Genomic DNA, 57,671 nt, shown 5'->3' on the forward strand with positions numbered 1-57,671 from the left:
ATCGGCGCGGCCGTGCAGGCGCTGCTGTTCCGTCTGCTGCTGCCGGCGCGCTACCGCGAGCCGCGCGGCTGGACCCTCGCGTTCCTGTGGCTCGCGTGCGCGTTCGTGCCGGTGGCGGGCGGCTTCGTGGTGCTCGCGAGCTGCGTGTGGGCCGCGTGCTTCCCGGTGAACAACGTGTCGGACCGGCTCGACGACGTGCCGGTGCCGCAGTTCGTCACCTACCTGATGTCGCGCGTGTCGCATGGCGGCGGCGCGCGCCTGCAGGCCAGACTCGTGAATACCCAGGTGCCCGCGTCGGACCGCCTGTCCGCGCTGGTCGCGATCCAGGGCATGCCGACCCGCACGACCGGAACGCTGCTGCGCGACCTGCTCGCGGATCCGATCGAAGACGTGCGGCTTATCGCGTACGGCAGGCTCGACCAGGCCGAGAACGAAATCATGCAGCAGATCTTCAATACCGCGAAAACGCTTGAAGCGGCGCAATCCGACACGGAGCGCCACCTGCTCAACCGTCAGCTCGCCGAGCTGTATTTCGAGCTCGTGTACCAGAACCTGGTGCAGGGCGCGGTCTACCTGCATACGCTTGAGCAGGCCGATCACTACGCGCGCGCCGCGCTCGAAACCGACGACACCGACGCCGCGCTGTGGATGATCCGCGGCCGGCTCGCGCTCGCCAACGGCAATGCGGACGAAGCGGGGCGCTACATGGCGCGCGCGCAGGAACTCGGTTTTCCGAGCGAGCGTCTCGTGCCGTGGCTTGCCGAAGTCGCGTTCCTGCGCGGCGACTACGACCGCGTGTCGCAGCTTCTCTCGTCGCTCGGCCATGCGGCCGCGCTGCCGATGCTCAACCCTGTCGTGCGCTACTGGTCATCATGAAACCGTCACTTGAACGCCGCGCCGCCGATGCCGATGTCTGCCTGCTGCTGGAGGGCACGTTTCCGTACGTGCGCGGTGGCGTGTCGAGCTGGGTCAACGAGATGCTGCGCTCGTACCCCAATCTGCGCTTCGCGATCTGCTTCATCGGCAGCCGCGCGGAAGACTACGAGGGCGCCGCGTACGCGCTGCCCGACAACGTCGTGCACTTTGAGACGCACTACCTGTACGAAGCGCGCAACGTCGACGAGAACCTGCCCGGCGAAGTGCCGGGCGATGCCGAGGCGTTCGCGAAATCGGCGAAGCTGCACGACGCGTGGCGCGCTAAATCTGCCGACGCGAATCCCGGCGCGATGATGGCCGACATGGCGCAGCTGATCGGCGACGACGGACCACTGAACGAGCAGCAGTTCATGTCGAGCCGCGCGGCGTGGGATTTCATCGTCGACCAGTATCACCGGCATTGCACGGACCCGTCGTTTACCGACTACTTCTGGACCGTGCGCATCATGCACAAGCCGCTGTGGCTGCTCGCGCGCGTCGCCGCGGGGCTGCCGCGCGCGAAGGTGTACCACACGGTGTCGACCGGCTACGCGGGCTTTCTCGGCGCGCTGCTGCATTACCGCACCGGGCGGCCGCTGCTGGTGTCGGAGCATGGCATCTACACGAAGGAACGCAAGATCGACCTGCTGCAGAGCCAGTGGATCCGCGACAACCGCGGGGCGTTCGAACGCGACATCGCGAAGATCAGCTATTTCCGCGAGCTGTGGGTGCGCTTTTTCGAAGCGCTCGGCAAGCTCGCGTATGACGCCGCCGCCGACATCGTCGCGCTCTACGAGACCAACCGCCTTCGGCAGATCACCGACGGCGCCGAGGCTGCGAAGACGCGCAATATTCCGAACGGCGTCGATGTCGACGGTCTCGCGCGGCTGGTCGGCGAACGCGTCGACGGTCCGCACAAGGTGGTCGCGCTGATCGGCCGCGTGGTGCCGATCAAGGACATCAAGACCTTCATTCGCGCGCTCTTTATCGCGTCGCGCGCGATGCCGGAGATCGAAGGCTGGATCGTCGGTCCCGAAGAGGAAGACCCGGCGTACGCGCAGGAATGCCGCGCGCTCGCGCAGAGCCTCGGGCTCGCGAACAACGTGAAATTCCTTGGTTTCCAGCGCATCGACAACATCCTGCCGAAGGTCGACGTGATTGCGCTGACCTCGATCAGCGAGGCGCTGCCGCTCGTCGTGCTGGAGGGCTTCGCGGCCGGCATTCCGTCGATCACGACGGACGTCGGTTCGTGCCGCCAGCTGATCGAAGGGCAGAGCGCGGAAGACCGCGCGCTGGGTTCGGCGGGCGCCGTCGTGCCGATCGCGAATCCGGCGGCGTTCGCCGAGGCGGTCGTCGCGCTGCTCGGCGACGAACCGCGTTGGCGCGCGGCGCAGGCCGCGGGCCTCGCACGCGTGCGGCAGTTCTATACGAAGAAGCAGATGATCGATCAATACCGCGAGCTGTACGAGCGCCTGTGCGCAACCCCGGACCGGTCGAGCGGTTCGCGCGGCAACATGGGCGGCATGGGCGACGGTTCGGCAAGCGCGCCCATCGGTTGCCCGATGCATGCGGGTGGCGGTGCCACCAGCGTGACGCGGCCGCTCGAAACGGCCGTGCAGGCGCAGGGAGGCCGCTGATGGCTGGCATTGGCTTCGAGCTCCGCAAGATCCTCAAGCGCGATTCGCTCACGAGCGTTGCGCGCGCGTATGCATACGCGGGCCTCATCAGTTCCGGGCCGCTGATCCTGTCGATCTTCGGCATTCTGCTGATCGGCTTGTTGAGCCTCGCGTACGTGATTCCGAAGTACGCGGTCGTGCAGTTCCAGGTGTCGGTCACGTACCTGATTGCGTGCAGCCTGATCCTGACCGGGCCGCTGCAGCTGTCGTTCACGCGCTTCATTTCGGACCGCCTGTTCGAGCATCGTGAAGACCTCGTGCTGTCGAACTACAACGGTGTGCTGCTGGTGTCGACGGCGGTGACCGGCGTGCTCGGCTTCATCGCGATCGCGCTGGGCTTTCGCGGCGAGCCGCTCGGCTACCGGGTGCTGATGATCGCGGGCTTCGTCGTGATCAGCAACATCTGGATCGCGGTGATTTTTCTGTCCAGCGTCAAGCAGTACCGGCAGATCCTGTACACGTTCGTGGTCGGCTACGGCTGCACGGTGGGCTTCGCGCTGCTGCTGAACCGTCATGGCATTACGGGTCTGCTCGGCGGCTTCGTGGCCGGGCACGTGGTGCTGCTGATCGGCCTCTCGGGCCTGATCTACCGGCACTACCGCAGCGAGCGTTTCATCTCGTTCGAAGTGTTCGAGAAGCGCTTCGCGTATCCGAGCCTCGCGCTCGTCGGGCTGTTGTTCAACCTTGGCGTGTGGATCGACAAGTTCATGTTCTGGTACGCGCCGGGCACGGGGTCGAAGGTGATCGGGCCGCTGCATGCTTCGGTGATCTACGACATTCCGGTGTTCATCGCGTACGTGTGCGTGATGCCGGGCATGGCGACCTTCCTCGTGCGGATCGAGGCGGACTTCGTCGAGTACTACGACGCGTTCTACGATGCGGTGCGTAGCGGCGCGACGCTGCGCCACATCAACGACATGCGCGACATGATGGTAAGCAGCGTGCGCACGGGCCTCTACGAGATCCTGAAGATCCAGGCCGTCGTGCTGCTGCTGATCGTCGCGTTCGGCAGCCATCTGCTCGACCTGCTGCATATCTCGACGCTGTATATGCCGCTGCTGATGCTCGACGTGATCGCGGCGAGTCTTCAGGTGCTGCTGCTAGGTCTGCTGAACGTGTTCTTCTATCTCGACGCGCGCCGCACGGTGCTGCGGCTGTGTCTCGCGTTCGTCGTGCTGAACGGTGTGCTCACGGGCATCACACTGTGGCTCTCGCCGGACGCGTATGGCTACGGCTTCGCGATCGCGCTGCTGATTCTGGTGGTGGCGGCCGTGCAGACGCTCGACCGCAAGTTCAGCAAGCTCGAGTACGAAACGTACATGCTGCGCAACTGAGTTTTATCGCAATGAACGGTTCGTGGACGCGGGATGCATTTCCGCTGGGGTTGTTGTGCGCGGCGCTGGCGATCGTGCTGGTGTCGCTGCTGTGGGTACAAAGGGCCGCGGCCGCGCGTGCCGACACGCAGGGTGGTGTGGCGTCACATGCGATTGGCCGGGTGGCGTTCTACTATGGCGAACACGTGCCGGTGGACGCGCTGCACGGCTTCGATACGGTGGTCGTGGAGGCGGACAGCGGTTTCGATCCGCGCGCGCACGCGGCGAGCGGCACGCACTGGTTCGCGTATGTGAGCGTCGGCGAAGTGTCGCCGGATCGCGATTACCGGCGCGACATGCCGGACGAGTGGCTGATCGGCACGAATACGACGTGGGCGTCCACCGTGATCGATCAGGCCGCGCCCGGTTGGCCCGCGTTTTTCGCGGAGCACGTGATCGGGCCGCTGTGGGCGCGCGGTTATCGCGGCTTCTTTCTCGATACACTCGATTCGTACCAGCTCGCGGCGCGTACCGATGCGGCGCGCGCGCGTCAGCAGGCCGGTCTCATCGAGGTGATCCGCACCGCGAAGGCGCGTTATCCTGGCATTCGCTTCATCTTCAACCGGGGCTTCGAAATCCTGCCGCAGGTGCACGATGCCGTGGACGCGGTCGCGTTCGAATCGCTGTTCGGCGAGTGGGATCAGGCGAACCAGCGCTACGACGAGGTGTCCAAGAACGACCGTGAGTGGCTGCTCGCGCAGGCCGAGACGATTCGCGACCGCTACCATCTGCCGGTGATTTCCATCGACTACTGCGAGCCCGGTGACGATGCCGCGGCGCGGTCGATCGTCGAGCGGATTTCCGCGATCGGGATCACGCCGTATGTGACGGATGGCGCGTTGCGGTCGGTGGGGCTCGGGCCTGAATTTGCCGCGCAGCGGTGAGGTTGTCTTTGCGTTTGTTTTGATGCCGCGCTGCGTATGTCTCAACGCAGCTGCGTCACTGCGATCAGCAGCACCATGCTGCCGATCGCGCCATCCAGCACCCGCCACGCGGTCGCGCGTTTGAACAGCGGCGCAAGGACGCGCGCGCCATATCCCAGCCCGACGAACCACACCGCGCTGACCGACATCGCGCCGAGCGCGAACGCGACCCGCGCGCCTTCCGGTTCGCGCGCGCCGGCCGTGCCGATCAGCAGGAACGTGTCCAGATAGACGTGAGGATTGAGCCACGTCAGCGCGAGGGTCGTCAGAATCACACCCGATGCGCGCTGCACGGGCGCGGCCGGTGTCTGGCCGTTTTGCGCGCCGTTGGCATCAAGCACTGCATGCCCCGGCTTCAGCGCGCGGCGCCACGCGCTCACCCCGAACCACACGAGATACGCGAGACCGACATAGAGCATCGCGTGAACGAACAGCGGATAGCGGCCGACCAGTGCCGATGCGCCACCGACACCCGCCGCGATCAGCGCGAAATCCGACAGCGTGCACAGCGTGACGATCTTGCCGACGTGCGAGCGCTGGATGCCCTGGCGCAGCACGTAGGCGTTCTGTGCGCCGATGGTGACGATCAGCGACGCGCAAAGCGCCGCGCCGTGAGAAAAGGCGAATCCGTTCATGATGCGGTGGACTGGACGTGGATGGCAGATGGCGCTAGTCTGCAACGACGCTTCGCGTAAGAGAAGCTCATTTTCGTTAAGCGGATTAAGGAACGCTAATGCTCGACTATGCACTGCTCGATGCGCTCGTTGCCGTGGTGCGGCATGGTTCGTTTGATCGCGCGGCGCGCGCGCTCAACGTGACGCCGTCGGCCGTGTCGCAGCGGGTGAAGCTGCTGGAGGAACGGGTGGGCAGCGTGCTCGTGAAGCGTGGCCAGCCGTGCGTCGCGACCACCTCCGGCGCGCTGCTGTGCCGTCACACCGAGCGGGTGCAACTGCTCGAGTCGGAACTGGGCGGCCAGTTGCCGGCGGTGCCGGCGCTTGCCGATGCGCTCGGCGACGAATGGCCGACGCTGCGCGTGGCGGTCAACGACGACAGCGTCGGCACGTGGTTCATCGATGCGGTCGCCGCGTTCTGCAACGAGCGGCGCATGCTGCTCGACATCGTGATCGACGATCAGGATCACACCGCGCAGCGGATCCGCGACGGTAGCGTGCAGGGCGCGGTGACGACCCAGGCGGAGCCGGTGCAGGGTTGCCGCTCGACGCGGCTGGGCCGGATGCGTTACCGCGCCGTGTGCTCGCCGGCGTTTTTCTCGCAGCATTTCGCGGGCGGCGTGAATCGCGACTCGCTGCGGCGCGCGCCATGCGTCGATTTCAATCCGAAAGACGAATTGCAGGAGCGCTTCATCCGGCGCGTCACGCGCGCCGACGTCGATCCGCCGCGGCACTGGATTCCGCATGTCGCGGGCTTCGTGCGCGCCTGCGTGACGGGGATGGGCTGGGGCATGTGCCCCGACCGGATGACCGCCGACCTGATGCAGCGCGGCGAACTGGTCGAGATGACACCGGGGCGTGCGCTCGACGTCGATCTGTACTGGCAGAGCTGGCGGCTGTCGATCGGCTGGCTGGACGACTTCGGCGCGATGTTGCGGAAGCGGGCGGGGGAGTTTCTGGATTGAGCGTGAGCGGCTTCGGGGTTCCAGCGATGACGTTCAGCTGCGCGCACCAGTCGCGAACAGATGGTCGACGCAGAACGCGCTGCCTTTAAGCCGCTTTCGCGTGCAGTCGTTCCACGTGCAGTTCGATTCGCACAGGCCGCCTCGTGACGCGGCAAGATGCGCCTTGCGCTGGGTTTCGTCGAAGGTCTTCCAGTTGGCGGTACCCGCGATCTTCACCACGAGCTGGATCTGATACTTGTCCCATTCGTCCACGGACCACAGCTGGCTGCACGACCGGCACCGGAGCAGCGCCTTCCACCCGTCCGCGCCGACCTGAACGAAACCCGGAAACAGCATGGCGATCGGTCCATTGACCTGGCGGACCGATGGATGATTGCCGCAGTCGCAGTGCGTGGTGTGATCGGAATCGGTCATGGCTATCGGGCGGCGGGTTGCGGCAGGGCGGTGCGCCAAAGGCAGGAGCCGTATTGTAGTGCCGTCGGTTTCTGAAACGCTAATTAAGTTTGTTTGATCGGCACATTTGAAGATTCATCCGTGAACCGGATGAATTCGTCGAACCGCCATACCCGCTTGTGGGTACGGGCAGGGCGGCCGAGTCCGGAAATGAGATGCCCGGCGCGAGGCCGGGCATGTCGCTTCATCCGGTGTGATGTGCCAGCGAGGAACTCGCGCGCGGGCACGACCGGTTGCGGATGGTGTACAGCGAACAGCAACTGCGACCGCCGAATAAAAAGTGGACGGCCCTCTCTCGTGTCCCGGCGATGCCTAATTCGTGTTGTGTTGTTGTCGAATCTGATCGTTATTGTCGATCGCCGGGCTGGAATGTTTATTTTGGATCACTAATCGGACGACTTCAGTGGCCTGCCATGATTTTCCCCGTTTGTGGCGGCTCGCCGTTAAAGGCACTCGAACGGAGCCGGTCGTTCGCGTGCCGAATGCTTTCATCCCGTTGCCGGTTCATCGCTCGATCATTCGAGTCTGGTGCGCCTCGCTGTTCCCCGATCCAGCGTTCGCAGCGCGGTGCCCAACCTTGCTGTACGCGAGCCGTAAGGCTCGGGTCCGGCTGGTCATCCACGTCGCGATCGGCGAAGCGCATGACTATAAGCAAGGGCTGTGCCCATCGCGAAAGACGCGTCGCAAGCTGCGTAGCGGGTCGGGAAGTTCATCTGAGAGGGACGATCCCGTCCATTCTCTTTGGATTGAGTGGACGGTATCGTCCACATTTGACGTTCGAGGCGGGGCCTGCGCTTGCGGGAAGGCGCGGGAACGAGGCTGCAACGGAAGGAAAATGAAAGAGAAGGGGCGCGACGCATCGCGCGTCGCGCCCCCGCCATACACGTGCCGGTTACGACTGCAGCGTGGTCTTGCTGTAAGTCAGGCGGCTCGGCCGCACACGCATGCGGACGAGCGACACGAGGAAGCTGAACCCCGCGTGATTCGGATCGATCACCGGCACGTAGCAGCCGAGCGCCTCGGTCAGCAGCGTCGAGACCCGGCTCGCCACGTCGACGAAGCCCGTGCAACCGAGCAGGATCGATTGCGCGCCATCTTCCCGGATCGCCTTCATCGCGGTTTCGAAGGTCCGCGCCACCACCACGTCGATGTCGCTGAGTTGCGACACCGGGCAGTCGATCGGACGGATCGACGCGAACGTGTCCTGAATGCCGTAGCTTTGCGGATGGCCGCGCTGCATCGCGAGCGTGCTTTGCAGGATCGTGATGATCGAGAAGCGCTGGCTGAGCATCAGCGCGCCGAACGCGGAGGTCGGAAAGCCGCCGATGATCGGAATGTCGATCACTTCGCGCGCGGCCTCGACGCCGCACATGTCGAAGTCGGTCAGCCAGATTCCGTCGAAGCCGTCGAGCTCGATCTGACGCGCGAGTTCGACCACCGGCATCCCGTTCTCGAGCCAGTTGGTGCGGTTCTCGATATCGGGGTGGCCTTGCGTGATGTTGCGGATCTCGACCTCGACGTCCGGCGGCACGACGGGCGTGACGGCCTTCAGGATGCGATCGTTGTACGCCGAAGTCGCGACCGGTACGAGCACGCAGATGCGGATTGGGGCGCTCATGCTGCGTCTCCCTGCTTCACGTGAGCATGCGGCAGCGATTCGAGCGGCACGTACGGCCCCAGATAGCCGAGCGTGTTCAGTACCTGCATGAAGCTGTCGAGAATCAGGCCGCCGGGCTGGCGCAGTTCGGGTTCGGCGCGCCATGCGATCAGCGTGACCGGACGCTTGCCGATGGCCGGGTTCAGCGAACCGTCGTCCTGCACGAGGTCGCCGTTGCTGAAGATCGACTGGCCTTCGCCACCGACGAAATACGCAACGCTGTCCGGCGCGAGCACGATCGGCTGCGGACGTTCGCTGTCCCACGCGAGCAGCGATTCGTTCTGGTACAGCACCGTGTACGTATGCTTCCCGGCGCGAATATGGACCTTGCCCACATCGAAGCCGCCGCTCGTATCGACTTCGGCGGACACGAGTTCGCCCGCTTCGGAAATGGCGCGCGCCTCGATGTCGCAGTGCTCGGCCAGATAGCCGATCATCTGGGCGATGCTGCCGATGCGCCCGGCCTTCACCGCGCGCCCCAGTTCCAGCGCGCGCGTGAGCGTGCCGTGGATCGGCGTGGCGCGCGCGATGTCCGCCGGCGCCATCACCCACATCGCGAGGCCGCCGAACTGGCCGAACTCGGGATCGGCCACGACGGGCCGCATCATCTGCTCGACGATCGCCGACACGTCCTGCTGATGCGTCTTGCCGCCGTTCTCGCCGCTGCGCGGCGTCACGTCGAGCTCGACGCAGAGGCCGCCCTGGCTCACCAGAAACGCCGGCCGCGGCACGATCTCCGCGGCGGCGAACGTGAGCATCGGCAGCGAAGGCACGGCGCGGCCCGCGCCGTCCGCGTCGATCACTGCGAGGCCCAGCTTCGCGGCCACGAGTGCCGCCACCGTGACGCCGAGCGCGCCGCTTTCGGGCGGCATCACATACGCGAGCTTGCGGCCCTGCGATGCGAGCCGTGCCTGCACGTTCTGCACGGCCAGCACGGGCCCACTTGGATAGGTAGCCGAATTGATCGCTTCGGGTGCGCCGAGATACGCGACCATCACCGCGTCGCCGTCGGTGGCTTCCGCGACGGACACCACGCGCACCGTATCGGTTGGGTAGTAGTCGCCTTTCGTGAAATGTTCTGCAAGGTGCGTGGCCGACACGATCGTGCCGCCGCCGCCACTGCCGAAAAACGCTGCGCCTAGCAGCAGCGGTTCAAGATCTTCCCGACGCAATTCATAGGCCATTCGTGAGTCCTTTTTTGTGGCGCGTGTGTGATGCGTCGTTGCGCAGGGCTGCGAGCAGGTCCACTGCATCGGCGACGCGGGGGGAGGGATCGGGAGGCAGCGCGCGCAGTCCGCGCTCGAGCGTATCGATGGCTTCGGTGCGGCGGCCGGTGCTGTCCAGCAGCTCCGCCAGATAGCGGGCGGCGTACACGCGCGCGGGCACGGAACCGAGCGCGAGCGCGGTGGACAGCGCGGTGCGCAGGCCCTGCTCGGCGGCGGTGAGATCGTTGAGCGCCCATTGCGCGCGAGCGCGGATCACCAGCAGTTCGCCGAGATAGACGCGCTCCTGGCGCGCGAGCGTTTCGTCGAGCGCGACCGCGAGCATCGATTCGCACGCGGCGGCATGGCTCGCGCGCAGCAGCAGTTCGCCGTGATGCCACGTCTTGAACGAATAGAACAGCGCACCGCCGCCGTCGGCGGCCATGTGGTTGTCGTAGCCGTCGATCATCAGCGCCTGCGCTTCGTCGTAGTGCCCTTGCCAGCAGATGTGGACCGCGCGCAGCACCTGACCCACGCCGCGATAGAACGAGAAGCCGTTGGCGATCGACACGGTTTCGAGCTCGCTCGCGAGCGGCCCGAGCCGCTCCATGTCGTTGAAGAGACACGCGAGCCATGCGGCGCCCTGCAGGTTGATCGCATGCGCGAATGCGTGCGTGCCGGGTTCGGACGCGCGCAGGATCAGCATTTCCATCGCGCGCCGCGACTGCTCGAATGCGCCGATCTGGTACGCCGCGAGCCCTTCGAGCGTCAACGCGAGACTCGCGAGATCGAGGCCCTGCGAACTCGTGCGCGTGTCGTTGCGGGCCACGTTGATCAGACCGCCGCGCGCGAGGCACGCGAGCGCTTCCTCGCTGTCGCCGAGCCAGAAGAGCGTGTTGGTCATCGCGACGTGTGCTTCGTCGAGCGCCACGCGGTCGCCGACGTTCTGCGCGCGCTGCAGCATGTCCTGCGCGGTGCCGCGCGCCTGCTTCAGTTGCAGCGTGGTCAGCTGCGTGGTCCAGATGCCGAACTGGATCGCGGCGATTTCCGACGCGTCGCACACGCCTTCGCCGACTGCGAGCGCGGCCGCGTAGCACGCGGTGGCTTCGGCATACAGCCAGCCATGCACGCTGCGCAGGCAGAGGCCGAGCAGACGGTACGCGTCGAACTGCAGCCGGCGCACGTCCTCCTGCTCGCGATTGATCTGCAGTACGTCGAGGCAGCGGCGCAGCAACGGGATCGCATCGGAGAAGCGCGCTTCGTCGACGAACGCGCTGCCGCGCTCCAGACATTTGCGCGCTTCGCGATGATGTTCCTCGCGCGCCTTCAGGCGCCGCTCGATCGTCTTGCGGCCCACGCCGAGCAGCGCGGCGGCCGCGCTCTTGTTGCCGCTGGTGCGCTCGAGCGCGCGATCGATCATCAGACTTTCGGCGGCTGCGAGCTTGTCGCGTCCTTCGAGCTGCAGCAGCATGTCCGCGAGGTTCGAACGCGACACCGGTCCCGCGGTTTCGTTGGCGAGAAACGGTTCGAGCGTGTCGATGTTGATGAGCGTGCTTTCGGCGAGCACGCTCAGCTGGCTGATCAGGTTGCGCAGTTGCCGGATGTGTCCCGGCCACGTGTGCTGGCAGAGCGCGCGCATCGCGACCGGCGAGAATTCGAGCCGGCGCGTCTGCTGGGTCGCGAAGTGCGTGACGAGCGCGGGAATGTCTTCGACCCGCTGCTCGAGCCCGGGCACCGCGAGCACGAACACCGCGAGCCGGTAGAACAGGTCCTCGCGAAACTGGCCGTCGCGCGCGAGCTCGCGCAGGTCGCGGTGCGTCGCGGCGACGATGCGGCCTTCGAAGCGCAGACTGGTGGACGAGCCGATCGGCCGGTAGGTGCGCGTTTCCAGCACGCGCAACAGCTTCGGCTGCAGCGTGAGCGGCAGCTCGCCGATTTCGTCGAGCAGCAGCGTGCCCTTGCCGACCTGTTGCAGCAAGCCCTGGCGACTTTCGCCGGCGCCGGTGAACGCGCCTTTCGCGTGTCCGAAGAGCTCGGACTCGACCAGATTCTCCGGAATGGCGCCGCAGTTTACGTCGACGAAAGGTTGATCGTGCCTGAGGCTGCGGGCATGCACGCGGCGCGCGACCAGTTCCTTGCCTGAGCCCGTCGGCCCGAATACGAGCAGTGCGTGGTCGGTCGGCGCGACGCGATCGATCATGCGGACGAGCTGGCGGAATGCCGGCGCTGCGCCGATGAATGCGCCCGAATCCGCCTTGTCGTGTGCGAACGGGGCGGCGAGGGGAGAACTCATTGCTGGTTGCGCTCCAGATAGACCTTGCCTGACATTATTTGGGCGCACGGGCGAGCGACTAAAAATGCCTTCCCGGCGATAACGGCAATTCATGCCTGATTCTTTAGCAATGTGGGGTTCCCACCGACGACGCTGCAGCCGATCGGATAAGATGCGGGCTCCACAAAAAACGACTTCAAAGGCAAACGCAGTGACTTCAGCGATTCAACCCGGCAGCGTATTCAAGGACAACCTCGCGCAGCTTCCCGGCATCGACGGGATCGAGCGCATCGATCTGGTGGACGGCCTGGGCGCGGTCGTCGCGTCGATCGAGAACAAGCCGGGCAAGCAGGGCTCGCTCGCGGTTTACCACTATCTGCGCGAGGTATTCGGCTCGCTCGACGCGCAGGCCGCCGAACACGGACTCGCGGTGTTCGCCGAACATACCGCCGATGCGCGCAACCGTCCGGGCGCGCATCCGAACGTCGACCGGCTGCTCGAGATCGCGAACGGCGGCGACGCGCTGCGGATCGACGTGATTGCGGCTGCTTGAGCGACTGACCTGAGCGACCGATCTGCGCGACGCACCTGAGCGTTTGCCTGAGCAACGGACCTGAGCGACGCACCAGCGCGACGCATCTGAGCAACGCTACAGGCCGCGCGCTTTCACGTACTCCGCGATCAGCCACTTGACGCGTTCGGCCGCGGCGGGCGTGGCCGGTGTATAGACGACGAGCCCCAGATCCGGCCGGTTGTGCACGGCAAACGACGAGAATTCCAGCTCGATCAGTCCCACCACCGGATGCAGGATCTGCTTCGTGCCTTCGTCGGTGGAGCGGACGTCGTGGTCGCGCCAGATCCGGTCGAAGTCGGCGCTCTCCGCGCGCAGTTCCTCCACGAACGCCTGCACGTCCTTCGCCGCGCCGCCTCTCGCGACGTCCGCGCGAAACGCCGCCACCACGTAGCGCGCCACGCTCTCCCAGTCGGTCTGCGCATCGCGTACGCCCGGGTTGCGAAAAATCAGCCGCAGGATGTTGCGATCTTTTGGTTCGAGCTCCTGATAATCGGTCAGCACCGCCTGCGCGGCGCGATTCCACGCGACGATATCCCACGTTGCCGTACGCACGAGCGAGGGGCTGTATTCCAGCGCATCGAGCACACGCTGCAGCGCGGGCGTGACACCGTTGACAGCCTGATAGCGAACCTCGGGCGGCCGCCCGAGCCCCAGCAGAAATACGTGCTCGCGCTCGACGTCGGTCAGCATCAGCGCGCGGGCGATGCGGTCGAGCACCTCGGAAGAGGGCGCGCCGCCGCGTCCCTGTTCGAGCCACGTGTACCACGTCGCGCTGACGTTGGCACGTTGCGCGACTTCTTCGCGCCGGAGTCCAGGCGTGCGCCGGCGTTCGGTGGGAATGCCGAGCGCGGCGGGGTCGAGCTTCTCGCGCCGCGCGCGCAGATAGCTGCCAAGCAGATTGTCGTTGCCGTTCGCCATGCCGGTGGTCGTCCGTTCCCTATCCCATTCTTCGTTCAACGGGTGCTGCGATTCGAGCGCGCTCAAGCGTTCGCAAGCGCAGGTAGATGGTAATCCCTCATCTCGTGATACAGGTGACGAGCGGCACGTAGATGGTTGACAATTCCACCAATCGCATCGACACTCATCGACATGCTAACGCTCAACCTCGCTGCTTTCGCCAATCACGCCCCTATGTGCGTCCGTCGTCGCGGACCCATGGAGGCCTGTTTGCGTTAGATATGCGTTAGCGTCGAGCTAGCATCAACCAGCAGGCCTCATCGGGAAACGGATGAGGCCTGTTTTGTTTTCGGCGTCTCCGTTTTCGATTTCATCAGCGGAGACGACCATGAGTAAAAGACCGCCACCTTTCGACTATTCCGGGCCGCCGAGCCTGCCGATCTATCCGACTCGCCGTCCGTCACAGCATGATGGAGAGGCTGCGTTGCGCGCGCATGATGCGAGCGGATATGCGACGCCGCTTTCGCACACCCGGATGTTCCAGCCGTTCGAATACTGGACGCCTGGGCGATCTCGCCATGACTGACGGCGGCGCGCATGGCCGGCAATACATCGTCTTTGATCGATGTGAACGTTTTTTTGCCGGCATTTTTGCGCGCCGCGATCCGCTTTACAGTGGCATGCAGGCTGGAACAGGGCGCGAGGGACCCTTCAGCGACCCTTCAGCGAACCATCAGAATAGTGAAGCCAGACAGGGCAATGCGATGAATCGACCGGTCGAAACGTTCACGCCGGGCGGCGCGAATCCGGCTGCGGCTGCCGAACTGGCTACCGACGCGGCCACCGCGAAGCGCGCGCCGGCATCCCCGCATGTCGCGGCCGACCCGCACCTGCGCCAAGGCGCGGGCCATGACGACGCCATGAAGCACCCGTTCGCCGGCGTCAAGCTGTTCCCATTCTGGCTCGACAACCCGGCGGCGCCTGCCGTCGAACGCGAGCTGATCGGGCCGACGCGCGCCGATCTCGTGATCGTCGGAGGCGGCTTCACGGGGTTGTGGGCCGCGATTCAGGCGAAGGAAGACGACCCGCAACGCGACGTCGTGCTGATCGAAGCGGGCAAGGTCGCGTACGGTGCGTCAGGCCGGCCGGGCGGCATCATCTCGACTTCGGTGATGCACGGTCTGCCGAATGCAACCCGCGTGTTCCCGAAAGACCTCGACGTGCTCGAAAAGCTCGGCCAGGAGAATCTCGACGGCTTCAGGGCAACGCTCGTGCGCTACGGCATCGATGCGGACGTCGAATGGAACGGCGAGATGACGGTGGCGGTGGACCCGGCGCACGTCGAACACCTGCAACACGACTACGAGCTGCACGCCACGCACGGGCACGATGTCGTGCTGCTCGACGCGAATGGCGCGCGCGAACAGCTCGATTCGCCGCTGTTCGCGGGTGCGATGTGGTCGCGCAATCGCAGCGGCATCGTGCATCCGGCGAAGCTCGCATGGGGCCTCAAGGCCGCCGCGCTCAAACTTGGTGTGCGCCTGTACGAGCTCTCGCCGATGACGTCGCTCGAAGATCGCGGCGCGACGATGCAGGTCCGCACGCAGGCGGGCAGCATCGAGACGCCGTGTGTGCTGCTCGCGTCGGGCACCGCGAAAGTCGGCATCGCGGACATCAACCGGCGCGTGATGCAGGTGCGCGATCACATCGTCGCGACCGCGCCGCTGACCGACGGGCAGATGGCGCGCATCGGCTGGCGCAACCGCCAGGGCGTGTACGACACACGCACGCAGCTCAACTATTTCCGGTTGACGAAGGACAACCGCATCATCTTCGGCGGCCGCGTGTCGTATCACTTCAACGAAGACCCGAACCCCGCCGCGGATCGCGACGAGCGCACCTACTACAAGTTGGCCGAAGCGTTCTACCGGACTTTTCCGCAGTTGCACGACGTGCGCTTCACGCATGCGTGGGGCGGCCCGATCGACTACTGCTCGCGCGGCGCCGTGTTTGCGCGGCAGTATCACGGCGGCAAGGTGGTGTTCGTGGCGGGCTATACGGGCTTCGGTGTGGCCGGCAGCCGCTTCGGCGCGAAGATGGGACTCGAGATGCTGTGGAAGCGCGACACGCTGATCACGTCGCTCGACATCTCGCGCAAAGGGCCGTCGTACATCCCGCCGGAGCCGTTCCGCTGGCTCGGCGCGAAGATCACGTTCCACGCGTTCGATGGCGCCGACGACCATGGCGGCTGGCGGCGCTGGTGGATCCGCTCGATCAAGGCGCTGGGCTTTCCGATGTGAAGCCTGCAGGCTTCAACCGCAGTACACGATGCTGTACTTCTTCGTCGCGACCGGCATGTGCCACGTACCGGAGAAGCCCTTGTGCAGCACGAACGCGTCGCCGGCCTTGTAGTGATCGCTGCGGCCGTCTTCGCTGGTGACCACGACCTCGCCGTCGATCAGCACGCAGACTTCATGCACCGGCAGATCGACCAGCTGCAGCGTGCCGGCATCGCATTGCCAGACGCCGGCGCTCAACGTCTGGCTCGGATCGCAGAACGACGACAGCGCGTGCGGTGCCTTCGCGCCTTCGAGGATGATGTCGGCCGGGTCGTGCAGCGCGGGTTCGAGGCCCTTTGCGCCGGGACCGCGCGGATCGATGCGGGTGAAGGTGACGTGGCTCATCGAGGTTTCTCCTGGTTATGTCGTTCGATGCAGTCGATGCCGCCGGTGTCCATCGTGGGATCGGCAGGCGATGACGCGAGTCTGCGCGAAACCGCCGGCACGAAGAATTGTGAAGTGACGAAACACAGATTGAGCCCTGTCGATGTAATGAAACTGACGGGAATGAACGGACTGAAACCGCGTTGAACCACGCCGGAGAACCACAAATGCCATTCGAGCACGCGCAGCAGTTTTATATCGACGGACTATGGGTCGCGCCGGCGGCGGCATCGCCCGGCGTCGAAGCGACACTGGACGTGATCGATCCGTCCACCGAGGCGCCGTTCGCGTCCATCGCGCTCGGCAGCGAAGCGGACGTTGCGCGCGCGGTCGCCGCGGCGCGCCGTGCGTTCGTGCACTACGCGCGGACCACGGTCGCGGAGCGCATCGCACTGCTGGAGTCGATCCTCGCCGTCTACCGTCGCCGCTACGACGACATGGCGGCAGCCATCAGCCGCGAGATGGGCGCGCCGATCGCGTTCGCACGCGACGCACAGGCGTGGACCGGCGCCGCGCACCTGGAGACGATGCTCGACACGCTGCGCGACTTCCCGTTCGACACCGTGAAGGCGACTGCCGGCGGCGGCGTGCTGATCCGCAAGGAGCCGGCCGGCGTGTGCGGGCTGATCACGCCGTGGAACTGGCCGGCGCTGCAGATCGTCTGCAAGGTGGCGCCGGCGCTTGCTGCCGGCTGCACGATGGTGCTGAAGCCCTCCGAGCTCGCGCCGGTGAGCGCGATCGTGTTCGCCGAGATCCTCGACGAAGCGGGCGTGCCGCCTGGCGTGTTCAACCTCGTGCACGGCACGGGCCCCGTAGTGGGCGACGCGCTGTCGCGGCATCCGGACGTCGACATGATGTCGTTCACCGGGTCGACGCGCGCGGGCGTGCTGGTCGCGAAGTCCGCCGCGGATACGGTGAAGCGCGTGCATCAGGAACTGGGCGGCAAGTCCGCGAACCTGATTCTCGCGGACGCGGACCTGAAGGCGGCCGTCGAGCACGGCGTGCGTGCGGTGTTCGACAACAGCGGCCAGTCCTGCGATGCGCCGACGCGGATGTTCGTGCCGCGCGAGCGCGCGCAGGACGCGTACGCGATTGCGAAAGCGGTCGCACAGTCGCTACGTGTGGGACCGGCGGACGCGGACGGCGTCGACATGGGGCCGGTAATCAGCGCGGCGCAATACGCGAAGATTCAAGGCTTGATCTCGCGCGGTATCGAGGAGGGCGCGACGCTCGTCGCCGGTGGACCCGGGCGGCCCGCGGGGCTCAAGCGCGGTTACTTCGTGAAGCCGACCGTGCTCGGCGACGTGACGCCCCACATGACGGTTGCGCGCGAGGAGATCTTCGGACCGGTGCTGTCGATCCTGCCGTACGACACCGAAGCGGACGCGGTCGCGATGGCCAACGACAGCGTCTACGGCCTCGCGGGTTACGTGCAGGCGGGTACGCTGGAGCGGGCGCGTGAGGTCGCGAAGCAGTTGCGCGCGGGCACGATCTACCTGAACCAGGCGGCGTACAACCCGGCGGCGCCGTTCGGTGGCTACCGGCAGTCGGGCAACGGCCGCGAATACGCGGAGTTCGGCCTCGACGACTTCCTGGAGATCAAGGGCGTAGTCGGATACGCGCCCTAACGGAGCCGGTGGCGCCGATGGCCGCTAGCGCGCCTCCGGCACCCCGGCAGTTTCCGCCTCGGCGGTGACCTTCTCGCGCGTCTCCGGCATCGCGAACCACACCAGCAGCACCGCGAGCGCGCCGACGCCCGCGAGCCCGAAGAAGCTGATCGCGTTGCCGAAGCGGTCGGCGATGAAGCCAGCGAGCGTCGTGCTGAGCGTCGCGCCAATACCCGCTGAGAGCCCGAAGAGGCCGATGCACAGGTTGTAGTGCCCCTTGCCGCCGGCCACGTCCGCCGCGATCAGCGGCAGCATCACGCCGAACACCGCGGCGCTCAGGCCATCGAACATCTGCACCGGCACGAGCAGATACGGGCTGCTGATGCCCGCGAACAGCAGCGCGCGGACCGGCAGCGCCGAGAAGCCGAGCACGAGCAGCGGCCGGCGTCCCCAGCGCTCCGACGTGCGGCCCACCCACGGCGACATCAGCGCGACGATCGCCTGCGGCACGATGATGCACGCCGCGATCACGAGCTGCACGTTGTCGCCCATGCCGGCCGTCACTTCGCCCGCGGCAAGGTTCAGCATCGCCGCGTTGGACAGATGGAACAGCACGACGCAGCCGGCGAACACGAGCATGCGGCGGTCGCGCAGCAGGTCGATCAGCGACCCGTGTTCTTCGGCGTCCTGCGGTTTCGTTTCGACGATCGGCGCGATCTCGCCGGTGTCCTGCATCATCGCGAGCGCGACGAGGGCCGGCAGCGCGAGCGCGGCCGTCAGCCAGAACACCGCGCGCGCCGAGAAGTACTCGCCGCACAGACCCATCAGACCCGCGGCGACCGCACTGCCGATCGACGCCCAGCGCGCGTTGCGCCCGAGCCGGTCGCCGAGCGCCTGGCGCCCGACGAGCGCGAGCGAGATCGCCGCCATCGCCGGCACCAGCATGCAGCTCGCGAAGCCGTGGAACACTTCGGCGGCCATCACCGGCAGCACGGTCGGGCTGGTGGCGAGCAACAGCGCGCTCAGGATGATCGCGACGATCGCCCATGCGGCCGCGCCTTTCTTGTTCTTCAGCGCATCGACGGCCGCGCCGCCCGGCACCTGGCTCACCATCGCGCTGATCGTGCCGACCGACAGCGCGAGACCGATCTCTCCTTGCGTCCACTTGTGCGTCGCGAGGTAGGACGCGATGAACGGCCCGAACCCCGTCTGCACGTTGGCGACGAAGAAGTTCATCCAGTCGAGCGCGCGGAGACTCCGCGTGGTTACGGTGGTGCGCGCCGTCATCGTGAGGCGCTCGGGTTGGACGCCGTCTTCGTGACCGGTGCCGCCGAAGCTGGCGGCGCCGCGGCGGCGGGCGGCGGGGCCGGCGGTGGCGCGGGCGACACCGCGCGCACGGGCTGGTCGGCGGAATACGGCGGCGACGCCTTGATCGCGGCGTCGGACAGATCGACCTGCGCGTGCAATGCGCGGTCTCTGGTCGTGAAGTGCAGCGCGGACCAGTTCGCCGCGATCGCGCGGCGCTCCTGGCTCAGGATGCCGCTGACGTCGAGCACGACCGCCTGCGGCTGCGCGTTCGCGTCGAGCAGCACGTCGACCACGCGGCCCACTTCAGCACCATTCGGCCGCTCGACGGTCGAGTCGATGATCGGCAGACGCAGCGGCTCATTCGGACTGGACGGCGGCGTGTTGCCCGGCTGCGGCACGGGCTTCGGCCGATCGGGTTTCGGCAGCTGGCTCGGCGCGGGGTCGAGCGTGATCGGCGCGGGCTTCGCCGCGGGCGCGACGCGGATCGCGCTCCACGGGAAGGTGACCTTGCGGTCGCCGATGCCCATGAAGCCCTGCAGGTTCACGACGATCTGCTGCGGCTTGCCGCTCGCGTCCGCGATCATGTCGACCGCGCGGCCCACCACTTTCCCATCGGGCTTCTTCACCTGGCTGTCGAGCAGCGCGCGCACCGAATTGCGATCGAGGTCACGGGTGGTGATGAGCGGAGCCGGCGGGGGCGCGGGCGGCGCCGAGGCGGGCGCGGGAGGCGGCGTGGGCGGCGGCGGGCGGCGCACCACCGGCTTCTTCGGCTTCTTCGCGGGCGCGGGCTTGCTGGTTTCCTCTTCCTCGGGTTCGCTCGCGGCCGTCTCCGGCGGCTGCGCAACCGGCGAGGTCACCGCTTCGACATTGGCCGTCACGATCGGCGCGGGCTCGCGTTCGGGTTCCTCAAACAGGCCGCAACCGGACAGCGTCGCCGCGAGCGCGACGAACAGCATCAGCAGCAGGTGCCGTGACAGGGTGACAGGACGTGACGGACCGCGTCTCATCAGCGGAAGCTCCTTGGATCCGGTGCTGGGTAAGCAGGTGACGGACCAGAGTGTAACCCGGGCGGTTCGGCGCCCCGCCCAATCCGGCGCGCGGCGGACGTTTGCGGGCACCTTATCCGGACGGCATGCGCTCTCGCCGGGAGCCATCGGAGTGGTTCGAAAGGAGGGGTATGCGGCGTAGGTGTAAACGCGCGGTGCACCGCCGTGCGAGCCCCTGTTTGCGTGGATATATGCGCGATGACATGAGATTCATGCCGTTCATACGATGGGACGAATAATTGCGTTCGCCTACGCTTCGATCCAGCAATAAAAGCTACTCGATCCCAACGAGACGACCCTGATGGCGGCCGCAACGGCCGTTTCAGCTCGCTGATAAAGGAGACACTCATCATGATGGAACCTCACGCCCAGTCCATTTCGGACGCCGGCACCCAGGACTTTGGCGGCAAAGGCTGGCTCGACCGCTATTTCGACGTCAGCGCGCGCGGCAGTTCGACGCGCCAGGAATTGATCGCGGGCGTCACCACCTTTCTCGCGATGGTGTATTCGGTGTTCGTCGTGCCGGGCATGCTCGGCAAGGCGGGCTTCGATACGAGCGCGGTGTTCGTCGCCGTGTGCCTGACCACCGCGTTCGGCTCGCTGCTGATGGGCCTGTGGGCGAAGCTGCCAATCGCGATCGGCTGCGCGATCTCGCTTACCGCGTTCACCGCGTTCGGCCTCGTGCTCGGCAAGGGACTGCATCCGACCGTCGCGCTCGGCGCGGTGTTCCTGATGGGCATCGTGTTCACCGGCATCTCGGTGACGGGCGTGCGCTCGTGGATCCTGCGCAATCTGCCGCACGGCATCGCGCATGGCACGGGGATCGGCATCGGCCTGTTCCTGCTGCTGATCGCCGCGAACGACGTCGGCCTCGTCGTGAAGAATCCGGGTCCGGGGCTGCCGGTGCAGCTTGGCCACCTCACCGCGCTGCCGGCGCTGATGTCGGTCGCGGGGCTGGCTGCGATCTTCGGTCTCGTGCGTCGCCGGGTGCCGGGTTCGATCCTCCTCGTGATCGTCGCGATCTCGGCGCTCGGGCTGATCCTCGATCCGTCGGTGAGTTTCCATGGCGTGTTCGCGTGGCCGTCGCTGTCGGCGCCGGGCCATCAGTCGCTGATCGGCTCGATGGACATCAAGGGCGCGCTGTCGCTCGCGGTGCTGCCCAGCGTGCTGGCGCTCGTGATGACGGCCGTGTTCGACGCGACCGGCACGATCCGCGCCGTCGCCGGCCAGGCGGGGCAGCTCGACGAGAACGGCCGCATCATCAACGGCGGCCGCGCGCTGACGGCAGATTCGCTGAGCTCGATCTTCTCGGGTTTCTTCGGCGGCGCGCCGGCGGCGGCCTACATCGAATCGACGGTGGGCGTCGCGGCGGGCGCGAAGACCGGCATGGCGGCGGCGATCGTCGGTCTGCTGTTTCTCGTTGTGATGTTCTTCGCGCCGCTCGCGGGCCTGGTGCCGTCGTATGCGACCGCGCCGGCGCTGATGTACGTGGGCCTGATGATGCTGTCGAGCGTGTCGAAGCTCGACATGCAGGATTCAATCGACTCGATGGCCGGTCTCGTCTGCGCGGTGTTCATCGTGCTGACCGCGAACATTGTGACGGGCATCATGCTGGGCTTCTGCACGCTCGTGATCGGCCGGATCGTGAGCGGCGAGTTCCGCAAGCTGAACATCGGTACGGTGGCGATCGCCGTCGTGCTGGCAGCGTTCTATCTCGGTGGGTGGGCCATCTGAGATTGATTGACCGGTGCGGGGTTGCAGACCTCGCGCCGGAGTGGCGAAGCAGGGCGTGTCGTGCGAGCGGCGCGCCCTGTTTGCTTTATGCGGTGGTGATGTGCCGGCGAACGCGGCGGCATGCGCGCGCTAGAGCGCCATTTCGAACGCGGGCTTCAGGAACAGTTCGATGCCCATCACGATCAGGCACATCGCGGCGGCGGCGAGCGTCAGCGTGCCGTACTCGTCGTAGCGCATGTCGTACAGACACGCGACGATGAACAGGATCGCGAGCAGGTTCGTCAGCCAGTCGAAATTCAGCGCAAGCGACATCTGGAGTCTGGGCTCAGGTGTTCAGGTGTTCAGGTGGAAAAGGGCGGTCTCTAGCGGCGGATTCTAGCGAGCCGAGCTTACGGATAAGCAACATGCATCGATGACGATGCGTGGTTGCAACGGGCCAGTGGACCTGCGTGACGTACGCGGACCGGACGATGACGTTGAAGATGAACCGGTCCGTGTCGTATCCGACTCGCGACGAGTTGCTCGAGTTTGGCCGCAACGTCTGTCACGTGCCGGATCCGGCTGCCGTCGTCGAGCGGATTGGGGACGCCATGTCGGCGACGCTCGCGAACAGGGGCGCGGGAATGCCTGAAGACTTTCTGCGGACCCTGCGCGAGGAATGGGACGCGGGGCGGAGTTCGGTGGCGCCTGTCCGGTTTTTCACCCGGTAGTCGTCCGCGCGCCAAGGTGTATAGACAGGTCGACCACCCTCCGCCACCACATCCAGTACCCGTCCCAACGACGCGCAATCAAGGGAATCCCTAACGCTGGCTGATTAAATTCCAGTTGTATATACAGGTTGAAGCAGCTAGACTGCGTTCAATTGTATAGACAGGGAAGGCCACGATGATGAAGCTCACGCCCGGCAGCCTCACGCTGCCGCAACTCCGCCAGATCGCCCGCGAACACGTCACGCTGCAGCTCGACCCGGCCAGCTTCGCCACGATCGACGCCGGCTCGCGCGCCGTCGCGGATATCGCCGCGAAGGGCGCGCCGGCCTACGGCATCAACACCGGCTTCGGCCGGCTCGCCAGCACGCACATTCCGCACGACCAGCTCGAACTGCTGCAGCGCAACCTCGTGCTGTCGCACGCGGTCGGCGTCGGCGAGCCGCTGTCGCGGCCGGTCGTGCGCCTGCTGATGGCGCTCAAGCTCTCGAGCCTCGGCCGCGGCCACTCGGGCATCCGCCGCGAAGTAATGGACGCGCTGATCTTGCTGTTCAACGCGGACGTGCTGCCGCTGATTCCGAGCAAGGGCTCGGTCGGCGCGTCCGGCGACCTCGCGCCGCTCGCGCATATGTCCGCGGTGCTGCTCGGCGTCGGCGAAGTGTTCGCGAAGGGCGAGCGGATGCCGGCCGAAGAAGGTCTGCGTCTCGTGGGCCTCGCGCCGCTCACGCTGCAGGCGAAGGAAGGCCTCGCGCTGCTGAATGGCACGCAGGCGTCCACCGCGCTCGCGCTCTACAACCTGTTCGCGATCGAAGACCTGTATCGCACCGGGCTTGTGGCCGGCGCGCTGTCGGTCGATGCGGCGGCGGGCTCGGTGAAGCCGTTCGATCACCGCATCCACGCGCTGCGCGGTCATCGCGGGCAGATCGAGGCGGCCGCCGCGTATCGCGCGCTGCTCGACGGTTCCGATATCAACCTGTCCCACGCGAACTGCGACAAGGTGCAGGACCCGTACAGCCTGCGCTGCCAGCCGCAGGTGATGGGCGCGTGTCTCGACCAGATGCGCCATGCGACCGAAGTGCTGCTGATCGAAGCGAACGCGGTATCGGACAACCCGCTGATTTTCCCGGACACGGGCGAAGTGCTGTCAGGCGGCAACTTCCACGCGGAGCCGGTCGCGTTTGCGGCGGACAATCTCGCGCTCGCCGCCGCCGAAATCGGCGCGCTCGCGGAGCGCCGCATCGCGCTGCTGATCGACGCGACGCTGTCGGGCCTGCCGCCGTTTCTCGTCAGGGATGGCGGCGTGAACTCCGGCTTCATGATCGCGCATGTCACGGCAGCGGCGCTTGCGTCCGAGAACAAGACGCTCGCGCATCCGGCTTCGGTTGATTCGCTGCCCACGTCCGCGAATCAGGAAGACCACGTTTCGATGGCCACGTTTGCCGCCCGCAAGCTCGCGGATATCGCGGACAACACCGCGAATATTCTCTCCATCGAGCTGCTCGCGGCGGCGCAGGGCGTCGATCTGCGCGCACCGCACGAGACCAGCCCGAGCCTGCAGCACGTGATGCGCATCGTGCGCAACGAGGTGCCGCATTACGAGCTGGACCACTATTTCGCGCCGGATATCGCGGCCGTCACGCGCCTCGTGCAGCAAGGCACGATCGCGTCGCACTGTCCGTTCTCGTTCGAATCCGAAGCGCAATCCGGACAGCAGGCGCACTGAGCGATGAACGCGCCGGCCTATCAAGGCATCAAGGACTTCATTCTCGGCCGCATTCACGCGGGTGAATGGGCCGAGGGCGATCTCGTGCCGTCGGAGAACGAGCTTGCGCGCGAGTTCAAGGTCGCGCGCATGACGGTCAACCGCGCGCTGCGCGAGCTGACCGCCGAGCAGGTGCTGACGCGCGTGCAGGGCGCCGGCACCTTCGTCGCGCGGCCGAAGTATGAATCGACGCTGGTGGCGATCCGCAGCATCTCGGATGAAATCGTCGCGCGCGGCCATCGCTATCGCGCGGACGTGCTGCAGCTTGGCGCTGCTGTGGCAGACGCCGCGCTTGCCGAGGAAATGCAGCTCGCGGCGGGTCACCCGGTGTTCCATTCGCGCGTGCTGCACCTCGAGAACGACGAGCCGGTGCAACTGGAAGAACGCTGGGTGAACCCGGCCGTCGCGCCCGAATACGCATTGCAGGACTTCACGAGCGTCACGCCGAACCAGTACCTCGTGCGTGTCGCGCCGTTGCAGCGCGTCGAGTACCGGATCGAGGCCGCCACGCCCGAGTCCGACATTCGCGCGCATCTCGCGATGGACGACACGGAACCGTGCCTCGTGCTGCATCGCCGGACCTGGTCGCAGGGCGTCGTCGCGTCGATCGCGAACCTGTGGCATCCCGGCACCCGTTACCGCTTCACTGGACATTTCTAGCGCCGCGTTACGCACGTGCGCGTCGTCCCTTTTTTGAACCTGAACTTGCCCGACCTGAGAGCGATCATGAACAACCCGAAGCATGTCGACCCCCGTCTCGATCCGACCCGCACGATCCGCGCGCCGCGCGGCACCGAGAAGTCGTGCAAGAGCTGGCTCACCGAAGCCGCGTACCGGATGATCCAGAACAACCTCGACGCCGAAGTCGCCGAGCATCCGCACGCGCTCGTCGTGTATGGCGGCATTGGCCGCGCCGCGCGCAACTGGGACTGCTACGACCAGATTCTCGCGTCGCTGAAGGACCTGAACGACGACGAGACGCTGCTGATCCAGTCGGGCAAGCCGGTGGGCGTATTCCGCACGCATGCGGACGCGCCGCGCGTGCTGCTCGCGAATTCGAACCTCGTGCCGCACTGGGCGAACTGGGATCATTTCCACGAGCTCGACCGCAAGGGCCTGATGATGTACGGCCAGATGACGGCGGGCAGCTGGATCTACATCGGCAGTCAGGGCATCGTTCAGGGTACCTACGAAACGTTCTACGCGGTCGCGAACCAGCACTTCAACGGCGATCCGAAAGGCCGCTGGATCCTGACGGGCGGCCTGGGCGGGATGGGCGGCGCGCAGCCGCTCGCGGCGACGATGGCGGGCTTCTCGATGATCGCGGTGGAGTGCGACGAGTCGCGCATCGACTTCCGTCTGAAGACGCGCTACGTCGATAAAAAGGCGAAGACGCTCGACGAAGCGCTCACGATGATCGACGAAGCGAAGCGTGACGGCAAGCCGGTGTCGGTCGGTCTGCTCGGCAATGCGGCCGATGTGTTCGCCGAACTCGTGAAGCGCAACATCACGCCGGACTGTGTGACCGACCAGACCAGCGCGCACGACCCGATTCACGGCTATCTGCCGCAGGGCTGGAACGTCGAGGACTGGCGCGAGCGGATGAAGACGGACCCGCAGAGCATCGTGACGCCCGCGAAGCAGTCGATGGCAAAGCAGGTCGAAGCGATGCTGACGCTGCAGCAGCGTGGCGCGGCGACGCTCGACTACGGCAACAACATCCGCCAGATGGCGCTCGAAATGGGCGTGCAGAACGCGTTTGATTTCCCCGGCTTCGTGCCCGCGTATATCCGTCCGCTCTTCTGCGAAGGCAAGGGCCCGTTCCGCTGGGTCGCGCTGTCGGGCGATCCTGAAGATATCTACAAGACCGATGCGAAAGTGAAGGAGCTGATTCCGGACGATCCGCACCTGCACAACTGGCTCGACATGGCGCGCGAACGCATCGCGTTCCAGGGGTTGCCGGCGCGGATCTGCTGGGTCGGCGTGAAGGATCGCTATCGCCTCGGCAAGGCGTTCAATGAGATGGTCGCGAACGGCGAGCTGAAGGCGCCGGTCGTGATCGGCCGCGATCACCTCGATACGGGATCCGTCGCGAGCCCGAACCGCGAAACGGAAGCGATGAAGGACGGCTCGGACGCGGTCAGCGACTGGCCACTCCTCAACGCGCTGCTGAATACCGCGGGCGGCGCGACGTGGGTGTCGCTGCATCACGGCGGCGGCGTCGGCATGGGCTTCTCGCAGCACTCGGGCGTCGTGATCGTCTGCGACGGCACCGAAGCGGCAGGCAAGCGCGTCGAGCGCGTGCTGTTCAACGACCCGGCGACGGGCGTGATGCGTCACGCGGATGCGGGCTACGAGCTCGCGCAGCAGACCGCTCGCGAGGCCGGCCTCAAGCTGCCGATGCTGGGCCGCTGATGAGCGCGCGCACGCTGATCCGCAGTGCTGAGCTCGTCGCGTCGCCGTGGAAGAACGGCGGCGGCGTGACGAGCGAGATCGCGATCGGCATCGCGGATGCGACGCGGTCCGGTGCGAACGATGGATCGCAGCCCGCGCGCTTGGATACGTTCGCGTGGCGCGTGAGCCTTGCGGACGTCGCGCAGCCGGGGCCGTTCTCGCGTTTCGTCGGCATCGACCGTGTGCTCGTGCTGCTGTCCGGCGCGGGCATGTTGCTCGATGAGCGCAGTGGCGATGGCGACACGCAGCATACGCATGCGCTCGCAAAGCCGCTCGACGTCGCGCGCTTTGCCGGCGAAACGGTGATCGATGCGCGTCTCGTTGACGGCCCGACGCGCGACTTCAACCTGATGACGCGGCGCGGCGTCGCGTCGGGCGAGGTCGACGTGTGGCGTGGCGCGGGCACGCATACGCTGATGGCGCACGTCGTGTTGCTGTTCTGCGCGAGCGGCGAGACGACGGTGAGCGTGAGCGGCGAAGCGCCGGTGCGGTTGTTGCAGGACGACACGCTGCGCTTCGATGCCGATCCGCCGCATGCGCTGACCATCGACGTGCAAGGCGACGGCGCGCTGCTCGCGATTCGCATCAACCTGCACGACCGTGACGCTGGCACCAACGACACCAATCGCACACCGTGACCACCGAGGCTCACGCACGATGAAGCACACCGTCTTCCATCATCTGCATCTGTGCCCGCATGGCGACCCAGCGGACGCGATCGCCGACGCGGCAATCGCGGTCGGCAACGGCACGATTGCCTGGCTTGGCCCGCTCGCCGATCTGCCGCGCGACTACGCAGACTGGCCGCGCGACGATCTCGGCGGCGCGTGGGTCACGCCGGGCCTGATCGATTGCCATACGCATCTGGTGTATGGCGGCCAGCGCGCCGACGAGTTCGCGCAGCGACTCGCGGGCGTCAGCTACGAAGAGATCGCGAAGAAGGGCGGCGGCATCGTGTCGACGGTGCGGGCGACGCGCGCGGCGAGCGAGAGCGAGCTCTTCAACGCGGCGACCGCGCGGCTCGAACCGTTGCTGGCCGAAGGCGTGACCGCGATCGAAATCAAGTCCGGCTATGGCCTCGAACTCGCGGCCGAGCGCAAGATGCTGCGCGTCGCGCGTCAGCTGGGCGAGCGCTTTCCGGTGTCGGTGTACACGACGTTCCTCGGCGCGCACGCATTGCCGCCCGAGTTCGCCGGCCGCGCGGACGACTACATCGACGAAGTCTGCAACCGCATGCTGCCCGCGCTGGCCGACGAAGGCCTCGTCGACGCCGTCGACGTGTTCTGCGAACGCATCGGCTTCACACCTGCGCAGAGCGAGCGCGTGTTCGGAGCCGCGGCGCGCCGCAACCTGCCGGTGAAGATGCACGCGGAGCAGCTGTCGAACAGCCATGGCGCTGTGCTCACCGCGCGCTATCGCGGACTCTCCGCGGATCACCTCGAGTTTCTCGACGAAGCGGGCGTCGCCGCGATGAAAGCCGCAGGCACGGTTGCGGTACTGCTGCCGGGCGCGTACTACTTCATCCGCGAGACGCAGTTGCCGCCGCTCGATCTGCTGCGGCGCTACGAGGTGCCGATTGCGATTTCGACCGACAGCAATCCGGGCACGTCGCCGGCCACGTCGCTGCTGTTGATGATGAACATGGCGACGACGCTCTTCAGGATGACCGTGCCCGAAGTGCTGCAGGGCGTCACGCGTCACGCGGCCCGCGCGCTCGGCGCCGCGGACCGCCATGGCACGCTCGCGCCGGGACGTGCGGCCGACTTCGCGGTGTGGTCGGTGGCGTCGCTCGCGGAGCTCGCTTACTGGATCGGCCGGCCGTTGTGCGCGCGCGTCGTGCGCCGCGGCCAAACGGTATATACCCGGGCTTCAAAATGAACTCACCCACAATGAACCGGACACTTTTCGCCGAGCACGCACTGCTGCCTGATGGCTGGCGCCGCAACGTGCTGCTGCAATGGGACGAGCACGGCGTGCTCGCGTCGGTCGAAGCGGATGCGGCGGTGCCTGCGCCGTCGGCTGGGATCGAACGCGCGGCCGGGCCGCTGATGCCCGGAATGCCGAACCTGCACTCGCACGCGTTCCAGCGCGCGATGGCAGGGCTCACCGAATTTCGCGCGCTCGCCGTCGCCAACGACGACTTCTGGAGCTGGCGCGACCTGATGTACCGCTTCGCCGCGCGCATCACGCCGGAAGGCATCGGCGCGGTCGCGCGCTGGCTGTACATCGAGATGCTGAAGGCGGGCTATACGTCGGTGTGCGAATTCCACTACGTGCACCATGCCGCCGACGGCCAGCGCTACGCGAACGTCGCGGAGATGGCGCGGCATGTCGTCGAAGCGGCCGGGCAGACGGGCATCGGCATCACGATGCTGCCGGTGCTGTATCAGTACAGCGGTTTCGGCGCGCAGCCGCCGCGCGAAGACCAGCGGCGCTTCATCAACACGCCGGACGCGCTGCTCGGCCTGATCGACAGCCTGCGCGGCACGCACGGCGAACACGCCGCGCTGCGCTATGGCGTCGCGCCGCACTCGCTGCGCGCGGTGTCGGGTGAATCGCTGCGCGACGTGCTCGCGGGGCTCGACGCGATGCTGCCGCGCGCGCCGGTGCATATCCATATCGCGGAGCAGACCGCCGAAGTCGACGCGTGCCTCGCGACGGAAGGCGCGCGGCCGGTGCAGTGGCTGTTCGACAACTTCGCGGTGGATGCGCGCTGGTGCCTCGTGCACGCGACGCATGTCGACGCGCAGGAAACCGTGGCGCTCGCGAAGAGCGGGGCGGTCGCGGGCCTGTGCCTGACGACCGAAGCGAATCTTGGCGACGGTGTGTTCCCCGCACATGCCTATCTCGCGCTGCAAGGCCGCATCGGTATCGGCTCCGACAGCCATATCGCGGTCGACTGGCGCAGCGAGCTGCGTCTGCTCGAATACGGCCAGCGCCTGACGCGGCGGCAGCGCAACGTGCTCGCGGCGGCGGACGAACCGTTCGTCGCGGACCGGCTGGTGGGCGCCGCGCTCGCCGGCGGCGCACTGGCGACGGGCCGCGCGGTCGGCGCACTGCGCGCCGGACATCGCGCGGACTGGATCGTGCTCGACGCCGAGCATCCGACGATTGCCGGGCAGGACCCGCGCACGTGGCTGTCGGGTGTCGTGTTCTGCGAGCACGGCGAGATGCCGGTGCGCGACGTGTTCGTGGGCGGCGTCAAGGTGGTCGACAACCGCCGGCATCGCGACGAGGACGCGGCACGCGCGGACTATCGGGCCGCGCTTGATGTGCTGCTCGATCAGGCGTGAACTGCGCGGCCTGAACTAATTGGCCTGAACTGCGGGCGAGGCACCGCGCCACACCGCGAAAGACTGTCAAACGCCGCGACTAGCATGGCGAGATGGCGCACGTTATGCGGCTCCTTCGACAGGCGACGCAACGTGCCCCGCCATACCACACCCTCATCGGAACACCTCTGACGGAGCCGATCGATATGACTGCCCCGAACCCTTCTACGAACCCCACGGGCAACCCCGCCACGGTCTTCACGCTGCAACGCGGCAGCGCGCCGCTGCTGATCTCGATTCCCCACGTCGGCACGCAGATTCCCGCCGACATCGCCGCGACGATGACCCCGGTCGCCGCGCTCACCGAAGACTGCGACTGGCACCTGGACCGGCTGTACGCGTTCGCGCGCGGTCTCGGCGCATCGGTGTTGATGCCGCACAACGCGCGCTACGTGATCGACGTGAACCGGCCGCCCGACGGCGCGAACCTGTATCCGGGCCAAGACACGACGGGCCTGCTGCCGGTCGACACATTCGACAAGGCGCCGCTCTACCAGGACGGCAAGCTGCCCGATGAAGCTGAAGTGGCGCGCCGTCGCGCGCTGTACTGGCAGCCGTATCACGACGCGCTCGCGAACGAGCTCGCCGCGCTGAAGGCGCAGCACGGCCGCGTGCTGCTGTGGGAGGCGCATTCGATCCGCTCGGTCGTGCCGCGCTTTTTCGATGGACGTCTGCCGGACTTCAACTTCGGCACGTCGAACGGCGCGAGCGCGGTGGCGGGACTCGCCGACGAGCTGCGCTCAATCGTCGAGCGGCACGGCGCGTTCACGGCCATCGCCAACGGCCGCTTCAAGGGCGGCTATATTACGCGCCACTATGGGCAGCCGGAAGCGGGCATTCATGCGGTGCAGCTTGAGCTTACGCAGTGCACCTACATGCAGGAGCAACTGCCGTTCGCGTACGACGAGGCCCTCGCCGGACATGTGCAGCCGCTCCTCGAAGCGCTCGTGTCGACGGCCCTGGAACGCGTGCAAAGCGCGTAATCCTGGTGGGCGTTGCCGGCATTGGAGCGACGATGCCGGAGGGACCTCTCCCCAGCTGCCGCGCTGCTGCGTTGCGGTATTGAAAGCTGCGGAACGAACCTTGCTCGCGCCGGTCCATTTCACTGGCGCGCATGTTGCGGCGCGCCACGATCGGCCGCGGTAGCGGACGGTTCGCGCGGCAACCCATGTCCAAAAACGCAGGTTGCAACGTGCGCCGCGCTGCGGCTAACCTTGATCTCGGCGCAGTCCGGGCGCGAACTCGCTGTGCTCGCGGCCCGTGCGCCGCATGACGAGGGCATCCAGAACATCAAGAACATCACAAGGACATCGGGCGAGGATGGAACACCCTGCGATGGAAGATTTCGACGATCCCCTGCTGCCGGTCTGGCGGCACAACCTGGTGGTGCTCACCCGGGAGGTGGGAGCGGCGTCGCGTCTTGCGAAGATGATGACGTTTTCGGCTTCCTACCTGAAGCTGATGCTGGCCGGGCAGCGGCCGTTCAGCGAAGAGTTCGTGCGTGGCGTCGAATCGGTGACCGGTTTGCCGGCGGGCTGGATGGACGAGCCGCGCGAGGCGCATGAGGTTCCCGAGATCGCCCGCGAGGCGATCGACAACGAAATGCCGCTCGCGCGTTTTCGCGGCACGGCGCACCCCGCGCGCAAGCGCTCGGTGCTGCGTCCGCCCGAGCCGATCTTCGGCCAGGCGGCGCCCGTGCGGCGCCCCGAAGACGAACTCGCGGACGCGGACCTGCACCGTCGTCTCGCCGCGTTTCGCAAGCTGCGCGATCTCGCGGTGCAGGACGTGCGGCGGCTCGACCGGCATCTCGCGCATCCGCCTGTGGATCTCGCATCGATCCGCAACAAGGTGGAAGACCTGATCGCCGCGGCGGACGTGGAGGGCGACGTGCACGCGGATCTGGTCGGCCGCATCGAGCAGATCGACAAGCATCAGCATCTGCTGATGCGGCACATCGAACGCCTGCACGAACTGCTCGCGCGGATCGGCGAGCGCTAGGACGTCTGACGCAAGCTGAAGCTGCAGCAGAAGGCGCGCGCGTCAGCGCGCTTCCTGCCGCAGTTCCGCGAGGATCTGTTCCGCGAGGAAGTCGCACGGCGGACGGTTCGAGCGCGCGCTGCGCGCGAGCACGATCTCCAGTTCCGGCAGCGCCGGCAAGCCCTGCGCGCGGCCCAGCTGCACGAAGTGGCCGGGCACGCTGCAGCGCGCGAGCGGCGCGATCGCGAGCCCCGCTTCGACCATGCTGAAGAGCCCCATTAACCCCGGGCTTTCATACGACGTGCGATACGCGATCTTCGCGCGCTCCAGCGCACGGATCGCGTTCGCGCGCGCGACGCTGCCCGTGCCGAACATCGCGACTGGCAGCGGCCGCTCCTTCCAGATCTCGCGACCCTTCGACGGCCCCGCCCACACCATCGGCTCGAAGCGGATGAATTCGCCCGAAATGCCCTTCACGCGTGTCGCGCAGGCCAGATCGACCTTGCTGTCGCGGATCAACGGCGCGAGCGCGTTGCTCGGCATGCCGACCACCTGGATCTCGACCTTCGGATAGGTTGCCGAGAACTTCTGCAGCACGGCAGGCAATAGCGACGACGCGTAGTCGTCGGGCACGCCGATCGACACGCGTCCCTTCACCTCCGGATGCACGATCGATGCCCACGCCTCGTCGCGCAGCGCGAGCATCTGCCGCGCGTAGCCGAGCAGTTGCAAGCCTTCCTGGGTGGGCGTGACGCTGCGCGGGCCGCGCACGAAGAGCGGCTTGCCGAGCGCGTCCTCGAGCGAACGGATCTGCATGCTGAGCGCGGACTGCGAGCGATGCACGAGCGCCGCGCCGCGCACGAAGCTGCCCGTGTCGGCGATGGCGACCACCATCGCGAGGACGTCGAGGTCGAGTGCTTTCATGGGTATCAGAAAATCTGATCGAAAACTTCAATATAACGCGTTTGTCTGAATGTGTCGGAATCCGCATACTGGGTCGCGCTCGGGTTGCGCTTTCCCACACGCTTCGAACGACACCCCACGAGACTCGCTGCCATGCCGATGACCTACGACGAATTCCGACAACTGAACCTGCGGCTTGATATGTCGCGTGGCAAACCCGCGCCGGAACAGCTCGACCTGTCGCGCGCCCTGATCGACGATGCGGCCGCGGCTGGCTACCTGTCGCCCGGTGGCGTGGATTGCCGCAACTATGGGCATGGCGCCGGCTTGCCCGAGATGCGCGCATTCGGCGCGGAACTGCTTGGAGTGCCGGCCACGCAGGTGGTCGCCGCGGGTAATTCGAGCCTCGAGCTGATGCACGACGCGCTCGCGTTCGCGATGCTGCACGGTGTGCCAGCCGATACCGACGGCGCTGAAGCGGGCCGCCCGAAGCCATGGAGCAAGCCCGACGACGTCGCGTTCCTGTGCCCGGTGCCGGGCTATGACCGGCACTTCGCGATCTGCGAGTCGCTGGGTGTGCGGATGATTGCCGTGCCGATGGAGGACGACGGCCCGGACCTCGACTTCGTCGAGGCGCAGTTGCGGCGCGATTCGGCGATTCGCGGCATGTGGTGCGTGCCGCTCTACAGCAACCCGACGGGCGCGATCTGGTCCGCGGAGAAAGTGCGGCGGCTCGCGGCGCTGCCGGCCGCCGCGGACTTTCGCCTGTTCTGGGACGACGCGTATCGCTTCCATCATCTGACCGCGACCCGTCATGCGACGCCCGATGTCCTGGCTGCCTGCGCGGACGCGGGCCATCCGGACCGCGCACTGGTGTTCGCGTCGCTATCGAAGGTGACGATCGCGGGCGGCGCGGTCGCGTTCCTTGCGTCATCGCCGCGCAACGTGGCGTGGTGGACGCGCCAGATGGCGATCCGCACGATCGGCCCGGACAAGCTCAACCAGTTGCGGCATCTGCGGTTTCTGCCCGATCGCGCCGCGCTCGAGGCGCTGATGGAGCGGCATCGCGCGCTGATCCAGCCGAAATTCGCGGCGGTGCAGGAGACCTTCCGGGATCTGCTGGGCGACACGCCGGACGTGTCGTGGAATGCGCCGGCGGGCGGCTACTTCATCAGCCTCTACGTGCCGAAGGGGTTCGCGAAGCGCACGGTCGAACTCGCCGCGCAGGCGGGGTTGGTGCTGACGCCGGCGGGCGCGGCATTCCCGCACGGCCGCGATCCGCACGACTCGCATCTGCGCATCGCGCCGACCTTTCCGTCGCTCGATGAAGTGCGGCTCGCAGCGCAGGGCATCGCGCTCTCGGTGCTGCGCGCGATGGAGGAAGCGCGGGTCGGGGCGCGGGTGGGCGTGTAGTGCGGCGCGTTTAAAACGCAGCGCACCGCGCGTCGTACGTTACTTCACCGCAGGCGCTGCGGCGTCATCCGGCGCGCGAGGAATTCGCCTTCCACATTCCACGTCACGCCGTCGGCGGCGAGCGCGGAGCCCGTCCAGTGGAACGAGTCGGGCGTGAGTTCGGTGAACGTCCAGCGGATCGGCGTGCCATCCACGTGCGTGCCGATCTGCACGATCGCGTCGCCGACGCGCCGGCCGATCATCTCGTCGCGCTGGCCGGTGGCCGGGTTCAGGAATGTGATGCGCCACGCCCGCAGCGCCGCGTCCCACACGCGCAGCGTCGTGCCGTACATATGCAGCGCGACGCCGCTTGCGACCGGCGCGGTGGATGTTCCACGTGCGGGCATGAGCCACACGTCCTGCACCGCGCGTCCTTCGAGCGTCCAGCCGAAATGCGCCTCGGCCCGGACCTTTTGCGCGCGCACGTCGATGCGGTAGCGCAGCACCTCCAGCTCCCAGCTGCCGACAAGCCAGCCGTAGACGTCGTCTTCGGCCGGAATATCCGCTGCGCGGCCCGGCGCCGCGAGCACGGTGTGAAAGCCGCTGGCGTCGTGCCTGATGTTGCTGTCCATGCTGAGTGTCTCCTTGTGAGGGCGCGAGTGGCCCAGACTCGTCACGTATCCGGCCGATATGCTAAAAACGAGGATATGGAGCTGGGCAGGAGACATCTTGGGAAAAATTGCGGCCGGATTGCAGCAGGCGCTTGAGGACCGCGAACGCGACGGCGCGCGCGGCGGCGTGACCGGCCGCACGCTGGCGGCGGGACCGGGCTGGTGGGTGGACGACATGCTGTGCACGCATGGCCCCGGCGACCGCCCGTTCGAAGAGCGGCACGCCGGCGCGTGTATCGCGATGGTCGTCGCGGGCGCGTTCGCGTACCGGTCGGACCCGGGCCGCGCGCTGTTGACGCCTGGCTCGCTGCTGCTCGGCAACGACGGCCGCTGCTTCGAATGCGGCCATGTGCACGGCGCCGGCGACCGCTGCCTGTCGTTCCATTTCGAATCCGACTACTTCGCACGGGTCGCGCGCGATGCGGGCTTCCGTTCGCCGGTGTTTCCGCACGTGCGCGTGCCGCCTGTGCGCCACATTGCGCCGCTCGTCGCGCGTGCCTGCGCGGGCGCGACGGATGCCGCGGACGTCGCGTGGGACGAACTGGCGATCGAACTGGCTACCGCGACGTGGCGCGCGCTCGCGCAGGACCCGGCGCCCGCCGCGGTGGCGGCACCGCCCGGCGCGATGCATCGCGTTGCGCAGCTCGCGCGCGAGATCGACGCCGCGCCCGATGCGCTGCACAGCGTCGCGAGCCTCGCGGCGCAGGCGGCGTTGAGCGACTTCCATTTTCTGCGGCTGTTTCGTGCCGCAACCGGCGTCACGCCGCATCAGTACGTGCTGCGCTCGCGGCTGCGCGCGGCGTCGTTGAAGCTCGTCGATAGCGCGCAGAAGATCGTCGACGTCGCATTCGATGCGGGGTTCAACGACGTGTCGAATTTCAATCATGCGTTTCGCGGCGAGTTCGGCATGAGCCCGCGCGCATGGCGCGCAAAGGGCAGGGACGCGCGGCGCAAGGCGCGCTCCGCATGAACGGCACTGGCATGGCGCGGGGACGCAGGCGCAGGCGATCCGTTGCATCGGCGATTGGCATCGTGTTGCTGCTATCCAGCGCGATGTTCGACAGCGCGTCAGCTGGCACGCTGGATACGTCGGACCAGGACAACACCGCGGAAGTCCCACCGTCGACGCTAGAATCCGACGTCCACGAATTCATCGTGCAGAAGGACGGCTCCGTTGAAGAACACGACGACGCGACGTATCGCGCGAACACCGCGGGTGGCGTCGACGACATCGCGCAGCGCTATGTGTGGTTCAACAAGGACATCGAGCATATCGAGCTGACGGCCGCCGAGACGATCGACCCGGATGGCGCGACGCATCAGGTTGGCCGCGACAGCATCCGCGACGTTCAGGAGCCGCGCTCGGCCGGCGCGCCGACCTTCGAGGACGGCGTGCTGCGCACCGTGATCTTTCCTGGCGTGCGTCCGCACTCGCGGGTGCGGCTCGCGTTTCGTAAGACCCGCACCGCGCCGCTGCAGGCCGGCACGTTCTCATACTTCGTGCAGCCCACGCGCGGCCCTGTCGATTCGCAGCGGCTGATCTTCGATCTGCCGGCTGACGTGCCGCTCTATGCGGATGCGCGAGGCTATGTCGCGCTGCCGCCGCAGTCGGCGAATGGCCGCACGCGCTATGAGTTCGACTACCGGCATGGGCCGTATGCGTCGCTCGAAGCGGGCTCGGTGGGCTACACGACCTACGGTGACCGGCTGATGGTGACGACGACGCCCAGCTTCGCGGCCTTCGCGCAACGCTACCGCGACGCGGCGCGCGACCCGAGCGCGAACGACCCCGCGGTCGTGCAGCTCGCGCAATCGCTGACGGCGAATACGAGCGACCCGCGCGAAAAGGCACGCATCCTGTACGACTGGATGCGCTTCAATATCCGCTACGTCGCGCTGTTTCTCGGCGAAACGGCGGCGGTGCCGCATCGCGACGTCGAGATCCTGCGCAACCGCTATGGCGACTGCAAGGACAGCGTCGCGCTCTATACAGCGCTGCTCGCGGCGGTTGGCATTCATAGCGAAGCGGCGTTGATCGGCCTCGGCAACGTCTACACGCTGCCATCGGTGCCGGGCTACGGCACCGATGCGATCAATCACGTGATCGTCTGGATTCCTGAGTTGTCGCTGTTCGTTGATCCGACTGCGGGCGGAACGGGCTTCGGCTATCTGCCGACGGTCGTGATGGACCGCCCGGCGCTGCTCGTCGACGACGGCACGATGACGCGCACGCCGGCGCAGCAGCCGCGCGGCCGCACGGCGCTTCTGCAACTGCACATCGAGGAGGACGGCAGCGCGAGCTACGCGTACCACGTCGAGGACAGCGGCGCGACCGCGGAGACCGAGCGCAATACGTTTCGGCGCGCGACGCGGCAGGTCGCGCAACAGATCGCGGGGAACCGGCTGCGCGCGACGGGGCTGCACGGCACGGCGTCGCTGTCGACCGGCGAGCTCGATACGACGGGCGATACGTTTTCGACGTCGATGCAGGGGACGGTCGAGCATTTCATCTGGACCAGCGGCACGTCGGCTTTTACGGCGCTGTCGAGTCTCGCGGGCGGCATCGCGTCGCAGGTGGAGGCGTGGCTCGCGGAGCCGCGCAGAACGCAGCCGTGGGTCTGCATCGGCGGCGACTTCGATGAGACCGCGCAGATCGCGCTGCCCGCGGACGTGCGCGTCAGCGATCTGCCCGTCGATACGTCCGTGCAGGATGACATGCTGGCCTATACGTCGCGTTACGTGTTCGATCCGGCTTCGCGGACGCTGCAGGTGTCGCGGTATCTGCATGCGCAGTTCGGCACGCAGATGTGCTCGCCGCAGCAGTTCGCGGCGTTGCTGCCGGATCTGACGCGCGTCGAGCGGGACGTGCTTGGGCAGGTGGTGGTGCGGGGCAACGCGGACGTGTCGCCACGCTGATGCTTCCTGCGCACGGCGGCGCGCAAGCCGCCGTGCGCCTGCACGAGCGTGACGCCGGCTCAGTTGCCGGGTCCCACCGACGGCGTCGCCGCACCGATCAAAGCCTGGCGGTCCGAAGCATCGGAACCCGCTTTCGCGAATGCGTCGGGACAAGATGAGGACGCAGGCGCCGCCTGAGCGGACGTGATCGCCGATGTCGACAATCGGGCCGCTGACCGGTCGGGGTAAGGCGCGGCGGGCGGCTTCGGCGGCTGCCGGCGCCGATCGGTCCGAACAGATGGATGGGTTTGTCCGGATGGGGCAGCGCTGTTCTGCCGGTCGTGGTTATCCGGCGTGGTGCCGCCGACTGCGGGGGTTTCCATGATTGCACCTCGAGGAAGTGTGGTCCGCGTTCCTTTCCGACCGGAAAGGAACGCCCTCGATCATGGAATCAGACCGCCGCAGGCTCAGGGTGGTGATATGCGCTATGCGGGCGCCGCGACGCGCAGCGTTGAACGTCCGCGCCTCGTCGACGTCGCCGACCCGCCTACAGCGCCCGCTCGATCGCCTGCCCGAGCAGTGCGAGACCGAGATCGATCTCCTCCTCGCTCACGGTCAGCGGCGGCGCGATCCGGAACACGCCGCCCATGCCGGGCAACTGCACGATGTTCATGCTGAGCCCGAGCTTCATGCACTCGCGCGTGATCTTCGCGCCGAGCCCATCCGCAGGCTCTTTCGTGCGGCGGTCCTTGACGATCTCCATGCCGAGCAGCAGGCCTCGTCCGCGCACGTCGCCGATGCATTCGAAGCGCTCCATCAGGTCCAGCAGACCGTGTCTCAACCGCGCACCCATCGAGTTCGCGCGCGCCACGAGTCCTTCGCGTTCGACCACGTCGAGCACGCGCAGCCCGACCGCGGCCGGCAGCGGGTCCGACACGTGGGTCGTGTAGAACAGGTAGCCGCGTTCGTGCGCCTGCTCCTCGATCCGCGCGCAGGTCACCATGGCCGCGAGCGGCAGACCGGCGCCGAGCGTCTTCGATAGCGTCAGGATGTCAGGCGTGACGCCGTCGCGCTGGCACGCGAACATCGTACCGGTGCGGCCCACGCCGGTTTGCGCCTCGTCGAGGATCAGCAGCATGCCGCGCTCCTCGCATTTGCGCTTGAGTGCCGCCATGTAACCCTCGGGCAGATCGATGATCCCGCCGGAACTGAGGATCGGCTCCGCGATGAACGCCGCAAGATTGCCGCTCGACTGGCGGTCGATCAGATCGAATGCGTAGTCGAGCTCCGCCAGATAGTCGTACTCGCCATGGCGCTCGAAGCGCGGCCGGTACGTGAACGGCGCTGGAATCGCAAACGAGCCGACCGACGCCGGGCCGACACCCTTGCGGCCCGCGCTGTACGTGGCGGAGGCCGCGGCGCCCGTCATGCCGTGCCACGACTGCGCGAAACCGACGATCTCGTACTTGCCGGTGACAAGCTTCGCCATCCGGATCGCAGCCTCGTTCGACTCCGCGCCGGTGCTGAGCAAAAGCGCGCGGTCGAGCCCGTCGGGCGTGATGTCAGCGAGCTTCGTCGCGAGTTCCACCACCGGCCGCGACAGCATGCCGCTGAACAGGTGATCGAGCTTGCCAGCGTACTCGTTGATCACCGACACGATCTCGGGGTGGCTATGCCCGAGCACGGCGCTCATCTGCCCCGACGTGAAGTCGAGAATCGCGCGGCCGTCCGCGTCGTAGACGAAGCTGCCCTGCGCGCGCTCGATGATCATCGGCTCGAACGTGCCGCCGTAGCGGACCAGGTGTTGGCTCGCGTTGTGCCAGAAGCTGGGGTCGTCGTTGCGGGACACGGCATTTCTCCTCGCGATGGTGCGAATGCCTTGCAGTCTAGACGGTGCGTTGATTTAATAGAATCGAATAGTTCTAATGTGAGTTAGAAATAAGGCTAATATCAGGCAAAACCGGAGGAGGCTGACGCCGTGAGTCTTTCGCTTGAAATCGATCTGCTGCGTTCGTTCGCCGCGATCGCCGAGGCGCGCTCGCTGAGCCGCGCGGCGAGCCGGGTCGGGCGCACCCAGTCCGCGCTAAGCCAGCAGATGAAGCGGCTCGAAGACATCGTCGATCAGCCGCTCTTTCAGCGCACCGGCCGCGGCGTGGTGCTGACGAGTCCCGGCGAACGTCTGCTGGTCCACGCGCAGCGCATGCTGCGGCTGCATGACGAGGCGCTGGCCGACCTGTCCGGCCGCGGGCTGTCGGGCAGCATCCGCTTCGGCTGTCCGGACGACTACGCGGCCGTGTTCCTGCCACCGCTCCTCAGGCAGTTCGCGAGCCAGCATCCGCACGCGCTCGTCGAAGTGGTCTGCGGGCCGACGCCGCGGCTCGTCGAACAGCTGGAGAAGCGCGCGGTGGATCTCGCGATGATCTCGCTGCCGGACGACCGCGCGAACGACGCGATCATCCGCCGCGAACCGCTCGTCTGGATCGGCTATCCGGGGCTCGATTCCGCGCACTTCGATCCGTTGCCGCTCGCACTGTCGGACCCCGACATGCTCGATCACGCCGCGGCGTGCGACGCGCTGCAACGCGCCGGCCGCGCGTACCGGGTCGCGTACGCGAGCAGCAGTCTCGCGGGGCTGATCGCGCTGGTGCGTTCGGGACAGGCGTTCGCCGTCGTCACGCAGACCGCCGTGCCGCCGGATCTCAGCGTACTCAACACCGATCCCGCGCTGCCGTCGCTTCCCGCCGTCGGGATTACGCTGAAGTTCGCGCGGGCGCGGCCGTCGCTGCTGACCGCGGCGTTCGCCGACCACATCCGCCAGACGCTGCCGCTGCTGTGACTGCCGGGGCCGCCGGTACGGCCCCGGAGGCGCTGCCGGCGGGCGTTCGCGCCCCGGGTTCTCCGGTTCGCAAAAGTCCCATCGAACCTCAGTTTTGTGTAGGGACCTCCGTGCGAACGTCCCATATGCTTCTCCCATCACGACACAGAGACAGAAGCAGATGGAGACAAGTCAATCCGTGCGACCGGGCATCACGAGCCGCTGGGCGATTCTCGCGCTCCTCGCGCTCGGGGTGCTGATTTCGTTCGTCGATCGCACCAGCATCTCGTCCACGCTCGCGGACGGCAAATTCATTCGCCACTTCGCGCTGACGGACGTCGATCGCGGTTGGATCAACGCGGCGTTCTTCTGGTCGTACGGCGCGTTCCAGGTCCCGATGGGCTGGGTGGCCGACCGCTTCGGCGTGAAGTGGCCGTATGCGATCAGCTTCGGGCTGTGGTGTGCCGCGACGGCGCTGATGGGCGCGGTCACTGCGCTCGCGAGCCTCGTCGTGATGCGCCTGATCATCGGCATGGCGGAAGCGATCGTGATTCCCGCGAGCTACCGCTGGATCCGCAATAACTTCGACGAGCGCCAGAACGGGCTCGCGGTCGGACTGCTCGCGATGGGCAACAAGTTCGGCCCGGCGCTCGGCGCGCCGGTGGGTGCATGGTTCATCGTCCACTACTCGTGGCAGGTGATGTTCGTCGCGACCGGGCTGATCGGCCTCTTCTGGCTCGCGCCATGGCTGCTGCTCGTGCGCAACGACATGCCGAGCCGCGCCGGCCTCGCGAAGGCGAGCCGCGACGCGCGTTCGGTGAGTCTCGCGAGCATCCTGGCGAGCCCGGTGGTGTGGGGCGGCATGATCACCAACTTCTGCTACGGCTACTTCACGTTCTATTGTATGACGTGGATGCCAGCGTATCTGGTCGAGCAGCGCAACCTGTCCATTTCGCGTTCGGGACTTTTCACGTTCTTCAGCTTCGCGGGCATCGCGATCGTCGCGGCGCTCGCGGGGTGGGCCGCGGACCGGATCATCGCGAAGGGCGGCGATCCGATCCTCGTGCGCAAGGCGTTCACGATCACGGGCTTCGTGGGCGGCTGCACGGTGCTGCTCGGCGCGTACGCGCATTCGCTCGAGACCGCGCTGTTCTGGAACGTGCTGTCGCTGTCGCTGCTCGGCTTCACCACGGCGAACAACCTCGTGCTGTCGCGGCTCACGCTGATCCCGAAGCAGGCGATCGGGCTCGTGACGGGCGTGCAGCAGGTGGCCACGAGTCTCGCGGGTGGCGTCGCGGCGAGCCTCTCCGGGTGGCTGCTGCACGTGGGCGGCAGCTACGACCTGCCGATGAAGATGATCCTCGTTTTCCTGCTGATCGGCGCATTGGCCACGGCGTTCCTGTTTCGTCCCGAATGGGCGCCGAAGGTGTCCGACGTGCAGGGGGAACTGCGCGGCGCCTGAAAGCGTTCGCACGTCCCTGGTAGTCCTGTCGAACAGATTAATTCATTGAGAAACCACACATGGCGAAGATTGTATTCGGGATGGCGGTGCCGCATAGCGGCATGCTGGGTCAGGCACCGGAAGACTGGCTGAAGAACGGGGAGCGTGACCGCAACAACCCGGAACTGTGGTATCGCAACAGGACGTGGACTTACCCTGAGCTCGAAGCGCATCGCGGCGCGGCGTTCGAGCCGTTCCTGACGCTCGAGGAACGCACCGCGCGCGCTGCGCGCTGCCGTGCGGCGCTGGACAAGATGGCCGCCGCGTACCGCGACGCGAAGATCGACGTCGCGATCATTCTCGGCAAGGACCAGAAGGAGATCTTCACGCAGTTCTCGCCGTCGATCGCGATCTATACCGGCGAAGAGGTGCACAACGGGCCGCCGCAGCGCGCGGTGTATGCGCCGGACCATCACGTCACGCATCTGTGCCACCCGAAGCTCGCGAAGTATCTGGTCGAGCGCTTTCAGCACGAAGGCTTCGATCTGACCGACCTGTTTGCGTGGCCCGACAACGTGTGGATGAAGCCGCTGCCCGAGTATCCGGTGGTGCCGCATGCGTACAGCTTCGTGTATCACCAGATCATGGGCGACAATCCGCCGCCCAATGTGCCGGTCATCATGAACTGCTTCTATCCGCCGACGCAGCCTTCGATGTCCCGCTGCATCGAGTTCGGCCGCGTGTTGTGCGAGGCGATCAAGGCATGGCCCGAGGACGTGCGGGTCGGCATCTTCGCGTCGGGCGGCCTGTCGCACTTCGTCAACGACGAGGAGTTCGACCGCGACATCATGAAGATGCTCGCGAGCTACGACTACGACGGTCTTGCCGCGGTGGACAACCGTTCGTATCAGTCGGGTACTTCCGAGATCAAGCTGTACGTGAGCGTGATGAAGGCGGTGCAGGAGGTCGGCGCCGAGATGACACTGGTCGACTACGTGCCCTGCTGGCGCACGCCGGCCGGCACGGGCGAGGGGATGGGCTTCATGTACTGGAAAGCGGATTGACGTCCGGCGGTTTCAATTCAAACAGATACTGATAAGCGATGGAGACTGGCAGAGTGTATTTCTCGAACGTTTTGCACAGGCTGTTGCCGTGCGCGATGGTGGTGAGCGCGATCGCATGCGCATCCACCGCGGTGGGCGCGGCGACGAAGGGCGATCTGCTGCTGTACCGCATCGGCCCGATGACCTCCGAGCTGTACGTCGCGAACGCGGACGGCAGCGGTGAGCACCGGCTGATTCCTACCGATGGCTTCGACTATCACGCGTCGTTTTCGAAGGACGGTCAGTGGATCGTGTTCACGTCCGAGCGCGACGGCCTCGGCGAATCGAACCTGTACCGCGTGAAAGTGGACGGCACGGGCCTGCAGCGGCTCACCGATCACGTCGCCGTGGACGATGCCGCGGTCTTCTCGCCGACGGATCCCAACACGATCGCGTTCGTGTCGTCGCGCCGCGGCAAGGATCATTTCGGCACCACGAACATCTGGACGCTGAACATCAAGACCGGCGCGCTGCATAACGTGACCGGCGAGATCAGGTTCGATCCGGACAAGCCGCACAGCTTCTTCCGTCCGTCGTGGTCGCCGGATGGCAAGTGGATCGCGTTGTCTTCGGATATCGGCACGGACTGGCGCGGCCACAATCTGCCGGTGGGCTGGGAGCGCACGCAGGAGAGCAGCATCTACGTGATCCATCCGGACGGCAGCGGCTGGAAGCAGATCGCCACGCGTGCCGGTTACGCGGAAGGGTCGCCTTCATGGTCGCAGGACGGCAGTCACGTGGTGTTCTATGAAACGCCGGTGGAATCCACCTGGGGCGCGCATCGTCCGGAGCTGATCAACAAGGTCAGCTCGCAGATCGTGCAGGTGGACGTGGCGAGCGGCGAGCGCAAGGAACTGACCGATAGCCCCGGATTCAAGGTGTTTCCGCAATACGTGAGCGCGACGAACGTCGCGTATCACATCAAGGGCGGCGAACACGAGGGCATCGATACGACGGACGGTTATTCGCGACCGACGGCGAATAGCGGCATCCGTTCGCCGCGCTATTCGCCGGACGGCAAGACGATGGTGTACGAGAAGGTGACCGGCCGTCCGATCCATCCGAACGGCACGCCGCTCTATAGCTTCGATCCCGACTGGAACTATCGCTTCATCGATGTGTTCCCGCAGCTGTCGCGCGACGGCAAGCAGCTGGTCTACACGGAGAAGGCGATCAACTCGTCGATCGCGGTCGCGAATCCGGACTTCACCGGTTACCGCCGCATCTACGATCCCGCGACGAGCGGCCTCGATCCGAAGATGATCGCGGTGGGTCTGGCGGGCGCGTTTCAGCCGACGTGGTCGCCGGATCGCCAGTGGGTCGCGTTCGGCGTGGGCGGCTGGTTCTTCACGCGCGCGTATTCGCCGGGCCGCATCATGCGGATCAAGGCCGACGGCAGCATGGACGGCAAGGCGGAAGTGCTGACCGACGGCAAGGAAAACGCAGGCTTCCCGAGCTACTCGCCCGATGGCAAGCGGATCGTGTACCGCGTGTGGAGCGAGACCGACAAGGGTCTGCGTATTCTCGATCTCGACACCCGCAAGGTCGCCGTGCTGACGACGGAGCCGGACAATCTGCCGGACTGGTCGCCGGATGGCAGCAAGATCGTGTTCACGCGCAAGGAAGTGAACCCCGACGATCCGAATAAATTCCACTATGACGTGTACACGATCCGGCCGGACGGCTCGGACCTGAAATGCCTGACCACGCCGGGCGCGAACCAGGGGCACGCAACGTGGACGTGGGACGGCCGGATCGCCTACAGCTCGGGCGTGTACGGCTTCCGTGACGAACTCTCGCTGTACGACAACACGTTCCAGCCCGATGGCCAGAACTGGGTGATGAACGCGGACGGCAGCGATCAGTATGCGATCACCGATACGTTGTGGGAAGAGTCGATGCCGCTGTATGTGCCGCGGTCTGTAGCGCAGCAGCAATAGGGCAACAGGGCAGTAGCAGTAACGTGGTAACGCAGTAGTTCGTTTTTCTGTCTCGAAGTACGCTGGCGCCGTGGCTTTGCCCGGCGCCTTTTTTCGTCTGGACGACGCTTGCTAACGGTTCGGCGTTGCTTTGCAGAGAGAGACGGCGCGCCAATGAAAAATGGCGACCCCGTAACGGATCGCCATCTTCGGTTGCAGCTGGGCAGGCGGATCAGAAGTGCAGTTCCGCCATCAGCATCGGTGCGGAGGTGATGGTGCCGGCCGTTTCTTTGGTCGGCGAACCGTACATGTGGTACCAGTACTCGTAGCCCACACCCGCATACACCGTACGCGGATGACCGGCGAACGAACCGACGTCCGCGAGTAGCGCGAGGCGGGTGAGGAACTCGGTGGTCGTCTCCACGCCGAAACCGTCCTTGCCCTTCGGACCCGTCACGCTCGCGAAGCCGCGGAACACCATCGGCACCGGACCTACGCGGAACGGATACAGCCACGAGCTCTCGATGTGCCACGCAGTATTGAAGTGCACATCGACGCCGGTGATGCCGTTGTGGTTGCTCTCCGTGCGCGCGCCGACCGTCAAGTTCCAGAAGCCGCGCGGCAGCGCGAATTCGACCGTTGGGCCCACCACGAGCATGCGCGCCCGCTCGCCGTACGCGTCGTTCTTCGTGCCGTATTCGTAGCCCACCGTGAGTCCGAAATCGCGGAACGGACCGAAGCCGATCGGGCGCCGGAGGATCTTGCCGCCGCTCAGTTCGACGCGGCCGACGCTGTACACCTCCTGCGCGCCGCCGTTGCTCGGACCGCCGGCTTCCGGGTTCGCTGCGCTCGATACCAGGTAGTCGACGTTGAACGCGTAGCTGCCGAATGCGAAGCCGCCGGTGGTCGTCAGATAGCCGATGTTCTGCACGACTTTCGCCGGCACGCCCGGATAGTGGAAGTCGTTGCCGTAGCGATAGCCGATGTAGGTGTCATTCCAGGACACCGGCGGCGGGCCGCCTTCTTCCTGCTTCTGCGTAGGCTTGCCCGCGGCCGGATTGACGGCCTGCGTCTGATCCGGGACGGGTGGCGCGGATCCGTTCGGCGCAGTGACCGTTTCGCCCATCGCGAATTGCGTCAGGCAGCCGAACACGGCGATGCCAAGCGCCGTGCGGCGCAAAGCTGCTGGTAGGTGTGTCATGTCTCCGTCCAGGTGGATTTGTTATCTGCCCCGGCCCATGTCCGAACCTGTCAAGGACGAACCGGACATCGGCCGGGTGGGGTCATCGTGCTCAAAGCCAGGCGTTATGCGATCGCGACGGAAGCGCCACGTAGCGCACCTTGGCGAGCAGATGGTAGGGGACGGTTTGCTGTCTGCCTCTACACAAAAATTACATTCACTGGCACTTTTCGCCGCTTGGGGTCGGGGGCGCTCAGGCATGCGTTAAAGAAGCGAAAAATCCCAGCGAACCTTGTTTTTGTCTAGGGACGTGCGCCGCGCGCAGGACTAGTCTTCGAATCACTAAAGCAGTCGAATAAAAACAGATAATGATTCGGAGACTTGATGAAAAAGCTGCTGATCGTATCCGGCTTGCTATCGGCGTGTGCTGTTAGCGTCGCGCACGCCCAGTCGTCGGTCACGCTGTACGGCGTGATCGACAACGCCATCGAATATCAGAACCCCGGCAACGGGTCGTCGGTGGTGCGCATGACCTCCGGCGGTTTGTACGCGAGCCGCTATGGCCTGAAGGGCAGCGAGGATATCGGCGGCGGCCTTCACGTCAATTTCCAGCTCGAGCAGGGCTTCTCCGGCGCAACCGGCGCGGCGGCAAATTCGGCGGACGCGTTCAATCGTCAGGCGTGGGTTGGCGTATCCGGCGGCTTCGGCGAGATGCGCTTTGGGCTGCAGAACACGCCGCAGTACATCTTCATCAACCCCGAGCTCGACCCGGTGGCCGTGATGAGCATGGGCTCGCCGATGCTCAACTTCAACAGCCTTACGATCCGCGTGAACAACGCGATTTCGTACTTCACGCCGACGGTGTACGGACTCACCGCGCAGTTCATGGTCGCGATGCGCGATGCGACGACCAAGCCGTCCAACGGCTTACAGTTCTACAACGCCGCCGTCCGCTACGTGAACGGCCCGTTCCGCGCGGCCGCGGGCTACGAGCAGGCAGCCAATGCGGCGGGCACGTCGACGCTCAAGATGTTCAACGCGGGTACGTCGCTCGGCGTGGGCGCGGCGCGCTTCTATCTCGCGTACCACACGGAGCGTCAGACCGACAACAGCGTGAAGCGCGATGTCTACGAGGCGTCGGGCTCGTACCGGTTCGATCCGGCGGATCAGCTGGCGCTGATGTACGGCTACGAGCACGACCGGACCGCCGCGGGTAACAACGCGCAGCAGGTGGGGCTGACTTACGAACACTTTTTGTCGAAGGTCACGACGCTGTACGCGTCCGCGGGTTTCATCCAGAACCGCGACCGCGCGCAGTTCACGCTCAACGGCACCGCGTACGCCGGCGTCACGGTCGCGCCGGGCTCGAATACGCGCGGCGTGATCGTCGGGATGGTTCACACGTTCTGACGGCAGTCATCGCGAGAGAAATCGCGAGCAGGCGCGGGCAATGGCACGGTTGCGCTTCGGTTGTGCCGTTGGGGTAAATCGCAGGTCGCGTCATGGCGGCGGGTATGGGAACATCGCACGGATGTTTTCTGCTCGCGCCGTCGCGACCCTCAACCAGACGGTTCGGCCGGCAGCGAGATTTCATGAAGTACAGTGCCATGGCAAATTTGCAACCCCGGTGGAACGACAAGGGCAGGCCGACCACCGTTCCGAAAGTCCGTCTGTATGTGGAGCGCCCCGAAGAAAAGCACTGGTTCGTGCATGTCGGCCACGTGACCGACCGGGGCCGCTGGAAAACGGAACCGCACGCGCACCCCACGTATGGCCAGGTGATCTTCGTGCGCAGCGGGCGCGGCGTGATGAACCTCGAAGGCAGCAGCGTGCCGTTCGAAGGTCCGTGCGCGCTGCTGTTGCCCACCGAATGTGTGCATGGCCTCGACTACGAGCTCGACGTGGACCGCTGGGTCGTGACGATCGAGCTCGCCTATCTGACCCAGGTGAACGGCAAGCTCGATGAATTCATCGGGCTGTGGTCGCAGCCGCGCATGATCCCGCTCGACGATTCCGCCGATGCGGCGATGTCGTTCTACCATCTGATCCACGGCCTGAAAGAGGAACTGGAGTCCGACGCGGTGGGCCACGTGGTGGGCACCGAAGCATTGCTCACCACGCTGCTGCTGATGCTGGTGCGCAAGGCGCGCGTCGAAGCAGGCGGCAGCGAAAGCGCGACGGGCAACGACGTGCGTCTCGTTGACCGCTTCAGGAAGCTGATCGACCTGCACTTCCGCGAGAATCTGCCGGTGCAGGAGTACGCGTCGATGATGGCGATCTCGCAGGTGCAACTGCGTGCGGCGTGTGCGTCGGTTGCCGATCAGAGTCCGACGAAGATGATCCACGCTCGCATCATTACCGAAGCGAAGCGCGACCTGATCTTCGGCAACCTGTCGGTGGAGCAGATCGCGTTCGGGCTCGGTTTTGCAGATGCTGCCTATTTCACGCGCTTTTTCCGCCGCGAAGTCGGCCAGGCGCCCAGCCAGTTTCGCGCGGCGGCTCGTCAGTAGGTCGCGCGTTGGTCACGGGTTGGTCAGACGGCGGCGAACGAAAAGTGCCAGCGAAGCCGGTTTTTGTCCAACGACGCAGCGCCGCGCATTGACTATGCTGGGTACCTTGCCCGTACTCCGACCTGCATATGATCCGGCTGCCGCACACCACCCACCTGAAGCGATGTGGCGCGACGATTTCGGTCGTCGCGTTGACACTGTTTTCGACGCTGTATAGCGCGTCCAATCGCGCTGCTACGTTAAACACCAACGTACCTGCTGCTGCGCAAGCTAGCTTCGTCTATGTCGGCACGCAGCAGCGCCAGATTGTCGGGCTGCGTTTCGATGCGTCCACCGGCAAGCTCACGGACCTTGGCGAACTCGCGCAAGGGCCGAAGTCCACGTGGGTGACCGCGCATCCTTCGCTGCCGGTGCTCTATTCGGTCGATGACGACAGCACGCACGAAGGCAGCGTCACCGCGTATGCGGTGAACCGCGAGACCGGCGCGCTGACGAAAGCCGATGCAGTGGCGAGCGGCGGCGCCGGCACCACGAACCTGTCGCTGGACACGTCGACGGAGTCGCTTTTCGCGGCCAACTACAACAGCGGTTCGGTGTCGAGCTTTCGCGTGAATCGCGATGGCAGCGTGGGCGCGCTCGCATCGACGGTCGCGGAAACCGGCTCGGGACCGAACCGTCGGCAGGCGAGCGCACACGCGCACAATGCAGTGCTCGATCCATCGGGACACTACGTGCTGGTGCCCGACCTCGGCGCGGACCGCGTGTTCGTGTATCGCTTCGACCCGGCGACGCACGCGCTGTCCGCAGCGAACGACACGAGCGAGCACGCGTTCGTCGCGCCGGCGGGCAGCGGCCCGCGTCACCTCGTGTTCAGTCGCGATGGCCGCTTCGCGTACGTGATCACCGAACTGTCGGCGCAGATGCTGGTGCTGCGCTGGGACGCCGCGAGCGCGCACCTGACGCTCGTGCAGGCGCTGCCGCTCAGCAGCGCCGCGTTTCAGGGCGTGAAGAGTGGCGCGGAGGTGGCGATCAGCCCTGACGGGCGCTTCGTCTACGCGGAAGATCGCGGGGAAAACGAACTCGTCGTGTATCGCGTGAATGCGGAATCCGGCGAGCTGTCCGAGATCCAGCGCATCGCTTCGGGCGGCGAGAAACCGTGGAGCTTCGCGCTGCATCCGTCGGGGAAATGGCTGGTGGTCGCGAACCAGCATAGCGGTACGGTCAGCGTGTTCGGGGTCGATCCGGGCACCGGCATGCTGTCGGACACCGGGCAGTCGATGGCGGTGCCGACGGCGGTCAGCATCGCGTTCGTCGGCTGACGAAAGAAAAAGGCCGCGCCGTTTGCACGGCGCGGCCTCTCATGCAGCAGGATTCAGCTAATTACTCAGGATCCGCCCTTGGTCACCACCGTCACCCACGCGCCGTTCTTCACCTGATAGAGCGTGGACAGACCGCTCTTCAGCGAGCCGTCCGGGTTGAACGAGATCGGACCCGTCACGCCTTCGAACGAAATCGAACGCAGCGCGTCGCGATAATCGTTCGGCTTGATCGACTTCGCCGCCTGCATCGCCTTGATCGCGGCCCACGCGCCGTCGTAGCCGAACGGTGCATACGAAACGATATCGACGCCGAAGGTCTTCTTGAACTTCGCCGCGAAATCGCGTCCGCCCGCCAGCGACGCCAGCGGCCGGCCATATTCCCACGCCTGCGCGCCTTCGGCCGCGTCGCCCGCGAGCTTGATGAAGTCCGCGTCCATCACGCCGCCGCCGCCCAGAAACTGCGCGTTCATGCCGAGCTGCTTCATTTTCTTCACGACGCCCGCGGCCTGGTTGTCGAGACCGCCGAAGAAGATCAGGTCGGCGTTCGTCGACTTGATCTTGGTCAGTTGCGTGCTGAAGTCGACCGCCTTGTTGTCGGTGTACTCGTGCGCGACGATGTTGCCGCCGTGCGCCTTCACGGCCTTCTCGAACTCGTCCGCTTCGCCCTGGCCGAACGCGGTGCGGTCGTCGATGATCGCGATGCGCTTGGCCTTGGTCGTCTCCACCGCGTAGACGCCTGCGTTGCCGGCGTTCTGCGCGTCGGTCGAGATCACCATGAAGGTGTTCTTGAAGCCGCGCCGCGTGATGACCGGGTTGGTTGCCGCCGGATCGATCACCGGAATGCCCGCGGTCTCGTAGATCTGCGAGGCCGGAATCGTCGTGCCCGAGTTGAAGTGGCCGACCACGACCGCGACGCCCGAGTCGACGAGCTTCTGCGCGGCCTGCACGCCGATGCGCGGGTCGGCCTGGTCGTCTTCGGCGACGATCGTGAAGTGCGCAGTGTCGTTGCCGATCTTGATCTTTTGCGCGTTGGCCTCGTCGAGCGCCATTTGCACGCCGTTCTGCAGATCCTTGCCGTACCCGGCGTTTTCACCCGTCAGCGGCGCGGCGAAGCCGATTTTCACCTCGAGGTCGGCGGCGTGGCCGGCCAGCGGGGCAATGGCGAACATCGCGCCAGCGATGACTGCGAGTGGTTTCAGCGACTTGCGAAGACTCATGTTGGCTCCTTGGATGGTTTTCGGACAACAGGCAAAGCTTCGACTTCAACGACAGGTCAGGCAGACCGCGCGGCATCCTCATGCACGCGACAGTCCGCATTTCGCCTGAGCCCCGTTCAGGCAGACGACGGCGGGAACAACGGGTTGGCCGCCTTCCACCGCGCAAGATACTGGCGCGAATATAGGAAGCCAATTTGCGCGCGTCTTGTCAATTCGCGACTGTTTGGATGCGTATTTCGGCACAGCCGTGCTACGCGGGGAAAACCCGTAGGCGCGGCCTGTGGCAAAAAGTGGGGACTACGAGGCGAGAATTCCAGCGCAATGCGCGCTGGCGCGGGCGGGGGGCGATGCGGCGCCCGGAAGCGGGCGCCGGGGGAGGGTACTGCTGGCGTTAGCGCGCGGTCATTCCGGGTCGCGCAGGCGGTCGATTTCGTCGCGCAATTGCAGCAGCGGCGCTTTCGCATCGTCGCTGGCCCAGCTGTCGAGATCGTCGAGCGCGCGTTCGCAGCCGTCGCGCAGCACGTCGAGATCGACCGCGACCCCGTTCGCGAGCGCGAAGTGGATCGCTTCCATGAAGTGCTGGCAATCGTCGTCGTCGTGCGCGATGTCGAGGTTGTCGGCGATCACGTCGGCGATGGCGCTACGCGCGCGGTCTTCCTGCGGCACCATGTCGACGATGCCGCGCGCGACGTCGAGCGAATAGAACAGCGCGATGTCGAGCCAGTGCGCCGGATCGATGTCCGCCTCGGCGAGCGCGTTCTCGAAGCACTCGATCGCTTCCTGTTCGTGCGCCTCGTCGCCGTCGACGGCGATGCACAGTTGCTCGAAATATTCTTCCCGCTCGCTGCGGATCGGTTCGTTCATGAGAAGCCTCGTTGCGTGATGCGGCGCGCGGCAGGATGCCCCGCGCGCGGCACGCATTATAGGCGGTCGGGATGAAGCGTGAAGGGCACGCGGCGCGATACCAGCTTCGGGCGCGCAATGGTGTGCGGGTTCGAGTCCCGCATCCGGCGCGATTGCACGACGCGCCGCGCGTTACCCCTGGTCGACGCGCCACGCGTCGAACCAGTCGCTCGGGCGCGCGATCTCGTCCTGCGCCGCGATCAGCTCGAGCTCGTAGCGCCCCGCGTCCCACGTCGCCTTGACGACGCCGTTCACCGCGGCGAGCGTGTGCTCGAATGCCGAACGTACGGAATCGCCGAGCAGCGTGCGGGCGACGAAGACCGCGCTCGTCAGGTCGCCGACGCCGACGGGCTGCCGCGCGAACGGATAGAGCGGACGCTGCGCGACCCACGCTTCGTGCTGCGTGACGACCAGCATGTTGAAGCGGTCCGCCTGGCTGTTGCGGTCGAGCAGATGCTTGACGAGCATCAGCCGCGGTCCGCGCCGCATCACCTCGCGGCACGCGGCGACGGCTTCATCCACCGTTTCGATCACGCGGCCCGCGAGCCGCTGCAGTTCGCTGTGGTTCGGCGCCATCGCGTCGGCCACTTCCGGCATGTGCTCGACGAGCCATGTCTGGATGCCGGGCTCGGCGCGATAGCCGGTGGTCGTGCCCATGACCGGGTCGCAGAAATACCACGCACGCGGGTTGACGGCCTTCACCGCGCGCACGATCTCGACGATCGCTTCCGCATGCGCCGGCGTGCCGAGATAGCCGGACAGCACCGCGTCGCAGCGCGGCAGTACGCCGATCGCGCCGATCCCTTCGACGATGTCCTGCAGTTGCGTGGCGTCGACCGCGCTGCCGGTCCAGTGGCCGTACTGGGTGTGATTCGAGAACTGGACCGTGTTGAGCGGCCACACGTTCACGCCCAGCCGCCGCATCGGAAAGACCGCGGCGCTGTTGCCTGCATGTCCGAATACGACATGCGACTGGATGCTGAGGACATTTTTCATCGTGATGGGCTTCGACGGCCGCTGGCGCCGCGGACGGCGAGCCGCGCGCATTGAGCGCGAATGGGTGATCGGTCAACGATACATGACTTCGCGCGGGTGCGGAATCGATCCGGCCCTGGCGTGTTGTGCCGATCCGTCAAACGCGGCGGGCGAGGGCGCTGATGAGACCGCCTGTGAGACCGCTCCCAGGATCGCTCGCGAAACCGCTGGTGAGGCGGCCGCGCGCGCGCCCGGACTCAGCCCGCCAGCTCGCGATACAACGCCATATACCGCTCCGCCGACGCGCCCCAGCCGAAGTCCTGCCGCATCGCGCGCTGCTGCGTGGTGCGCCAGTCGGTGCGGCGCGCGTACAGCGCGAATGCCCGGCGGATCGCCGCGGCGATCGCTTCCGGCTCGAAGCGCTCGAACACGAAGCCGGTGGCGAGATCGTCGGCGAGATTTTCGAGCGACGCGTCCACCACCGTATCGGCGAGGCCGCCCACCCGGTGCACGAGCGGCAGCGACCCATACGCGAGCGCGTACATCTGCGTGAGCCCGCACGGCTCGAAGCGCGACGGCACCGCGACGACGTCGCTGCCCGAGATGATCGAATGCGCGAGCGCCTCGTCGAACCCGCGTTCCAGCGCGACCGACTCCGGATGCGCATGCGCGGCGCGCAACAGCCCCGCTTCGAGCGCCGGGTCGCCGGTGCCGAGCACCGCGAGTTGACCGCCGCGCCTGACGATCTCCGGCACTGCCGCGAGCAGCAGGTCGAGGCCCTTCTGCTCGGTGAGCCGGCTGACGACGCCGAACAGCAGCGCGTCGCCGTGCTGCGCGAGCCCGAGGCGTGCCTGCAGCGCGGTCTTGCAGTCGCGCTTCTTGGTGAGGCGGCTAGGCGTGTAGCGCGCGGCGATCGTCGTGTCGGTCGCGGGGTTCCACACCGCGTAGTCGACGCCGTTGAGTATCCCCGACAGTTCATGCGTGCGTTGCCGCAGCAGCCCATCCAGCCCGCAGCCCTGCGACAGCGTCTGGATCTCGCGCGCATAGCTCGGGCTGACGGTGGTCAGCCGGTCGCTGAAGAACAGGCCGGTTTTCAGGAACGACAGCTGGCCGTAGAACTCGGCGCCGTGCATCGTGAAGAAGTCGTGCGGCAGGCCGAGCTGATAGAAGCTCTGCGCCGGGAAGATGCCCTGGTACGCGAGGTTGTGCACCGTGAACACCGACTTCGCGAGCGCGCGGCCGCGTTCGCGTTCCGCCGCCCGCAGGTAAGCGGGCGCGAGCCCCGCGTGCCAGTCGTGCGCGTGGACGATCTGCGGCGCCCACAGCGGATCGATCCGCTGCGCGAGCTGCGCCGCCGTCCAGCCGAGCAGCGCGAAACGCGGCGCGTTGTCGCCGTACGGCACGTGCTCGTCGTCCATATACGGATTGCCCGGCCGGTCGAACAGCGACGGCGCGCGGATCACGTAGACGGTCACGCCCGTCGCTTCGAGCGTGCCTTGCTCGAGCCATGCCTCGTCGCCGCTCGCGTGCGCATGGAACGGATGCGCGAGGCGCGCCACCGGTTTCAGGTCCGCGAGCCCGGCGACCACGGGCGGGAAGCCCGGCAGCAGCACGCGCACATCGGCGCCGCGTTCGACGAGCGCGAGCGGCAACGCGCCCGTCACGTCGGCGAGGCCGCCGGTCTTCAGCAGGGGATACAGCTCGCTCGCGACGTGCAGCACGCGAATCGTCATCGGCGGTTCTCCGTCGTTCGTGGTGGTCAGGCGGTCGCCGTCTGCCGCATCAGCGCGTCGCGCGTCACCAGCACGACGCCCGCGTCGGTCCGGTAGAAGCGCTCGCCGTCGCGCACCGGGTCTTCGCCGATCACCGTGCCGTCCGGTATCTGGCAACCGCGGTCGATCACGACCTTCGACAGCCGGCAGCTCTGCCCGACCGTCACCTCAGGCAGCAAGACTGCCTCCTTGATGTTACAGAACGACTGGACGACGCAATTCGACGACAGCACCGAGTTGTACAGTTGCGAGCCGGACACGACGCAGCCGCCGCAGACGATCAGGTTGGTGCCCGAGCCGTGCAGCCCGTTCAGGTCGCGTACGAATTTCGCCGGCGGCAGCTGCAGCTGGTGCGTCCAGATCGGCCAGTTGCGGTCGTACAGGTCGAGCGCCGGAATCGTCGACGCGAGATCGAGGTTCGCGGCCCAGTACGCGTCGATCGTGCCGACGTCGCGCCAGTACGATTCCGCGGTCGGGTCCGAGGTCACGCACGACATGCTGAACGGATGCGCGATCGCCGTGCCCTGGGAGACCACGCGCGGGATGATGTCCTTGCCGAAGTCGTGATCGGTCGCGACGCTCGAGATGTTGTCCTCGAGCATCGAGTACAGGTAGTCCGCGTTGAACACGTAGATGCCCATGCTCGCGAGCGCGATGTCGGGGCGGCCGGGCATTGCGGGCGGATCGGCGGGCTTCTCGACGAAGCCCGTCACGCGCCGGTTTTCGTCGACGGCCATCACGCCGAACGCGACCGCGTCCATGCGCGGCACCTCGATGCAGCCGACCGTGCAGTCCGCGCCGCTTTCCGCGTGATCGAGGATCATGCGCGTGTAGTCCTGCTTGTAGATGTGGTCGCCCGCCAGCACGATCACGTACTTCGGCCGGATCGAGCGGATGATGTCGAGGTTCTGGAACACCGCGTCCGCCGTGCCGCGATACCAGTGCGCGCCTTCCACGCGCTGCTGCGCCGGCCACAGGTCGATGAACTCGTTGAACTCGCCGCGCAGGAAACCCCAGCCGCGCTGCAGGTGGCGCAACAGCGAATGCGCCTTGTACTGCGTGACCACCGCGATCCGGCGGATGCCTGAGTTGAGACAGTTGGACAGCGCGAAGTCGATGATCCGGTACTTGCCGCCGAAGTGCACGGCGGGCTTCACGCGCTTGTTGGTGAGCGGCCCCAGCCGGGTGCCGCGGCCGCCCGCGAGCACGATGGCGAGCGTGGAGCGTTGCAGATCGTTGAGGCTTGCCGGAGTTTCCATGGTGTGTCTCCTTGGTATGTGCCCCGAAGGCCGTGCTGCGCTGGTCTTGGCCGCATGAGGCGGCTTTGTGTGGTCTGGCGAATCCTTGCTGATGCCCGTGACGACCCCTCCTTTCTAGCACTGTTTGGACCACGCCGACCAGTCTGGAGAATGCTGAGCCCGCCGACACGGGATGGCGATGCGGTCTAGAATCGGTCGCGCCGTTCGCGGCACGATTCGTGCCGCCGGTTGCCTTCGATCCTTTCGACACGAAGAGATGTCCGATGACTGTTCGACGCCTGCTGCTGCAAGACTCGCTGCACATCCTTTCACGCTGCGTGGACGCTTCGCGCGCCGCGTTGTCCGCATTTGACGTTTCATCGCGCGTACGGCGCCTATGGAGCATCACGCATGCAGGCGCCGTCTGCGCGATGTTCGCGGCATCGACGGTCGCTTTTGCGCAGGCGAGCGCACCCGCTGCGGACACAACTTCTGCCGCCGCGCAGGGCACAGTGGCGGACGGCCCCGCCTACGGACCCGAACTGCAGGGCTTCGACTATCCATTCCCGGTCCAGCATTTCGCGTTTACCTCGCAGGGCGAGGCGCTGCAGATGGCGTTCATGGACGTGCGGCCGGCGCAGCCGAACGGCCGCACGGCGGTGCTGCTGCATGGCAAGAACTTCTGCTCGGCCACCTGGGAAACGACGATCCGCCGGCTGACGGATGCCGGTTATCGCGTGATCGCGCCAGACCAGATCGGCTTCTGCAAGTCGACCAAGCCTGCGCACTACCAGTACAGCTTCCAGCAGCTCGCACGCAATACGCATGCGCTGCTCGCGTCGCTCGGCATCTCGGACGTGACCGTGATCGGGCATTCGACAGGCGGCATGCTCGCGTTTCGCTATGCGCTGATGTTTCCGGGCGAGACCAGGCAGCTTGTCGTCGTCAACCCGATCGGGCTCGAGGACTGGAAGGCGAAGGGCGTGCCGTCGATCTCCGTCGACGACTGGTATGCGCGCGAACTGAAAACGACCGCCGCGGGCATCCGCCGCTACGAGCAGTCGACCTACTACGTCGGCCAGTGGCGCGCCGATTACGAACCGTGGGTGCAGATGCTCGCGGGCATGTATCGCGGGCCGGGGAAGGGCATCGTCGCGTGGAATTCGGCGCTGCTGTACGACATGATCTAC

The 57,671-nt window shown here is 66.3% G+C and carries 48 protein-coding genes (2 of these 48 cut by a window edge); 29 read left to right on the top strand and 19 right to left on the bottom strand.

Annotation, left to right across the window (positions count from 1 at the left end; all coding sequences use genetic code 11):
* The 4 genes in view from DVS29_RS07205 to DVS29_RS07220 are tightly spaced (at most 11 nt apart) and all read left to right on the top strand, a layout consistent with a single transcriptional unit that may run on beyond the window.
* A protein-coding gene (locus DVS29_RS07205) for a tetratricopeptide repeat protein (RefSeq protein WP_118179906.1) crosses the window boundary here: on the top strand, nt 1-876 show its 3' portion. 129 nt of this gene lie to the left of the window's left edge; 876 of the gene's 1,005 nt are visible here — the last part of the coding sequence; the start codon falls outside the window, past its left edge; the stop codon is at nt 874-876.
* Nucleotides 873-2,552, top strand: a complete 1,680-nt coding sequence (pelF, locus tag DVS29_RS07210; RefSeq protein WP_118179756.1) for a GT4 family glycosyltransferase PelF — start codon at nt 873-875, stop codon at nt 2,550-2,552. Before DVS29_RS07205 ends, pelF begins: the two co-directional genes overlap by 4 nt.
* Nucleotides 2,552-3,925 (top strand): exopolysaccharide Pel transporter PelG, encoded by a 1,374-nt coding sequence (gene pelG, locus DVS29_RS07215; RefSeq protein WP_118179757.1) that lies wholly within the window; start codon nt 2,552-2,554, stop codon nt 3,923-3,925. The genes pelF and pelG overlap by 1 nt, the downstream gene beginning before the upstream one ends.
* A gap of 11 nt (nt 3,926-3,936) precedes the next feature.
* Nucleotides 3,937-4,848, top strand: a complete 912-nt coding sequence (locus DVS29_RS07220; RefSeq protein ID WP_118179758.1) for an endo alpha-1,4 polygalactosaminidase — start codon at nt 3,937-3,939, stop codon at nt 4,846-4,848.
* A gap of 41 nt (nt 4,849-4,889) precedes the next feature.
* On the opposite strand, the gene DVS29_RS07225 is transcribed toward DVS29_RS07220, so the two are convergent.
* A complete protein-coding gene (locus DVS29_RS07225) occupies nt 4,890-5,522 on the bottom strand; it encodes a LysE/ArgO family amino acid transporter (protein WP_118179759.1) in 633 nt (210 codons plus the stop codon).
* A 98-nt stretch (nt 5,523-5,620) separates the two neighbouring features.
* Between DVS29_RS07225 and DVS29_RS07230 the strand changes: the two genes are divergently transcribed.
* On the top strand, nt 5,621-6,523 hold the full coding sequence (locus DVS29_RS07230) for a LysR family transcriptional regulator ArgP (protein ID WP_118179760.1): 903 nt from the start codon (nt 5,621-5,623) through the stop codon (nt 6,521-6,523).
* A gap of 33 nt (nt 6,524-6,556) precedes the next feature.
* Here DVS29_RS07230 and DVS29_RS07235 read toward each other — a convergent pair whose 3' ends face one another.
* The 4 genes from DVS29_RS07235 to DVS29_RS07250 form a co-directional block, all read right to left on the bottom strand.
* Complete coding sequence (locus DVS29_RS07235) at nt 6,557-6,937, bottom strand: metal-binding protein (RefSeq protein ID WP_118179761.1); 381 nt, start codon at nt 6,935-6,937, stop codon at nt 6,557-6,559.
* Nucleotides 6,938-7,868: 931 nt separating this feature from the next.
* Nucleotides 7,869-8,594, bottom strand: a complete 726-nt coding sequence (locus DVS29_RS07240; RefSeq protein ID WP_118179762.1) for an aspartate/glutamate racemase family protein — start codon at nt 8,592-8,594, stop codon at nt 7,869-7,871.
* Entirely contained in the window at nt 8,591-9,817 is a 1,227-nt protein-coding gene (locus DVS29_RS07245) for a DUF917 domain-containing protein (RefSeq protein WP_118179763.1), read from the bottom strand. Before DVS29_RS07245 ends, DVS29_RS07240 begins: the two co-directional genes overlap by 4 nt.
* Entirely contained in the window at nt 9,807-12,128 is a 2,322-nt protein-coding gene (locus DVS29_RS07250) for a sigma-54-dependent transcriptional regulator (RefSeq protein ID WP_118179764.1), read from the bottom strand. Before DVS29_RS07250 ends, DVS29_RS07245 begins: the two co-directional genes overlap by 11 nt.
* A gap of 151 nt (nt 12,129-12,279) precedes the next feature.
* Between DVS29_RS07250 and DVS29_RS07255 the strand changes: the two genes are divergently transcribed.
* On the top strand, nt 12,280-12,660 hold the full coding sequence (locus DVS29_RS07255) for a DUF2322 family protein (RefSeq protein WP_118179765.1): 381 nt from the start codon (nt 12,280-12,282) through the stop codon (nt 12,658-12,660).
* A gap of 96 nt (nt 12,661-12,756) precedes the next feature.
* On the opposite strand, the gene DVS29_RS07260 is transcribed toward DVS29_RS07255, so the two are convergent.
* Nucleotides 12,757-13,599 (bottom strand): helix-turn-helix transcriptional regulator, encoded by an 843-nt coding sequence (locus DVS29_RS07260; RefSeq protein WP_118179766.1) that lies wholly within the window; start codon nt 13,597-13,599, stop codon nt 12,757-12,759.
* 803 nt (nt 13,600-14,402) lie between these two features.
* Here DVS29_RS07260 and DVS29_RS07265 point away from each other — a divergent pair.
* A complete protein-coding gene (locus DVS29_RS07265) occupies nt 14,403-15,878 on the top strand; it encodes an NAD(P)/FAD-dependent oxidoreductase (RefSeq protein WP_420816080.1) in 1,476 nt (491 codons plus the stop codon).
* Nucleotides 15,879-15,890: 12 nt separating this feature from the next.
* Here the strand turns inward: DVS29_RS07265 and DVS29_RS07270 are convergent, their stop codons facing one another.
* Nucleotides 15,891-16,262 carry a cupin domain-containing protein gene (locus tag DVS29_RS07270; protein WP_118179767.1) on the bottom strand — a complete coding sequence of 124 codons (372 nt, stop codon included), beginning with the start codon at nt 16,260-16,262 and terminating at the stop codon, nt 15,891-15,893.
* A gap of 206 nt (nt 16,263-16,468) precedes the next feature.
* On the opposite strand from DVS29_RS07270, the gene DVS29_RS07275 reads away from it, so the two are divergent.
* Complete coding sequence (locus DVS29_RS07275) at nt 16,469-17,929, top strand: aldehyde dehydrogenase family protein (protein ID WP_118179768.1); 1,461 nt, start codon at nt 16,469-16,471, stop codon at nt 17,927-17,929.
* 24 nt (nt 17,930-17,953) lie between these two features.
* Here the strand turns inward: DVS29_RS07275 and DVS29_RS07280 are convergent, their stop codons facing one another.
* Both DVS29_RS07280 and DVS29_RS07285 read right to left on the bottom strand, forming a co-directional pair.
* On the bottom strand, nt 17,954-19,195 hold the full coding sequence (locus DVS29_RS07280) for an MFS transporter (protein WP_118179769.1): 1,242 nt from the start codon (nt 19,193-19,195) through the stop codon (nt 17,954-17,956).
* Entirely contained in the window at nt 19,192-20,223 is a 1,032-nt protein-coding gene (locus DVS29_RS07285) for a PRC-barrel domain-containing protein (RefSeq protein ID WP_118179770.1), read from the bottom strand. The genes DVS29_RS07280 and DVS29_RS07285 overlap by 4 nt, the downstream gene beginning before the upstream one ends.
* A 390-nt stretch (nt 20,224-20,613) precedes the next feature.
* Here DVS29_RS07285 and DVS29_RS07290 point away from each other — a divergent pair, with 390 nt between their 5' ends.
* Nucleotides 20,614-21,996, top strand: coding sequence for an NCS2 family permease (locus DVS29_RS07290; protein ID WP_118179771.1), 1,383 nt, complete (start codon nt 20,614-20,616; stop codon nt 21,994-21,996).
* A 129-nt stretch (nt 21,997-22,125) separates the two neighbouring features.
* On the opposite strand, the gene DVS29_RS07295 is transcribed toward DVS29_RS07290, so the two are convergent.
* On the bottom strand, nt 22,126-22,308 hold the full coding sequence (locus DVS29_RS07295) for a hypothetical protein (protein WP_118179772.1): 183 nt from the start codon (nt 22,306-22,308) through the stop codon (nt 22,126-22,128).
* Nucleotides 22,309-22,466: 158 nt separating this feature from the next.
* Between DVS29_RS07295 and DVS29_RS07300 the strand changes: the two genes are divergently transcribed.
* From DVS29_RS07300 to DVS29_RS07340, 9 genes are all read left to right on the top strand, one after another.
* Nucleotides 22,467-22,706, top strand: a complete 240-nt coding sequence (locus DVS29_RS07300) for a hypothetical protein (RefSeq protein ID WP_124800612.1) — start codon at nt 22,467-22,469, stop codon at nt 22,704-22,706.
* A 175-nt stretch (nt 22,707-22,881) separates the two neighbouring features.
* Nucleotides 22,882-24,426 carry a histidine ammonia-lyase gene (gene hutH, locus DVS29_RS07305; RefSeq protein WP_118179774.1) on the top strand — a complete coding sequence of 515 codons (1,545 nt, stop codon included), beginning with the start codon at nt 22,882-22,884 and terminating at the stop codon, nt 24,424-24,426.
* 3 nt (nt 24,427-24,429) lie between these two features.
* The gene (gene hutC / locus DVS29_RS07310) at nt 24,430-25,125 is read left to right on the top strand and encodes a histidine utilization repressor (RefSeq protein ID WP_118179775.1); all 696 of its coding nucleotides are present in this window, start codon (nt 24,430-24,432) and stop codon (nt 25,123-25,125) included.
* Between the two features lie 66 nt (nt 25,126-25,191).
* Nucleotides 25,192-26,880, top strand: a complete 1,689-nt coding sequence (gene hutU / locus DVS29_RS07315) for a urocanate hydratase (protein ID WP_118179776.1) — start codon at nt 25,192-25,194, stop codon at nt 26,878-26,880.
* Nucleotides 26,880-27,557, top strand: a complete 678-nt coding sequence (locus DVS29_RS07320; RefSeq protein WP_118179777.1) for a HutD/Ves family protein — start codon at nt 26,880-26,882, stop codon at nt 27,555-27,557. Before hutU ends, DVS29_RS07320 begins: the two co-directional genes overlap by 1 nt.
* A gap of 19 nt (nt 27,558-27,576) precedes the next feature.
* The gene (gene hutI / locus DVS29_RS07325; RefSeq protein ID WP_118179778.1) at nt 27,577-28,797 is read left to right on the top strand and encodes an imidazolonepropionase; all 1,221 of its coding nucleotides are present in this window, start codon (nt 27,577-27,579) and stop codon (nt 28,795-28,797) included.
* A gap of 11 nt (nt 28,798-28,808) precedes the next feature.
* Nucleotides 28,809-30,212 carry a formimidoylglutamate deiminase gene (locus DVS29_RS07330; RefSeq protein WP_118179779.1) on the top strand — a complete coding sequence of 468 codons (1,404 nt, stop codon included), beginning with the start codon at nt 28,809-28,811 and terminating at the stop codon, nt 30,210-30,212.
* A 185-nt stretch (nt 30,213-30,397) separates the two neighbouring features.
* A complete protein-coding gene (hutG, locus tag DVS29_RS07335; RefSeq protein WP_118179780.1) occupies nt 30,398-31,234 on the top strand; it encodes an N-formylglutamate deformylase in 837 nt (278 codons plus the stop codon).
* A gap of 352 nt (nt 31,235-31,586) precedes the next feature.
* Nucleotides 31,587-32,249, top strand: a complete 663-nt coding sequence (locus tag DVS29_RS07340; RefSeq protein WP_118179781.1) for a hypothetical protein — start codon at nt 31,587-31,589, stop codon at nt 32,247-32,249.
* 42 nt (nt 32,250-32,291) lie between these two features.
* On the opposite strand, the gene DVS29_RS07345 is transcribed toward DVS29_RS07340, so the two are convergent.
* Nucleotides 32,292-33,152 (bottom strand): LysR substrate-binding domain-containing protein, encoded by an 861-nt coding sequence (locus DVS29_RS07345; RefSeq protein WP_118179782.1) that lies wholly within the window; start codon nt 33,150-33,152, stop codon nt 32,292-32,294.
* Nucleotides 33,153-33,284: 132 nt separating this feature from the next.
* Here DVS29_RS07345 and DVS29_RS07350 point away from each other — a divergent pair, with 132 nt between their 5' ends.
* Nucleotides 33,285-34,544 (top strand): aspartate aminotransferase type Ic, encoded by a 1,260-nt coding sequence (locus tag DVS29_RS07350; protein ID WP_118179783.1) that lies wholly within the window; start codon nt 33,285-33,287, stop codon nt 34,542-34,544.
* A gap of 44 nt (nt 34,545-34,588) precedes the next feature.
* Here the strand turns inward: DVS29_RS07350 and DVS29_RS07355 are convergent, their stop codons facing one another.
* Nucleotides 34,589-35,155: a hypothetical protein gene (locus DVS29_RS07355; protein WP_118179784.1), complete on the bottom strand. Its 567-nt coding sequence runs from the start codon at nt 35,153-35,155 to the stop codon at nt 34,589-34,591.
* A 97-nt stretch (nt 35,156-35,252) separates the two neighbouring features.
* On the opposite strand from DVS29_RS07355, the gene DVS29_RS07360 reads away from it, so the two are divergent.
* Together DVS29_RS07360 and DVS29_RS07365 are read left to right on the top strand one after the other, a co-directional pair.
* On the top strand, nt 35,253-36,164 hold the full coding sequence (locus DVS29_RS07360; protein ID WP_118179785.1) for a helix-turn-helix transcriptional regulator: 912 nt from the start codon (nt 35,253-35,255) through the stop codon (nt 36,162-36,164).
* A complete protein-coding gene (locus DVS29_RS07365; protein WP_118179908.1) occupies nt 36,161-38,110 on the top strand; it encodes a DUF3857 domain-containing transglutaminase family protein in 1,950 nt (649 codons plus the stop codon). Before DVS29_RS07360 ends, DVS29_RS07365 begins: the two co-directional genes overlap by 4 nt.
* Before the next feature lie 526 nt (nt 38,111-38,636).
* Here DVS29_RS07365 and DVS29_RS07370 read toward each other — a convergent pair.
* On the bottom strand, nt 38,637-39,938 hold the full coding sequence (locus DVS29_RS07370; RefSeq protein WP_118179786.1) for an aspartate aminotransferase family protein: 1,302 nt from the start codon (nt 39,936-39,938) through the stop codon (nt 38,637-38,639).
* A 129-nt stretch (nt 39,939-40,067) separates the two neighbouring features.
* Between DVS29_RS07370 and DVS29_RS07375 the strand changes: the two genes are divergently transcribed.
* The 4 genes from DVS29_RS07375 (at nt 40,068) to DVS29_RS07390 (ending at nt 45,388) form a co-directional block, all read left to right on the top strand.
* Nucleotides 40,068-40,925 carry a LysR family transcriptional regulator gene (locus DVS29_RS07375; RefSeq protein WP_118179787.1) on the top strand — a complete coding sequence of 286 codons (858 nt, stop codon included), beginning with the start codon at nt 40,068-40,070 and terminating at the stop codon, nt 40,923-40,925.
* Nucleotides 40,926-41,085: 160 nt separating this feature from the next.
* Nucleotides 41,086-42,366 (top strand): MFS transporter, encoded by a 1,281-nt coding sequence (locus DVS29_RS07380; RefSeq protein WP_118179788.1) that lies wholly within the window; start codon nt 41,086-41,088, stop codon nt 42,364-42,366.
* A 59-nt stretch (nt 42,367-42,425) separates the two neighbouring features.
* On the top strand, nt 42,426-43,409 hold the full coding sequence (locus DVS29_RS07385) for a DODA-type extradiol aromatic ring-opening family dioxygenase (RefSeq protein ID WP_118179789.1): 984 nt from the start codon (nt 42,426-42,428) through the stop codon (nt 43,407-43,409).
* 38 nt (nt 43,410-43,447) lie between these two features.
* Entirely contained in the window at nt 43,448-45,388 is a 1,941-nt protein-coding gene (locus DVS29_RS07390; protein ID WP_164707859.1) for a PD40 domain-containing protein, read from the top strand.
* Nucleotides 45,389-45,599: 211 nt separating this feature from the next.
* On the opposite strand, the gene DVS29_RS07395 is transcribed toward DVS29_RS07390, so the two are convergent.
* A complete protein-coding gene (locus DVS29_RS07395; protein WP_124800613.1) occupies nt 45,600-46,568 on the bottom strand; it encodes a hypothetical protein in 969 nt (322 codons plus the stop codon).
* 363 nt (nt 46,569-46,931) lie between these two features.
* Between DVS29_RS07395 and DVS29_RS07400 the strand changes: the two genes are divergently transcribed.
* The 3 genes from DVS29_RS07400 (at nt 46,932) to DVS29_RS07410 (ending at nt 50,376) form a co-directional block, all read left to right on the top strand.
* Nucleotides 46,932-47,957 carry a porin gene (locus tag DVS29_RS07400; RefSeq protein ID WP_118179792.1) on the top strand — a complete coding sequence of 342 codons (1,026 nt, stop codon included), beginning with the start codon at nt 46,932-46,934 and terminating at the stop codon, nt 47,955-47,957.
* A 197-nt stretch (nt 47,958-48,154) separates the two neighbouring features.
* Complete coding sequence (locus DVS29_RS07405) at nt 48,155-49,057, top strand: helix-turn-helix domain-containing protein (RefSeq protein ID WP_240655501.1); 903 nt, start codon at nt 48,155-48,157, stop codon at nt 49,055-49,057.
* A 128-nt stretch (nt 49,058-49,185) separates the two neighbouring features.
* Entirely contained in the window at nt 49,186-50,376 is a 1,191-nt protein-coding gene (locus DVS29_RS07410) for a lactonase family protein (protein ID WP_118179794.1), read from the top strand.
* Nucleotides 50,377-50,441: 65 nt separating this feature from the next.
* Here the strand turns inward: DVS29_RS07410 and DVS29_RS07415 are convergent, their stop codons facing one another.
* From DVS29_RS07415 to glgC, 5 genes are all read right to left on the bottom strand, one after another.
* Nucleotides 50,442-51,593 (bottom strand): branched-chain amino acid ABC transporter substrate-binding protein, encoded by a 1,152-nt coding sequence (locus DVS29_RS07415; protein ID WP_118179795.1) that lies wholly within the window; start codon nt 51,591-51,593, stop codon nt 50,442-50,444.
* 402 nt (nt 51,594-51,995) lie between these two features.
* A complete protein-coding gene (locus DVS29_RS07420) occupies nt 51,996-52,457 on the bottom strand; it encodes a hypothetical protein (protein ID WP_118179796.1) in 462 nt (153 codons plus the stop codon).
* 171 nt (nt 52,458-52,628) lie between these two features.
* Entirely contained in the window at nt 52,629-53,492 is an 864-nt protein-coding gene (gene pdxY, locus DVS29_RS07425) for a pyridoxal kinase PdxY (protein WP_118179909.1), read from the bottom strand.
* Nucleotides 53,493-53,728: 236 nt separating this feature from the next.
* Nucleotides 53,729-55,204, bottom strand: coding sequence for a glycogen synthase GlgA (gene glgA, locus DVS29_RS07430; protein WP_118179797.1), 1,476 nt, complete (start codon nt 55,202-55,204; stop codon nt 53,729-53,731).
* Nucleotides 55,205-55,230: 26 nt separating this feature from the next.
* Nucleotides 55,231-56,502, bottom strand: a complete 1,272-nt coding sequence (gene glgC / locus DVS29_RS07435; protein ID WP_118179798.1) for a glucose-1-phosphate adenylyltransferase — start codon at nt 56,500-56,502, stop codon at nt 55,231-55,233.
* A gap of 410 nt (nt 56,503-56,912) precedes the next feature.
* Here glgC and DVS29_RS07440 point away from each other — a divergent pair, with 410 nt between their 5' ends.
* A protein-coding gene (locus DVS29_RS07440) for an alpha/beta fold hydrolase (RefSeq protein ID WP_118179910.1) crosses the window boundary here: on the top strand, nt 56,913-57,671 show its 5' portion. The gene runs 270 nt beyond the window's last position; only the first 759 of its 1,029 coding nucleotides appear in the window; its start codon is at nt 56,913-56,915; its stop codon lies beyond the right edge, outside the window.

Source organism: Paraburkholderia phosphatilytica, assembly GCF_003443895.1.
Classification (GTDB): Bacteria; Pseudomonadota; Gammaproteobacteria; order Burkholderiales; family Burkholderiaceae; genus Paraburkholderia; species Paraburkholderia phosphatilytica.

What these genes read in the sequence shown, in the direction of transcription:
- DVS29_RS07250 (WP_118179764.1), bottom strand. Translation starts at nt 12,128, where the DNA reads ATGAGTTCTCCCCTCGCCGCCCCGTTCGCACACGACAAGGCGGATTCG.
- DVS29_RS07420 (WP_118179796.1), bottom strand. Translation starts at nt 52,457, where the DNA reads ATGAACGAACCGATCCGCAGCGAGCGGGAAGAATATTTCGAGCAACTG.
- DVS29_RS07415 (WP_118179795.1), bottom strand. Translation starts at nt 51,593, where the DNA reads ATGAGTCTTCGCAAGTCGCTGAAACCACTCGCAGTCATCGCTGGCGCG.
- DVS29_RS07400 (WP_118179792.1), top strand. Translation starts at nt 46,932, where the DNA reads ATGAAAAAGCTGCTGATCGTATCCGGCTTGCTATCGGCGTGTGCTGTT.
- DVS29_RS07285 (WP_118179770.1), bottom strand. Translation starts at nt 20,223, where the DNA reads ATGAGACGCGGTCCGTCACGTCCTGTCACCCTGTCACGGCACCTGCTG.
- DVS29_RS07320 (WP_118179777.1), top strand. Translation starts at nt 26,880, where the DNA reads ATGAGCGCGCGCACGCTGATCCGCAGTGCTGAGCTCGTCGCGTCGCCG.
- DVS29_RS07365 (WP_118179908.1), top strand. Translation starts at nt 36,161, where the DNA reads ATGAACGGCACTGGCATGGCGCGGGGACGCAGGCGCAGGCGATCCGTT.
- DVS29_RS07395 (WP_124800613.1), bottom strand. Translation starts at nt 46,568, where the DNA reads ATGACACACCTACCAGCAGCTTTGCGCCGCACGGCGCTTGGCATCGCC.
- DVS29_RS07220 (WP_118179758.1), top strand. Translation starts at nt 3,937, where the DNA reads ATGAACGGTTCGTGGACGCGGGATGCATTTCCGCTGGGGTTGTTGTGC.
- glgC (WP_118179798.1), bottom strand. Translation starts at nt 56,502, where the DNA reads ATGGAAACTCCGGCAAGCCTCAACGATCTGCAACGCTCCACGCTCGCC.
- DVS29_RS07330 (WP_118179779.1), top strand. Translation starts at nt 28,809, where the DNA reads ATGAACCGGACACTTTTCGCCGAGCACGCACTGCTGCCTGATGGCTGG.
- DVS29_RS07230 (WP_118179760.1), top strand. Translation starts at nt 5,621, where the DNA reads ATGCTCGACTATGCACTGCTCGATGCGCTCGTTGCCGTGGTGCGGCAT.
- hutG (WP_118179780.1), top strand. Translation starts at nt 30,398, where the DNA reads ATGACTGCCCCGAACCCTTCTACGAACCCCACGGGCAACCCCGCCACG.
- DVS29_RS07405 (WP_240655501.1), top strand. Translation starts at nt 48,155, where the DNA reads ATGGCAAATTTGCAACCCCGGTGGAACGACAAGGGCAGGCCGACCACC.
- DVS29_RS07255 (WP_118179765.1), top strand. Translation starts at nt 12,280, where the DNA reads ATGCGGGCTCCACAAAAAACGACTTCAAAGGCAAACGCAGTGACTTCA.
- hutU (WP_118179776.1), top strand. Translation starts at nt 25,192, where the DNA reads ATGAACAACCCGAAGCATGTCGACCCCCGTCTCGATCCGACCCGCACG.
- DVS29_RS07345 (WP_118179782.1), bottom strand. Translation starts at nt 33,152, where the DNA reads ATGAAAGCACTCGACCTCGACGTCCTCGCGATGGTGGTCGCCATCGCC.
- DVS29_RS07280 (WP_118179769.1), bottom strand. Translation starts at nt 19,195, where the DNA reads ATGACGGCGCGCACCACCGTAACCACGCGGAGTCTCCGCGCGCTCGAC.
- hutI (WP_118179778.1), top strand. Translation starts at nt 27,577, where the DNA reads ATGAAGCACACCGTCTTCCATCATCTGCATCTGTGCCCGCATGGCGAC.
- DVS29_RS07290 (WP_118179771.1), top strand. Translation starts at nt 20,614, where the DNA reads ATGATGGAACCTCACGCCCAGTCCATTTCGGACGCCGGCACCCAGGAC.
- DVS29_RS07385 (WP_118179789.1), top strand. Translation starts at nt 42,426, where the DNA reads ATGGCGAAGATTGTATTCGGGATGGCGGTGCCGCATAGCGGCATGCTG.
- DVS29_RS07380 (WP_118179788.1), top strand. Translation starts at nt 41,086, where the DNA reads ATGGAGACAAGTCAATCCGTGCGACCGGGCATCACGAGCCGCTGGGCG.
- DVS29_RS07235 (WP_118179761.1), bottom strand. Translation starts at nt 6,937, where the DNA reads ATGACCGATTCCGATCACACCACGCACTGCGACTGCGGCAATCATCCA.
- DVS29_RS07275 (WP_118179768.1), top strand. Translation starts at nt 16,469, where the DNA reads ATGCCATTCGAGCACGCGCAGCAGTTTTATATCGACGGACTATGGGTC.
- DVS29_RS07270 (WP_118179767.1), bottom strand. Translation starts at nt 16,262, where the DNA reads ATGAGCCACGTCACCTTCACCCGCATCGATCCGCGCGGTCCCGGCGCA.
- DVS29_RS07295 (WP_118179772.1), bottom strand. Translation starts at nt 22,308, where the DNA reads ATGTCGCTTGCGCTGAATTTCGACTGGCTGACGAACCTGCTCGCGATC.
- hutC (WP_118179775.1), top strand. Translation starts at nt 24,430, where the DNA reads ATGAACGCGCCGGCCTATCAAGGCATCAAGGACTTCATTCTCGGCCGC.
- DVS29_RS07225 (WP_118179759.1), bottom strand. Translation starts at nt 5,522, where the DNA reads ATGAACGGATTCGCCTTTTCTCACGGCGCGGCGCTTTGCGCGTCGCTG.
- pelG (WP_118179757.1), top strand. Translation starts at nt 2,552, where the DNA reads ATGGCTGGCATTGGCTTCGAGCTCCGCAAGATCCTCAAGCGCGATTCG.
- DVS29_RS07350 (WP_118179783.1), top strand. Translation starts at nt 33,285, where the DNA reads ATGCCGATGACCTACGACGAATTCCGACAACTGAACCTGCGGCTTGAT.
- DVS29_RS07410 (WP_118179794.1), top strand. Translation starts at nt 49,186, where the DNA reads ATGATCCGGCTGCCGCACACCACCCACCTGAAGCGATGTGGCGCGACG.
- DVS29_RS07355 (WP_118179784.1), bottom strand. Translation starts at nt 35,155, where the DNA reads ATGGACAGCAACATCAGGCACGACGCCAGCGGCTTTCACACCGTGCTC.
- DVS29_RS07340 (WP_118179781.1), top strand. Translation starts at nt 31,587, where the DNA reads ATGGAAGATTTCGACGATCCCCTGCTGCCGGTCTGGCGGCACAACCTG.
- hutH (WP_118179774.1), top strand. Translation starts at nt 22,882, where the DNA reads ATGATGAAGCTCACGCCCGGCAGCCTCACGCTGCCGCAACTCCGCCAG.
- DVS29_RS07240 (WP_118179762.1), bottom strand. Translation starts at nt 8,594, where the DNA reads ATGAGCGCCCCAATCCGCATCTGCGTGCTCGTACCGGTCGCGACTTCG.
- pelF (WP_118179756.1), top strand. Translation starts at nt 873, where the DNA reads ATGAAACCGTCACTTGAACGCCGCGCCGCCGATGCCGATGTCTGCCTG.
- DVS29_RS07390 (WP_164707859.1), top strand. Translation starts at nt 43,448, where the DNA reads ATGGAGACTGGCAGAGTGTATTTCTCGAACGTTTTGCACAGGCTGTTG.
- DVS29_RS07245 (WP_118179763.1), bottom strand. Translation starts at nt 9,817, where the DNA reads ATGGCCTATGAATTGCGTCGGGAAGATCTTGAACCGCTGCTGCTAGGC.
- glgA (WP_118179797.1), bottom strand. Translation starts at nt 55,204, where the DNA reads ATGACGATTCGCGTGCTGCACGTCGCGAGCGAGCTGTATCCCCTGCTG.
- DVS29_RS07260 (WP_118179766.1), bottom strand. Translation starts at nt 13,599, where the DNA reads ATGGCGAACGGCAACGACAATCTGCTTGGCAGCTATCTGCGCGCGCGG.
- pdxY (WP_118179909.1), bottom strand. Translation starts at nt 53,492, where the DNA reads ATGAAAAATGTCCTCAGCATCCAGTCGCATGTCGTATTCGGACATGCA.
- DVS29_RS07300 (WP_124800612.1), top strand. Translation starts at nt 22,467, where the DNA reads ATGACGTTGAAGATGAACCGGTCCGTGTCGTATCCGACTCGCGACGAG.